Source organism: Streptomyces sp. NPDC002779 (assembly GCF_042888685.1).
In the GTDB taxonomy this organism is placed as follows: domain Bacteria; phylum Actinomycetota; class Actinomycetes; order Streptomycetales; family Streptomycetaceae; genus Streptomyces.
The window spans coordinates 57,484-113,482 of sequence record NZ_JBIAQC010000015.1 but is presented as its reverse complement, the minus strand read 5'-3'; the positions used below and the strand labels follow the sequence as shown (position 1 = coordinate 113,482).

General features: G+C 72.0%; 52 protein-coding genes (2 of these 52 running past the window's edge). 19 read left to right on the top strand and 33 right to left on the bottom strand.

The genetic code is table 11. The features are described 5' to 3' along the window. From ACFYW5_RS31730 to ACFYW5_RS31695, 8 genes are all read right to left on the bottom strand, one after another. Positions 1–1,731, bottom strand: partial view of an SWIM zinc finger family protein gene (locus tag ACFYW5_RS31730; protein WP_389420602.1) — the 5' portion only. The gene continues 108 nt to the left of window position 1, outside the view; 1,731 of the gene's 1,839 nt are visible here — the first part of the coding sequence; the start codon lies at positions 1,729–1,731; the stop codon falls past the left edge of the window. An 836-nt stretch (positions 1,732–2,567) separates the two neighbouring features. After that, positions 2,568–5,402: an SNF2-related protein gene (locus ACFYW5_RS31725; protein WP_389420569.1), complete on the bottom strand. Its 2,835-nt coding sequence runs from the start codon at positions 5,400–5,402 to the stop codon at positions 2,568–2,570. Between the two features lie 103 nt (positions 5,403–5,505). Continuing rightward, complete coding sequence (locus ACFYW5_RS31720) at positions 5,506–6,099, bottom strand: sugar kinase (RefSeq protein WP_389420568.1); 594 nt, start codon at positions 6,097–6,099, stop codon at positions 5,506–5,508. Next, positions 6,096–7,244, bottom strand: a complete 1,149-nt coding sequence (locus ACFYW5_RS31715; RefSeq protein WP_389420567.1) for an ROK family glucokinase — start codon at positions 7,242–7,244, stop codon at positions 6,096–6,098. Before ACFYW5_RS31715 ends, ACFYW5_RS31720 begins: the two co-directional genes overlap by 4 nt. A gap of 75 nt (positions 7,245–7,319) precedes the next feature. Continuing rightward, positions 7,320–8,132, bottom strand: a complete 813-nt coding sequence (locus tag ACFYW5_RS31710; protein WP_389420566.1) for an ATP-binding cassette domain-containing protein — start codon at positions 8,130–8,132, stop codon at positions 7,320–7,322. Continuing rightward, entirely contained in the window at positions 8,129–9,160 is a 1,032-nt protein-coding gene (locus tag ACFYW5_RS31705; RefSeq protein WP_389420565.1) for an ABC transporter permease, read from the bottom strand. The genes ACFYW5_RS31710 and ACFYW5_RS31705 overlap by 4 nt, the downstream gene beginning before the upstream one ends. Then, positions 9,157–10,161, bottom strand: coding sequence for a sugar ABC transporter substrate-binding protein (locus ACFYW5_RS31700; protein WP_389420564.1), 1,005 nt, complete (start codon positions 10,159–10,161; stop codon positions 9,157–9,159). The genes ACFYW5_RS31705 and ACFYW5_RS31700 overlap by 4 nt, the downstream gene beginning before the upstream one ends. Positions 10,162–10,332: 171 nt before the next feature. Then, positions 10,333–11,082: a GntR family transcriptional regulator gene (locus ACFYW5_RS31695; protein ID WP_389420601.1), complete on the bottom strand. Its 750-nt coding sequence runs from the start codon at positions 11,080–11,082 to the stop codon at positions 10,333–10,335. Between the two features lie 117 nt (positions 11,083–11,199). Between ACFYW5_RS31695 and ACFYW5_RS31690 the strand changes: the two genes are divergently transcribed. Continuing rightward, complete coding sequence (locus tag ACFYW5_RS31690; protein WP_389420563.1) at positions 11,200–12,222, top strand: Gfo/Idh/MocA family oxidoreductase; 1,023 nt, start codon at positions 11,200–11,202, stop codon at positions 12,220–12,222. A 58-nt stretch (positions 12,223–12,280) separates the two neighbouring features. On the opposite strand, the gene ACFYW5_RS31685 is transcribed toward ACFYW5_RS31690, so the two are convergent. The 3 genes from ACFYW5_RS31685 to ACFYW5_RS31675 form a co-directional block, all read right to left on the bottom strand. Then, positions 12,281–13,459, bottom strand: a complete 1,179-nt coding sequence (locus ACFYW5_RS31685; RefSeq protein WP_389420562.1) for a cytochrome P450 — start codon at positions 13,457–13,459, stop codon at positions 12,281–12,283. Positions 13,460–13,515: 56 nt separating this feature from the next. Further along, a complete protein-coding gene (locus ACFYW5_RS31680) occupies positions 13,516–14,196 on the bottom strand; it encodes a response regulator (protein ID WP_389420561.1) in 681 nt (226 codons plus the stop codon). A 193-nt stretch (positions 14,197–14,389) separates the two neighbouring features. Beyond that, positions 14,390–15,625 (bottom strand): histidine kinase, encoded by a 1,236-nt coding sequence (locus ACFYW5_RS31675; protein WP_389420560.1) that lies wholly within the window; start codon positions 15,623–15,625, stop codon positions 14,390–14,392. Positions 15,626–15,816: 191 nt separating this feature from the next. On the opposite strand from ACFYW5_RS31675, the gene ACFYW5_RS31670 reads away from it, so the two are divergent. Next, on the top strand, positions 15,817–16,017 hold the full coding sequence (locus tag ACFYW5_RS31670; RefSeq protein WP_389420559.1) for a hypothetical protein: 201 nt from the start codon (positions 15,817–15,819) through the stop codon (positions 16,015–16,017). Here the strand turns inward: ACFYW5_RS31670 and ACFYW5_RS31665 are convergent, their stop codons facing one another. Continuing rightward, positions 16,018–16,404, bottom strand: a complete 387-nt coding sequence (locus ACFYW5_RS31665; protein WP_389420558.1) for a ribonuclease domain-containing protein — start codon at positions 16,402–16,404, stop codon at positions 16,018–16,020. Positions 16,405–16,522: 118 nt separating this feature from the next. Beyond that, positions 16,523–17,149: a dihydrofolate reductase family protein gene (locus ACFYW5_RS31660; RefSeq protein WP_389420557.1), complete on the bottom strand. Its 627-nt coding sequence runs from the start codon at positions 17,147–17,149 to the stop codon at positions 16,523–16,525. A gap of 153 nt (positions 17,150–17,302) precedes the next feature. On the opposite strand from ACFYW5_RS31660, the gene ACFYW5_RS31655 reads away from it, so the two are divergent. Beyond that, entirely contained in the window at positions 17,303–18,061 is a 759-nt protein-coding gene (locus ACFYW5_RS31655; protein WP_389420556.1) for an SDR family oxidoreductase, read from the top strand. A 69-nt stretch (positions 18,062–18,130) separates the two neighbouring features. Here the strand turns inward: ACFYW5_RS31655 and alc are convergent, their stop codons facing one another. Both alc and allB read right to left on the bottom strand, forming a co-directional pair. Further along, a complete protein-coding gene (gene alc / locus ACFYW5_RS31650) occupies positions 18,131–19,246 on the bottom strand; it encodes an allantoicase (protein ID WP_389420555.1) in 1,116 nt (371 codons plus the stop codon). 38 nt (positions 19,247–19,284) lie between these two features. Further along, positions 19,285–20,622, bottom strand: a complete 1,338-nt coding sequence (allB, locus tag ACFYW5_RS31645; protein ID WP_389420554.1) for an allantoinase AllB — start codon at positions 20,620–20,622, stop codon at positions 19,285–19,287. A gap of 272 nt (positions 20,623–20,894) precedes the next feature. Between allB and ACFYW5_RS31640 the strand changes: the two genes are divergently transcribed. Both ACFYW5_RS31640 and ACFYW5_RS31635 read left to right on the top strand, forming a co-directional pair. Beyond that, positions 20,895–21,689, top strand: coding sequence for an IclR family transcriptional regulator (locus ACFYW5_RS31640; protein ID WP_389420553.1), 795 nt, complete (start codon positions 20,895–20,897; stop codon positions 21,687–21,689). Further along, positions 21,686–22,360, top strand: a complete 675-nt coding sequence (locus tag ACFYW5_RS31635; RefSeq protein WP_389420552.1) for a DUF6304 family protein — start codon at positions 21,686–21,688, stop codon at positions 22,358–22,360. Before ACFYW5_RS31640 ends, ACFYW5_RS31635 begins: the two co-directional genes overlap by 4 nt. Here the strand turns inward: ACFYW5_RS31635 and ACFYW5_RS31630 are convergent. Then, the gene (locus ACFYW5_RS31630) at positions 22,357–22,710 is read right to left on the bottom strand and encodes a DUF5955 family protein (protein ID WP_389420551.1); all 354 of its coding nucleotides are present in this window, start codon (positions 22,708–22,710) and stop codon (positions 22,357–22,359) included. The genes ACFYW5_RS31635 and ACFYW5_RS31630 overlap by 4 nt on opposite strands. 189 nt (positions 22,711–22,899) lie before the next feature. Here ACFYW5_RS31630 and ACFYW5_RS31625 point away from each other — a divergent pair, with 189 nt between their 5' ends. Both ACFYW5_RS31625 and aceB read left to right on the top strand, forming a co-directional pair. Further along, positions 22,900–23,511, top strand: a complete 612-nt coding sequence (locus ACFYW5_RS31625; RefSeq protein WP_389420550.1) for an NTP transferase domain-containing protein — start codon at positions 22,900–22,902, stop codon at positions 23,509–23,511. A gap of 184 nt (positions 23,512–23,695) precedes the next feature. Further along, a complete protein-coding gene (gene aceB, locus ACFYW5_RS31620; protein ID WP_389420549.1) occupies positions 23,696–25,318 on the top strand; it encodes a malate synthase A in 1,623 nt (540 codons plus the stop codon). A gap of 1 nt (position 25,319) precedes the next feature. Here the strand turns inward: aceB and ACFYW5_RS31615 are convergent, their stop codons facing one another. Genes ACFYW5_RS31615 through ACFYW5_RS31605 form a run of 3 tightly spaced genes read right to left on the bottom strand, consistent with a single transcriptional unit; the run spans position 25,320 to position 28,004 of the window. Then, entirely contained in the window at positions 25,320–25,601 is a 282-nt protein-coding gene (locus tag ACFYW5_RS31615) for a SelT/SelW/SelH family protein (RefSeq protein WP_389420548.1), read from the bottom strand. Further along, a complete protein-coding gene (locus ACFYW5_RS31610; protein WP_389420547.1) occupies positions 25,598–26,503 on the bottom strand; it encodes a HipA family kinase in 906 nt (301 codons plus the stop codon). The genes ACFYW5_RS31615 and ACFYW5_RS31610 overlap by 4 nt, the downstream gene beginning before the upstream one ends. 10 nt (positions 26,504–26,513) lie before the next feature. Further along, the gene (locus ACFYW5_RS31605) at positions 26,514–28,004 is read right to left on the bottom strand and encodes an IucA/IucC family protein (RefSeq protein WP_389420546.1); all 1,491 of its coding nucleotides are present in this window, start codon (positions 28,002–28,004) and stop codon (positions 26,514–26,516) included. Positions 28,005–28,096: 92 nt separating this feature from the next. Here ACFYW5_RS31605 and ACFYW5_RS31600 point away from each other — a divergent pair, with 92 nt between their 5' ends. From ACFYW5_RS31600 to ACFYW5_RS31590, 3 genes are read left to right on the top strand one after another with little or no spacing between them, the layout of a single operon-like run. Beyond that, a complete protein-coding gene (locus ACFYW5_RS31600; protein ID WP_389420545.1) occupies positions 28,097–29,593 on the top strand; it encodes an IucA/IucC family protein in 1,497 nt (498 codons plus the stop codon). A gap of 45 nt (positions 29,594–29,638) precedes the next feature. Beyond that, a complete protein-coding gene (locus ACFYW5_RS31595; protein WP_389420544.1) occupies positions 29,639–30,898 on the top strand; it encodes a VWA domain-containing protein in 1,260 nt (419 codons plus the stop codon). Further along, complete coding sequence (locus ACFYW5_RS31590; RefSeq protein WP_389420543.1) at positions 30,898–31,647, top strand: hypothetical protein; 750 nt, start codon at positions 30,898–30,900, stop codon at positions 31,645–31,647. The genes ACFYW5_RS31595 and ACFYW5_RS31590 overlap by 1 nt, the downstream gene beginning before the upstream one ends. Positions 31,648–31,694: 47 nt before the next feature. Here the strand turns inward: ACFYW5_RS31590 and ACFYW5_RS31585 are convergent, their stop codons facing one another. Then, positions 31,695–32,321 (bottom strand): winged helix-turn-helix transcriptional regulator, encoded by a 627-nt coding sequence (locus ACFYW5_RS31585; RefSeq protein ID WP_389420542.1) that lies wholly within the window; start codon positions 32,319–32,321, stop codon positions 31,695–31,697. An 85-nt stretch (positions 32,322–32,406) separates the two neighbouring features. Between ACFYW5_RS31585 and ACFYW5_RS31580 the strand changes: the two genes are divergently transcribed. Genes ACFYW5_RS31580 through ACFYW5_RS31565 form a run of 4 tightly spaced genes read left to right on the top strand, consistent with a single transcriptional unit; the run spans position 32,407 to position 35,379 of the window. After that, a complete protein-coding gene (locus tag ACFYW5_RS31580) occupies positions 32,407–33,615 on the top strand; it encodes a pyridoxal phosphate-dependent aminotransferase (protein ID WP_389420541.1) in 1,209 nt (402 codons plus the stop codon). A gap of 10 nt (positions 33,616–33,625) precedes the next feature. Further along, entirely contained in the window at positions 33,626–34,225 is a 600-nt protein-coding gene (locus ACFYW5_RS31575) for a histidine phosphatase family protein (protein ID WP_389420540.1), read from the top strand. 40 nt (positions 34,226–34,265) lie between these two features. Beyond that, a complete protein-coding gene (locus tag ACFYW5_RS31570) occupies positions 34,266–34,904 on the top strand; it encodes a hypothetical protein (RefSeq protein WP_389420539.1) in 639 nt (212 codons plus the stop codon). A gap of 52 nt (positions 34,905–34,956) precedes the next feature. Then, a complete protein-coding gene (locus ACFYW5_RS31565) occupies positions 34,957–35,379 on the top strand; it encodes an acyl-CoA thioesterase (RefSeq protein ID WP_389420538.1) in 423 nt (140 codons plus the stop codon). A 64-nt stretch (positions 35,380–35,443) separates the two neighbouring features. On the opposite strand, the gene ACFYW5_RS31560 is transcribed toward ACFYW5_RS31565, so the two are convergent. From ACFYW5_RS31560 to ACFYW5_RS31530, 7 genes are all read right to left on the bottom strand, one after another. Beyond that, entirely contained in the window at positions 35,444–36,832 is a 1,389-nt protein-coding gene (locus ACFYW5_RS31560; protein ID WP_389420537.1) for a nucleobase:cation symporter-2 family protein, read from the bottom strand. A 230-nt stretch (positions 36,833–37,062) separates the two neighbouring features. Further along, positions 37,063–38,442, bottom strand: coding sequence for an 8-oxoguanine deaminase (locus ACFYW5_RS31555; protein WP_389420536.1), 1,380 nt, complete (start codon positions 38,440–38,442; stop codon positions 37,063–37,065). A gap of 105 nt (positions 38,443–38,547) precedes the next feature. After that, entirely contained in the window at positions 38,548–39,471 is a 924-nt protein-coding gene (gene pucL / locus ACFYW5_RS31550) for a factor-independent urate hydroxylase (protein WP_389420535.1), read from the bottom strand. A 4-nt stretch (positions 39,472–39,475) separates the two neighbouring features. Continuing rightward, positions 39,476–39,889 (bottom strand): hydroxyisourate hydrolase, encoded by a 414-nt coding sequence (uraH, locus tag ACFYW5_RS31545; protein WP_389420534.1) that lies wholly within the window; start codon positions 39,887–39,889, stop codon positions 39,476–39,478. 4 nt (positions 39,890–39,893) lie between these two features. After that, on the bottom strand, positions 39,894–40,403 hold the full coding sequence (gene uraD, locus ACFYW5_RS31540) for a 2-oxo-4-hydroxy-4-carboxy-5-ureidoimidazoline decarboxylase (RefSeq protein ID WP_389420533.1): 510 nt from the start codon (positions 40,401–40,403) through the stop codon (positions 39,894–39,896). A gap of 110 nt (positions 40,404–40,513) precedes the next feature. Continuing rightward, a complete protein-coding gene (locus ACFYW5_RS31535; protein WP_389420600.1) occupies positions 40,514–40,825 on the bottom strand; it encodes a helix-turn-helix domain-containing protein in 312 nt (103 codons plus the stop codon). Positions 40,826–40,869: 44 nt separating this feature from the next. After that, on the bottom strand, positions 40,870–41,121 hold the full coding sequence (locus ACFYW5_RS31530) for a thiamine-binding protein (RefSeq protein WP_389420532.1): 252 nt from the start codon (positions 41,119–41,121) through the stop codon (positions 40,870–40,872). Between the two features lie 137 nt (positions 41,122–41,258). Here ACFYW5_RS31530 and ACFYW5_RS31525 point away from each other — a divergent pair, with 137 nt between their 5' ends. The 4 genes from ACFYW5_RS31525 to ACFYW5_RS31510 all read left to right on the top strand — a co-directional run bounded on the left by ACFYW5_RS31525 (position 41,259) and on the right by ACFYW5_RS31510 (position 45,200). Beyond that, positions 41,259–42,080 carry a TIM barrel protein gene (locus tag ACFYW5_RS31525; RefSeq protein WP_389420531.1) on the top strand — a complete coding sequence of 274 codons (822 nt, stop codon included), beginning with the start codon at positions 41,259–41,261 and terminating at the stop codon, positions 42,078–42,080. 26 nt (positions 42,081–42,106) lie between these two features. Beyond that, entirely contained in the window at positions 42,107–43,000 is an 894-nt protein-coding gene (locus tag ACFYW5_RS31520; protein WP_389420530.1) for a 2-hydroxy-3-oxopropionate reductase, read from the top strand. A 192-nt stretch (positions 43,001–43,192) separates the two neighbouring features. Then, the gene (locus ACFYW5_RS31515) at positions 43,193–44,650 is read left to right on the top strand and encodes a catalase (protein WP_389420529.1); all 1,458 of its coding nucleotides are present in this window, start codon (positions 43,193–43,195) and stop codon (positions 44,648–44,650) included. 295 nt (positions 44,651–44,945) lie between these two features. Further along, the gene (locus ACFYW5_RS31510) at positions 44,946–45,200 is read left to right on the top strand and encodes a hypothetical protein (RefSeq protein WP_389420528.1); all 255 of its coding nucleotides are present in this window, start codon (positions 44,946–44,948) and stop codon (positions 45,198–45,200) included. Positions 45,201–45,517: 317 nt separating this feature from the next. Here the strand turns inward: ACFYW5_RS31510 and gcl are convergent, their stop codons facing one another. Continuing rightward, positions 45,518–47,302, bottom strand: a complete 1,785-nt coding sequence (gcl, locus tag ACFYW5_RS31505; RefSeq protein WP_389420527.1) for a glyoxylate carboligase — start codon at positions 47,300–47,302, stop codon at positions 45,518–45,520. A 158-nt stretch (positions 47,303–47,460) separates the two neighbouring features. Between gcl and ACFYW5_RS31500 the strand changes: the two genes are divergently transcribed. Beyond that, the gene (locus tag ACFYW5_RS31500) at positions 47,461–48,180 is read left to right on the top strand and encodes a hypothetical protein (protein ID WP_389420526.1); all 720 of its coding nucleotides are present in this window, start codon (positions 47,461–47,463) and stop codon (positions 48,178–48,180) included. Positions 48,181–48,244: 64 nt separating this feature from the next. Here ACFYW5_RS31500 and ACFYW5_RS31495 read toward each other — a convergent pair whose 3' ends face one another. The 5 genes from ACFYW5_RS31495 to ACFYW5_RS31475 form a co-directional block, all read right to left on the bottom strand. Next, positions 48,245–49,363: a lytic polysaccharide monooxygenase gene (locus tag ACFYW5_RS31495; protein ID WP_389420525.1), complete on the bottom strand. Its 1,119-nt coding sequence runs from the start codon at positions 49,361–49,363 to the stop codon at positions 48,245–48,247. A gap of 100 nt (positions 49,364–49,463) precedes the next feature. Next, a complete protein-coding gene (locus tag ACFYW5_RS31490; RefSeq protein ID WP_389420524.1) occupies positions 49,464–51,677 on the bottom strand; it encodes a glycoside hydrolase family 6 protein in 2,214 nt (737 codons plus the stop codon). 41 nt (positions 51,678–51,718) lie between these two features. Continuing rightward, positions 51,719–53,965: a glycoside hydrolase family 3 N-terminal domain-containing protein gene (locus ACFYW5_RS31485; RefSeq protein ID WP_389420523.1), complete on the bottom strand. Its 2,247-nt coding sequence runs from the start codon at positions 53,963–53,965 to the stop codon at positions 51,719–51,721. 118 nt (positions 53,966–54,083) lie between these two features. Further along, on the bottom strand, positions 54,084–55,217 hold the full coding sequence (locus tag ACFYW5_RS31480) for a cellulose binding domain-containing protein (protein WP_389420522.1): 1,134 nt from the start codon (positions 55,215–55,217) through the stop codon (positions 54,084–54,086). A 263-nt stretch (positions 55,218–55,480) separates the two neighbouring features. Next, a protein-coding gene (locus ACFYW5_RS31475) for a LacI family DNA-binding transcriptional regulator (protein ID WP_389420521.1) crosses the window boundary here: on the bottom strand, positions 55,481–55,999 show its 3' portion. It continues 513 nt past the right edge of the window; only the last 519 of its 1,032 coding nucleotides appear in the window; its start codon lies off the right edge, out of view; the stop codon is at positions 55,481–55,483.

Here is a 55,999-nt window from a genome sequence, read left to right as displayed (position 1 = left end):
CCACAGGCCGTCGCGGCCGAGGCGCAGCTGGACATGGCCGCGGGGGTGGGTGAGGCGGTTGCGCCAGGGGCGGAACGCCGGGAGGTCGGCGGCAAGGAGCAGGGGGCGGGCCCGGTCGAAGCGGCCGGCCGGCGGGTCCCATGCCTCCTCCAGTACGGCGAGCCCCTGCTCGCCGCCCTGGCGCCACGCGGCGACCGCCCGGGCCAGGTCGGCGGGCGTGCGGTCGGCGGCGGAGGCGAGCGAGGCGTACAGGGCGCGGGTGCCGGCGGTGAGGCCCGCTCCGGGGCGGGCCGCGGCGAGTCGTACGGCGTCCTGCCACAGCGTCAGTTCCGCGAGCGGGTCGTGGCCGGTGCCGAGCAGGGCGTGTGCGCGGGCGGCGGCGTCGGTGGCCAGCTGGTCCAGCGCGAACGGGTCCGGGCCGCCCGGCGCCGCCGGATAGACGGGGGGCTGCTCAGGGTGCGGCGGGACCGGCAGCGGCGGCGGGAGCGGCGGGAGTTCGCGGGGCGCGAGAGCTTCGCTCGCCCGTACGCCCGGCAGCGGCGCCGGTCCCTGGTCCTGCGCGACACGGGCCGACCGTGCGGCGCTCAGGCGGGACAGGGCGTCCAGGAGCTCGCGCTCACCGCGGCCGCGCAGCAGGAGCAGGACGAAGGGGTCGGCGTCGAGCAGCCGTGCCGTCTGGTAGCAGAGGGCGGCCGCGTGTTTGCAGGGGTGGCCGTAGTCCGGGCAGCTGCACTGGGGCTCCAGGTCTCCCGGGCCGGGCAGCAGCGGCACACCGCACTCGGCGAGGGAGTGCGGCATCTCCTTGTCGAGCAGCGCGGCGATATGCCCGGGCCGCTCGGCGGCGACGTCCAGGAACCGCTCCCAGTCGGCGTCGTCGAGCGTCCGCAACCGCACCTGCACGCGGTACGGCCGGGGGCGGCTCCCCTTCACGTACGCGAGGACCAGGCCGGGGGTGACGGTGATGGCGTCCACGTGCCCCTGCTCGGCGTAACCCCGCCCGCGCGCCAGCCGCTTGGGGTCGAGCGCCCCCTCTTCCAACGCCGCCACCCAGGCATTGCCCCACCACGTCTCGGCGAACCCGGTCCCACCGGTGCCTCCGGCGGGAAGGGCGGGGAAGGTACGCCGGTGATCCCCGTCCCGGGAGGGAGCGGCCATGGTGCGGGGCACGGCGGCGCGGACGCCGGGGGGAGCCGCGCGGACACCGGGGGGAGGAGAGGCGGGGTGAGGGTGCGGGGGGTTGGCGGCATGGGTTGCCGGGTGGGGGCGCGGGAGGTTGGCGGCATGGGGGGTGGCGTGGGGGCGCGGAGGGTTGGCGGCGTGGGGGTCGGGGGCCGTCGGGTCGGCGTCACGGGCATGGGCATGCGGCCGGTCGGCGCCATGCGTGTCGGCGTCAGCATGCGGGGCGAAAGCCGTCGGGTCGGCGTCACGGGCATCGGGGTGGGCCCGACCGGCGCCACGCGCGTCGGCATGGCGGTCGGGAGCCGTCGGGCTGGCGCCACGGCCATCGGCATGCGCCCGGCCGACACCACGCGCGTCGGCATAGGGGGCGAGGGCCGTGGGGTCGGCGCCACGGGCATCAGGGTCAGAGGCGGGAGCCGTCCGGTCGGTGCTGTCGGCATCGGCATGGGGATCGGGAGCCGTCCGGTCGGTACCACGGGCGTCGGCGTGCAGCCGGTCGGTGCCGTGGGTACCGGCGCTTCCCTGGCTGCGGGCCTGCGGGTGGGGAGGCATCGGGTCGGCGTCGTGTGCGTCGGTGGTCCGGGTCCGGGAATCGCGCCCGTTAGTGCCCGTCTCGGTCGGCTTCTCCTCCGGGGACTCCGCATCTGCGGGCAGTCGGAAGGCGCCGGAGAGCAGTTCCCGCAGGGCGCGGGCGCGGGCCGCCGGTGCGTCGCTCCGCGCGGGGCGGGGGTGACGCGCGCGTCCCGGGACCGGGGTCGCCGGCTTCGGCTCGGCCCGGCGCGCAGCACGCAGCGCTTCCCGCGCGACATCCGCGGGGCGCACCGTCGGCGGGTCGGCGGAGGCGGTCCCGGGCGTGCCCGCCCCGGTGTCACCCGCCGGGTCCGGGCCGTCCCCGGCACCGGCGCGCCGTAGCGCGGCACGAGCCACGTCGCCGGGGCGGGCCTCACGCGTGTCCGCCCCCGTCGTGGCGGGATCCGAACCGCCGGACCGCTCGCCCTTGCCCTCCCGTTCCCGCGCCATCCGCAACGCCCGCCGAGCCGCCTCGGACAGTTCCCCGGCACTCCCGCCCATGCCCCGCGGCTCGGGGCGCAGCACCCGGCCGCCCTCCTCCGACAGCTCGGTCCCAGGACGTTCCTCGCCCTCAGGGCCCCCGCCCTCCCCCGCACCCGCGCCGAGAACACCCCCGTCCCTCCCCTGCCACTCCCCCTCCCGCGCAGCCCTCCGCACCCGACCGCCCTCCCCCGACAGCCCGGCCACAGAACGTTCCTCAACCTCAGGGCCCCCGCCCTCCCCCGCACCCGCGCCGAGAACACCCCCGTCCCTCCCCTGCCGCTCCCCCTCCCGCGCAGCCCTGAGCGCCCTGCGGGCCTCGTCCGACGGGCGGGGGGTCATGTGGTCCTCCGCAGGGAGACCAGGTCGGAGAGTTCGCGGGCCGTCAGTTCGGTGAGGGCGGCTTCGCCGGAGCCGAGGATCGCGTCGGCCAGAGCCCGCTTGGACTCCAGCATCTCCGCGATGCGGTCCTCGATCGTGCCCTCGGTGATGAGGCGGTGGACCTGGACGGGCTGGGTCTGGCCGATGCGGTAGGCGCGGTCGGTGGCCTGTTCCTCCACGGCCGGGTTCCACCAGCGGTCGAAGTGGATGACATGACCGGCCCGGGTGAGGTTCAGGCCGGTCCCGGCCGCCTTCAGGGAGAGCACCAGGACCGGAGTCTCGCCCGCCTGGAAGCGGTCCACCATGTGTTCGCGCTCGGGGATCGGTGTGCCGCCGTGGAGGAGGCCCACGGGGACCGCGCGGGAGGCGAGGTGGGAGGTGATCAGCCGGGCCATCCCCACGTACTGCGTGAAGACCAGTGCCGAGCCGTCCTCCGACAGCAGGGTGTCCAGCAGTTCGTCGAGCAGCGCCAGCTTGCCGGAGCGGGCCGCCAGGGACTCGCCCGCGGCGGGCTCCTTCAGGTACAGCGCGGGGTGGTCGCAGATCTGCTTCAGCGCCGACAGCAGCTTCAGGACCAGACCCCGGCGCGCCATGCCCTCCGCGGTCTCGATAGCGAGCATCGACTCCCGCACCACCGCCTCGTACAGCGCGGCCTGTTCACGGGTGAGCGGCACCGGGTGGTCGGTCTCGGTCTTGGGCGGCAGCTCCGGGACGATCCCGGGGTCGGACTTCTTGCGGCGCAGGAGGAAGGGCCGCACGAGCCGCGCCAGCCGCTCCACCGCCTCCTGGTCCTCGCCGTTCTCCACCGCACGCGCGTGCCGGGCCCGGAAGGACTTCAAGGGGCCGAGGAGCCCCGGGGTCGTCCAGTCCAGCAGGGCCCACAGCTCGGAGAGGTTGTTCTCCACCGGGGTGCCGGTCAGCGCCACCCGCGCCGGGGTCGGAATGGTGCGCAGGGCCTTGGCCGTCGCCGAGTAGGGGTTCTTCACGTGCTGGGCCTCGTCCGCGACGACCATGCCCCAGTCCTGCTGGGCGAGGACCGGCGCCGCGGACCGCATGGTGCCGTACGTCGTGAGGACGAAGCCGCCGGTCAGGTCGTCCAGGGTGCGGTCGGGGCCGTGGAAGCGGCGCACGGGGACGCCGGGCGCGAAGCGGGTGATCTCGCGCTGCCAGTTGCCGAGCAGGGAGGCCGAGCAGATCACCAGGGTCGGTTCGCTGCGGGCCCGCTTCAGATGCAGCGCGATGAGGGTGACGGTCTTGCCGAGGCCCATGTCGTCGGCGAGGCAGCCGCCGAGGCCCAGGGAGGTCATGAGGTCCAGCCAGGCCAGGCCGCGGAGCTGGTAGTCGCGCAGGGTGGCGGCCAGGCCGGGCGGTGGCGCGGCGGGGCGGACGCCCGCCGTGAGGCGGTCGCGCAGGGCGGCGAGGGCGCCGACCGGCACCGCCTCCACCGACTCGCCGTCCACCTCCGCGGTGCCGGTGAGGGCGACGGACAGCGCGTCGACGGGGTCGAGGAGGCCCAGTTCGCGCTTGCGGGCCTTGCGGACCAGGGCGGGGTCCACCAGCACCCAGTGGTCGCGCAGCCGGACGACCGGGCGGTGCGCCTCGGCGAGCGCGTCCATCTCGGCCTCGCTGAGCGGCTCCCCGCCGAGCGCCAGCTGCCAGCGGAACTGGAGCAGGTCCTCGCTCTCGAAGAAGCCGGTGCCGTCGGTCGCCGAGCCCGGGGCGGGCCGTACCACCGCGGCGGCGGTGAGGTCCTGGGCGAGGTCGCGGGGCCAGTGCACCCCGACGCCCGCCGCCGCGAGCCGGGTCGCCGCCACCCCCAGCAGATCGCCCAACTCCTCGTCCGACAACGCCAGTACGTCGGGTACGTCCTGCTCGGCGAGCCGGTCCAGCGGCGGCCAGACGCGGGCCGCGCGGCGCACCGCGAGGGCGGCGTCGACCCGCGCGCGGGGACCGAAGGCCGTATCCGCCTCGCCCGCCCACAGCGCCGCCGCGTCGGCGACCAGGGTGGGGTCGGCGAGGCTGTGCACCTGGACGATCGCCGCGCCAGCGTGGCGCACGCCCTCCTCGCTGTCGAACAGCTGGTGAGCCGCCAGGTCCAGGCGCAGCGAGATGCGGACGCCTGCGTCCATCCCGGCGGCGACCTCGGCCGCCCAGTCGTGGGCGTCGGGCAGGCGCTGCGGCCGGCGGTCCGCGAAGGGCTTCCCGCAGGCGTGGGGGGCGGCCGGGGTGCGGGGCAGGGTGTCGGCGACCGCGTCGAGGAAGGAGCGCATCAGGGCTTCCGGCTCGGGCAGCCGGAGCGGTCCCGGGCCGGGCAGCGGCACCGCGTGTCCTTCGGGGGGCAGGGCGGCGGCGATGGCCCGCAGGTGCGCGATGTCGACCGGGCCGAGGGGGCCGGCCCGCCAGGCGTCGTGGCCTGTGGGGGTCAGTCCGGGGAGGAGCCGGCCGCGCGCGGTGAGCCGTAGGGCGTGCTGGGCGGCGGCGCCCCAGGCGGCGGTGGCGGGGTGGGCCGCGGGGTCGCGGCGGGCGCGGACGAGGAGGGGCAGCGCGGCGTCCAGGGGGAGGGTCAGGGCGGGGGCGGGCCTGCGGCGGACCCCGGCGCCGTGCCGCCGTACCACCGTCAGCTCGGTGGGCCCGGGGCCCGGGGGCAGGGGGGCGTCCTCGGGGTCCCAGAAGGCGATCCGGCCCTCGCGCGGCAGGGGCGCGGGCAGGAAGACGGCGGCGAGGCGCACGGGCACGAAGTCCGCCGTACGGAGATCGCCGGTGCGGTCGGCCGCTGTCGCCGTGTCGTTCATACGCCCTGTCACCTCCCGTCCCTGAGTCGGATCAGTCGTCTTCGACTCTACGGGCGGGGTCTGACAATCGGCCCCGCCGCCCGGTCCGGGCGGGGCCGGACGGCTAGGGAACCGTGCGGGAGACGACGTAGACCATGGGGAAGGTCGGGTTGCCCGTGTTGACCACGATGTCCTGGGTGGGGGCCGGGTTCTTCTGCTCGCGGACGATCCCGAAGTACGCGCCGGGCCGGGAGCCCTCGCCGGCGAACTTCCAGCCGGTGACCTTCTGGTCCCGGGTGCCGATGGTGATGTCGCCCCGCTGGAGGTCGTTGCGGTGCAGCCCGAGATCGGCCAGGAAGGCGTCCAGGCCGGCGTGCGTGGTCTGGAACTGGACGTAGAGCCGGCTGGTGCGCCAGTTGTTCGTCTCGTAGTGGGCGACCTGGTTCGCGGGGTGCGGGACAGGCACCTGGTAGAGGCGGCGCTGGACCTTGGACGGCCAGCCCTCGGTGAGTCCCCGCGCCGCGTACTTGGCCTCCTTGTCCTTGCCGCTGTCCCGGCTCTGATCGGCGGAGATCACCAGGTAGCCGGCGGGGACGCCGATGAGCAGGACGATGATGAGCAGGGTGAGCGCCCGGCGGCGGATCATGTGGCGCCGGTCCTCGGCGGGCCGCGACGGCTCGTCCGCCGGTTCGGCCTGGTGCGGCAGTTCAGGGGTCACGCGGGCCCCTGCGGCGCGCGGCGGGAGGACACGTACCGCTCGTAGCGCTCATGGCGCTCCACCCGGCGCCGGTTGGCGCGCCGGAAGCGGCGGGCGACCAGGCGGGCGAGGTCCGCGGCGCCGACCATGCCGGCCTCGGGGCCGAGCTGGGCGCGCGCGATACGGGCCTCGGGGCGGTAGCCGCGGCCGGTCAGATGGCGCTTGAAGGCGTCCCGCGCGGGAACGATGAGCAGGTCGTCGGCGGCCGAGACACCGCCGCCGATGACGAAGCAGGACGGGTCGAGGGCCGCCGCGAGGTTGGCGATGCCGACGCCGAGCCACTGGCCGATGTCCTGGAGCAGCTCGATGCACATGGCGTCGCCGTCCCGGGCCAGCTCGGTGATGACCGGCCCGGTGATGTCGGGGACGCTGCCCTTGACGTGCTCGATGAGCCCGTACGCCACCGGGGAGTCGGCCGCGGCCAGCTCACGGGCCTCGCGCACCAGGGCGTTGCCCGAGCTGTACTGCTCCCAGCAGCCGCGGTTGCCGCACGGGCAGCGGTGGCCGCCGGGCACGACCTGCATATGGCCGAACTCGCCGGCCACGCCGAACTTGCCGCGCTTGACCTGCCCGTCCTCCAGGATCGCGCCGCCGATGCCGGTGCCCAGCGTGATCATCACCAGGTGGGTCTCGCCGCGGCCCGCGCCGAAGCGCCACTCGGCCCAGGCGGCGGTGTTGGCGTCGTTGTCGACCAGGACGGGCACGGCGAGCCGTTCGGCGATGCGGTCCCTGAGCGGTTCGTTGCGCCAGGACAGGTGCGGGGCGAACAGGATGCGGTTGCGGTCGGCGTCCACCCAGCCGGCCGCGCCGATGCCGACGGCGTGCACGTCGTGCCGGTCGGACAGGTCCAGCACCAGTTCGACGATGGTGTCCTCGACGACCTTGGGGCTCTTGGACTTGTCCGGGGTCTCCGCGCGGAGCTTCTCCAGGATGTTGCCGTCGGCGTCGACGACGCCGGCCATCACCTTGGTGCCGCCGATGTCGATGCCCACGGTGGGCACTCGGGGGGCGGTCAGGTGTGACCGGCGCTCCCTTGTGCCGACTGTGCGCAGAGCCGTGGCGCGGCGGGAGCCGATGGGGGCGTTGAAGGTGCCGTAGGTGCTCATCGGGCCCGATTCTGCCTCACCGCGGGTAGGGGTGCCGTCGAGGGAAACAATGGGGTGGTTTCTGTCGTACGCCGTCTACCGGCCGGTGTGCGGTCGCTCGCGCAGTTCCCCGCGCCCCTGGGTACGTTTCAGCTCCCGGCGTAGATCATCGAGGTCGTTGCCGCCTGCCATCTGCCTGGTCAGCTCGTCCAGGGTGATCTCATGCCGCTTGCGGTTGCCCACCATCGTGCCCCTCTTCAGCAGCACGAAGCGGTCGCCGACCATATACGCGTGGTGCGGATTGTGTGTGATGAACACAACCCCCAGGCCCTCGTCCCGCGCCGCCGCCACGAGCTTCAGGACCACGCCGGACTGCTTCACGCCGAGCGCCGCCGTCGGTTCGTCCAGCACCAGGACCTTCGCTCCGAAGTGCACGGCCCGCGCGATGGCCACGCACTGGCGTTCGCCGCCGGAGAGGGTGCCGATGGGCTGGTCGACATCGCGGAGGTCAATGCCCATGTTCCGCAGCTCCGTGTAGGTGGCGCGGCGCATGTGGTCGACGTCCAGGCGCTTGAAGGGGCCGACGCCCTTGCGGGGCTCGGAGCCGAGGAAGAAGTTCCGCCACACCGGCATCAGCGGTACGACGGCCAGGTCCTGGTAGACCGTGGCGATGCCGCGGTCCAGGGCCTCGCGCGGGGAGGACAGCTTCGTCTCCTCGCCGTCGAGGCGCAGGACGCCGCCGTCGTGCTGGTGCAGCCCCGCGATGATCTTGATGAGGGTGGACTTGCCCGCGCCGTTGTCGCCCAGGACGCAGGTGATCTCGCCCGCGTGGACCTCCAGGGAGACGCCTTCCAGGGCGCGGATGTTGCCGTAGTGCTTGCTGACGTCGGCCAGCTCGACGAGTGTCACTTGGTGGCCTCCGCGCGCTTGCGGACCCAGGCGTTGAGCAGGGTCGCGAGGAGCAGCATCGCTCCGAGGAAGAACTTGAACCAGTCGGGGTTCCACTCGGCGTAGACGATGCCCTTGCTGGTCATGCCGAAGATGAACGCGCCGACCGCGGAGCCGACCGCGCTGCCGTAGCCGCCGGTGATCAGACAGCCGCCGATGACGGCCGCGATGATGTAGATCAGCTCGTTGCCGACGCCCTCGCCGGACTGGACGACGTCGTAGGAGAAGAGCAGGTGCTGGCCCAGGATCCAGGCGCCGAACGCGACGCCCATGTAGAGGCCGATCTTGGTCCTGGCGACGGGGACGCCGACCGCTCGGGCCGCGTCCTGGTTGCCGCCGACCGCGAAGATCCAGTTGCCGGCGCGGGTGCGCAGCAGGATCCAGGAGGCGACGGCGACCAGGCCGAACCACCACAGGATCGTCACCTTGACGTCGACGCCGCCGATGGTCAGCGTCGAGGCGAAGACGTCGCGCGCGCTCGGGAAGCCCTCCATGTCGGCGATCGACTTGGTGGAGACGGTGCCGTCGATCAGCTTGGTGAAGCCGAGGTTCATGCCGGTCAGCATCAGGAAGGTGCCGAGCGTGATGATGAAGCTCGGCAGTTTCGTGCGGGTGAGCATGATGCCGTTGAAGGCGCCGATGGCCAGGGTGACCAGCAGGGACACTCCGACGCCGACCCAGGTGTTGGCCGTCATCTGGTAGCTGAACATCGACGACACCAGGGCCGAGGACGTCACCAGCACGCCCGCCGACAGGTCGAACTCGCCGCCGATCATCAGCAGGGCGACGGGGACCGCCATGATGCCGATGGTGGAGGACGCGTACAGGACCGTGCTGAGGCTGGCGGCGCGCAGGAAGCCGTCGGCGGCGAGTGCGAAGAAGGCGAAGACGGCGAGGGCGCCGACGACCGAGCCGAGTTCGGGGCGACCGAGGAGCTTGCGCAGCGGTGAGGTCTCGACGAGCCGTTCGTCGACGGTCGCGGCGCTCATCGGGTGCCCCGCTTCGTGTACTCCTCCAGCGCCGCGGCCTGGTCCTGGGTAATGATCTGCGGGCCGGTGAGCACGGGCCTGCCGCCGCCGAGGACGTCGTCGTTGTACTTGTACAGCCACAGCAGGTCGACGGCCTCGTAGCCCTGGAGGTACGGCTGCTGGTCGACGGCGAAGCCGAGGGTGCCGTCCCTGAGCGAGGCCGCCACCTTGGCGTTGAGGTCGAAGGTGTCGATCTCGGCGTCGCTGCCGGCGCCATGCTTGGCCTTGACGGCGGTGTCGGCGTACGGGGCGCCGAGCGTGACGACCGCGTCGATGGAGCCGTCGGCCTGGAGCTTGGCCTCGATGGCGGACTGCACGTCCGGCATGCTCGTGCCGTTGACGTACAGGTCCTGGACGGTGCCGTCGAAGGTCTTCTTCACCCCGTCGCAGCGCTGTTCGTGACCGACGTTGCCCTGCTCGTGCAGCACGCAGAGGGCCTTCTTGCGGCCGCGCTCGTTCAGCTCCTCGCCGACGGCCTCGCCGGCGATGGTCTCGTCCTGTCCGATGTGGGTGAGCGCGCCGAACGCCTTGGACTGCTCCGAGCCGGAGTTCACCGTGATCACCGGGATGCCGGCCTTGCGGGCGCGGGCCACGGCGGCCTTCATGGCGTCGGGCTTGGCGAGGGTGACGATGATCCCGTCGACCTGCTTGTCGACGGCGGCGTCGACGAGCTGCGCCTGCTGCTGGCCCTCGTCGTCGTGCGAGTACAGGAAGTTGATGTTGTCCTTGACGGCCGCCTGCTCGGCGCCGCTCTGGACGATGTCCCAGAAGGTGTCGCCATCGCCCGAGTGGGTGATCATCGCGAAGGTCCAGCGGGGGGTGTTCACCGCCGCCTTCCCCTGGGCCGCCGCGGCCTTGCGGGCGTCCTCGGCGCGCTTGCCGCCGGTGCTGCTGCATCCGGCGAGGGACACGCACAGTGCCCCCGCCAGCGCGAATCCTGCCCAGGTCCTCAACCGTGCCACGAGGCCGTGCCCTTCTTGCTGTGTGCTGACGTACGCAAGGGGCCAGTGACATCACCGGCCCCAAACGTCTCAGTATCAAACACAGGGGTCATGCGCCCGGTGACCGGGGGACCGCGAGTCGGTTGCCTTGTCCGGACATTGAGACGAACGAACGGCCGGGGAGAAGGACCTTTACGGGCGTACGAGGAGCTGGAACTCGAAGGCGTAGCGGCTCGGGCGGTAGATGTGGTCGCCGAACTCGACGGCGCGGCCGGTGTCGTCGAAGGTGGTGCGCTGCATGGTGAGCAGCGGGGCGCCCTCGTGCTCGGTGAGCCGTTCGGCCTCGGCGGCGGTCGCGGAGCGGGCGCCGATGGACTGGCGGGCGCTGTGCAGGGTGATCCCGGCGCTGCGCATCAGCCGGTACAGGCCGGTGGCCTCCAGCTGCGCGGTGTCCAGGTCGAGCAGTCCGCCGGGCAGGTGGTTGCACAGGTACGCCATCGGCTCGCCGTGCGCGAGGCGCAGCCGCTCCACGCGGTGCACGTCGCCGCCCTCGGGGACGCCGAGCGCGGCGGCCACTTCGGCGGAGGCCGGGACGACGGTGTTGACCAGCACCTTCGTGGCCGGGCGCTGGCCGGCGGCCTCCAGGTCGTCGAAGAGGCTGCTGAGTTCCAGGGGGCGCTTGACCTGGCTGTGCACGACCTGGGTGCCGACGCCGCGGCGGCGGACCAGCAGGCCCTTGTCGACGAGCGACTGGATGGCCTGGCGGACGGTGGGCCGGGAGAGACCGAGGCGTGCGGCCAGCTCGATCTCGTTGCCCAGCAGGCTGCCGGGAGTGAGCGCCCCGTGCTCGATCGCCGCCTCCAGCTGCTGGGACAGCTGGAAGTACAGCGGCACCGGGCTGCTGCGGTCCACACGGAGGGCAAGCGGCGAGGTCGGGTCCACTTCTGGTTTCGGCACGGGCCGAGCGTAGCTCCATGGCCGGTTGACGGGAAGTCGTGTAGTTCGATTGTCCGGACATTCAGATTGACAGGGTGGCCGGTGCGACCGCACTTTGGTCCCATGCGCATCGGAGTCATCGGTACCGGCCGGATCGGGACGATCCACGCGAACACTCTGAGCCGGCACCGGGAGGTCGGATCCCTGATCCTCACGGACGCCGATCCGGCGCGGGCGGCGGAGCTGGCCCTGCGGCTGGGCGAGACGGCGGCGCCGGGGGTGGACGAGATCTTCCGTTGGGGTGTGGACGCGGTGGTCATCACGACGGCCACCCCGGCGCACGCCGAGCTGATCGGGCGGGCGGCGCGGTCGGGGCTTCCGGTGTTCTGCGAGAAGCCCATCGCGCTGGACCTGCCCGGCACGCTTCAGGCGATCGCCGAGGTGGAGACCGCCGGAACGATCCTGCAGATGGGGTTCCAGCGCCGCTTCGACGCGGGGTATCTGGGTGCCCGGGAAGCGGTGCGCGCCGGGCGGCTGGGACGGCTGCACACCGTACGGGCGCTCACCAGCGACCAGGCGCCGCCGCCGGCCGCGTATCTGCCGGGGTCCGGTGGACTGTACCGGGACACGCTGATCCATGACTTCGACGCGCTGCGCTGGGTGACCGGGCGCGAGGTGACCGAGGTGTACGCGGCCGGGTCCGACGCCGGGCCCGCGATGTTCCGTGAGGCGGGTGACGTCGACACCGCGGCGGTGGTGCTCAGGCTGGACGACGGCACGCTCGCGACGGCCACGGCGACCCGGATGAACGGCGCGGGCTACGACGTGCGCATGGAGCTGGCCGGGGAGCGGGACACGGTCGTCGTCGGCCTGGACGACCGCACGCCGATCGCGTCCACGGAACCGAGCGGACCCCCGGCCGCCGACAAGCCCTGGCCCGGCTTCCTGGAACGCTTCGGACCCGCCTACGAGGCCGAGCTGGCCGCGTTCGTCGAGGTGGTCCGGGGCGAGCGGGCCAACCCCTGCGACGGCCGCGAGGCCTTGCAGGCCCTGCGGATCGCCGAGGCCTGCGAACTGTCCAGACACGAGCACCGTCCGGTCCGCCCGGCCGAACTGCCGGGCGGCCACGAGACGTCGGCGGTCTGAAGGCGGACAACCGGGGTCCGGCGTCCGGCGGCGCACGCCTCCGGAGCCCGCCCCGTGTCTACCAGCGCACCGGCAGGGTGCGCATGCCTCGGATCAGCATGCCTGGGAGCCATTCGCCGGGTGGGCCGTCGAGGGTGAGGTGGGGGGTGCGGTCCAGGAGTGTGCGGATCGCCGTGCGCGCTTCCAGGCGGGCCAGGGGGGCGCCCAGGCAGAAGTGGAGGCCGTGGCCGAAGGCGACATGGCCGCGGGTGTCGCGGCGGATGTCGAAGCGGTCCGGGTCGGGGTAGCGGCCCGCGTCCCGGTCCGCCGCGGTGAGGCAGATCATCACCGGGTCGCCCGCCTCGATCCGGGCGCCCCCTATCTCCAGCGGCTCGGCGGCGTACCGGAAGGTGGCGTTCTCCACCGGGCCCTCGTAGCGCAGCATCTCCTCGACCGCGCCGTCGAGGAGGGTCATGTCGGCCCGCAGGGCGGCGAGTTGGTCGGGATGGGTGAGCAGGGCGTGGACGCCGCTGCTGATGAGGTTGACCGTGGTCTCGTGGCCGGCGATCAGCAGGATGAAGGCCATGCCGCGCAGTTCGTCCGGGGAGAGCCGGTCGCCGTCCTCCGCGGTGGTGCGGATCAGGTCGCTGAGCAGGTCGCCGCCCGGGCCCGCGGCCCGCTTGTCCTCGATCAGGTCGGTGAAGTAGGCGGCGAGGCCGACGAAGGCGTCGTACTCGCTGCCCGGACTGCTGGGCGCGACCGCCTCCGTGGACATCTTGCGGAACTCCGCGCGGTCCATCTCGGGCACGCCGAGCAGTTCGCAGATGACGGTGAGCGGGAGGGGATGCGCGAAGGACTCCACCAGGTCGGCCCGGCCGTGCGGCAGCATCGCGTCGAGGAGGTCGTCGGTGATCCGCTGGACGCGCGGGCGCAGTTCCTCCACCCGGCGCATGGTGAAGGCGCGGGAGATCAGGCCGCGCAGCCTGGTGTGCTGGGGCGGGTCGCAGACCAGGAGGTTCTTGCCGATCATCTCCTCGTCCAGGGACGACATGCCGATCTTGGAGGCGTCCTTGGACAGGCGCGGGTCGGCCAGCGCCGCGCGGGCCTCCTCGTGGCCGACGACGAGCCAGGTCGCGGACTCCCACTCCGGCGGCCGGACGCGGTGCACGGGCCCCATGGCCCGCAGGCTCGCGTACGCCGGATGCGGATTGCGGCGGAACTCCTCGCCGAACTCCCCCAGATCGATGACACCGCTCATGACCGCTCCCCCTCGGACCCTTCCCCCGACACCCTCACAACGGACGGGGCCCGCGCCTAGTGCCCCGCCTCGTCGGGTTCTTCGAGGAGCCCCGCGTCATGGGCGAGCAGGGCGATCTGGACCCGGTTGTTGAGGTCGAGCTTGGTCAGGATGCGGGAGACATGGGTCTTGACCGTGGCGACGCTCAGGAACAGGGCGCCGGCGATCTCCGCGTTGGACAGGCCGCGGCCCACCGCGACGGCGACCTCGCACTCGCGGTCGTTCAGTGCGGCGATCCGGGCCCGCGCGCGGGTGCGGCGAGTATCGGCGGCGGCGCCCGCCGCGTGCTCCATCAACTGCCGTGTCACCGTGGGCGACAGGACCGGATCACCCGCGGCGACCCGCCGTACCGCCTCGACGATCTCCGCGGGCGGGGTGTCCTTCAGGACGAATCCGGCGGCGCCCGCGCGCAGGGCACGCAGGACGTGCTCGTCGGCGTGGAAGGTGGTGAGCAGGACCACCTGCGGGGCGTCGGGCCGGCCGCGCAGCCGCTCCGTGGCGGTGAGACCGTCCACCGAGGGCATCCGGATGTCCATCAGGACGACGTCCGGGCGGGTGCGCTCGACGAGGTCCCCGACCTCCGCGCCGTCGGCGGCCTCACCGACGATCTCGATGTCGTCCGCGCCGCCCATCATCAGGGACAGACCGGCCCGCACCAGCGGGTCGTCGTCGACGAGGAGGAGTCTGATCGCAGTCATGGCGCTTACGTAATCATGATTGCCGGGGCGGGACGCGCGCGCTGTGACATCGAGCGGGAACTGCTGCGGCCGGCCGAGGTGTTCGGGATGCCCGGTGGCGGCGTGGAGCCCGTTGCGGGGCGGGTTCCTCCGGCTCCGTCGAGGCCGGTGCGGCTCGGGCCCGGTCGTCACCCCCAGGGCGGCCAGGCGGTCGTCATCCCCAGGGCAGCCAGGCCCGTACCTCGAAGCCGCCGTCCGTCGTCGGGCCGTGGGCCAGGCGGCCCCCGGTCAGGGTCGCCCGTTCGGTCAGCCCGATCAGTCCCTGCCCGGAGCCCGGCACCGGCGGTACGTCGCCGTCCGGCGCCGGATTGCGCAGGCACACGTCGAGCCCTTCGCCCGGGCCGCCGGTGACCGTGACGGTGACCTCGGTGCCGGGGGCATGCTTGCGGGCGTTGGTCAGGCCCTCCTGGGCGATGCGGTACGCGGTGCGGCCCACGGAGGCGGGGACGGCGGCGGGGTCGGTGACGCGGAGGTCGAGGGTGACCTTCATCCCGGCCTCGCGGGACTCGGTGACCAGCGCCTCCAGCGCGCCGAGGGTGGGCTGGGGCCGGCTGGTGTCGTCGCGCTCCCCCGCCCGCAGTACGCCGATGATCTCCCGCAGGTCCTGGAGCGCCTCGTGGGCGCTCTCCCGGATGACCCCGGCGGCCCGCACGATCTCCTCCCGGGGCGCGTCCGGCCGGAACTCCAGCGCGCCCGCGTGCACGCTCAGCAGGGTCAGCCGGTGGGCGAGGACGTCGTGCATCTCCCGGGCGATGGCCTCGCGCGCCAGCCGCTGCGCCTGCTCGGCCCGCAGTCGCGCCTCGGTCTCGGCACGGCGGGCGCGGTCCCGCAGACTGAGCATGAGCTGGCGCTTGGAGCGCACGAACATGCCCCAGCCGACGACGGCACCGGTCAGCACGACACCGATGAACAGCGTCCAGCCGTACGGGATCTCGGGGTCGGGCCGGTACCAGTAGAACAGCGGCGTCACCGCCAGCCCGGCCCCGCTCACCCAAGCCACGTACCGGAAGGGGCGGTGCACGGCGAGGGTGAACATCGCCACCAGGCTCGCGCCGCCCGCGGTGGCCGACAGGAAGGCGACCGGGATCATCGCCACGGCGAGCCCGAGGGGCCAGCGGCGGCGCAGCCAGACGGCCGCGCAAGCGAGCGCGCCCAGCACCTGGTCGAGGGCGGCGACGGCCTCCGGGAGCTTCTCCTGCTCCATGGCGTCGGCGCTGAGCAGGCCGAAGGAGATGGCCACCAGGAAGCACGAGAAGTCGACCACCCAGTCCCGCGCGGTGCGCCGGTGGCGCCGCCCCGCCCGCTCGTCATCGGGATCGAGTTCCTTCACCACGGCCGAGGGCAGCAGCCAGGGCTGCTCGACGAAGGGCTGCGACTCGGGCCCTGGCATGTCACCACTCACGGTCGACAAATCTACGCAGCCGCGCGCCCCGGCACCCCTGCCCCGGCGGGATCGTCGACCAAAGTCGCGGCACGTCAGACTTTCGGCGCGCCGGGGCCCGGGAGGCGGGGACTTCGGTCGGGCCGCTCTCGCCCCGCGGCCGATGTCCGTGGGGGGTCCGCGAGGCGAGGGTGCTGTCCATGAAGCAGTTGCTGGAACTTCTCGGATTCCTTGCCCTGGTCCAGGGCGTCGCCGGTCTGGTGCACCAGTTCACCGACTGGGACTGGGGGCTGGTGCAGCGGGTCGGCCTGCTCGACGGCTACGAGATCTACGCGAGCATCACGCTGCTGGTGCTGGCGTTCGCGCTCTTCGCCGTCGCCGAGAACCGGGGGTCCGGCTGATCAGCAGCCGTAGTCGATCAGGTCGAACGAGGCGTAGTGGTCGGCCGTGTAGTAGTCCTCCTGGTGTTCCTCGCCGGTGACGATCCGGCGTGCCCCGCGCGTGGACGCACCGGGCGTGATGACCGTGTACTCGTGGTAGTACCCGGTGGACTGCCCGGGCAGGATGCCTTCGCGGTTCTGGAAGACGGTGCCGTCCTGGGTGTACGGGAAGGGTCCGCCCTGCTCGATCAGGTCGAGCGTGTCGTGCGCCTGGGAGGGCAGGGCGCTGTAGCAGATGTCGCCGACCGCGGCGGCGGCCGGAGTGGCGGTGACGGTGCCGCCGACGAGGAGGGCGGACAGGACGGCGGCCGCGGCGCCGAGGCGAGTGATCCGTGGGGGGAATCTCATGGCCCCATGATGATGCGCGTAGACCATGGCACGTCAATGACCACCCGGCGGATCTTCACGGCAAGTCCGCGAAGGTTGCGGGGAGTTGACCCGCCGGGGCCGGCGTCGATCCGCCGCGTCACGCGTTCTCGGGGAGTTCGAACGCGCCGTACTCGGGCTTCCCGGCCACGTCGTACGTCTGGATGGAGACGCCCGTGGAGGTGACGCGGCCGCCCGTGCCGCGGAAGGCGGTCGGGGCGGTGCGCTCCGGGAAGAGGCGCCGGCCGGCGCCCAGGACCACCGGGAAGGTCAGCAGGTGCAGGGTGTCGAGGACGCCCAGGCCGAGCAGGGAGTGGACGAGGGCGCCGCTGCCGTGGATCTGCAGTTCGCCGTCGGTGCGCTCCTTCAGGGCGGTGACCTCCTTGGCGAGGTCGCCGCTGATCACGGTGGTGCCGTCCCAGTCCGGGTCGGTGAGGGTGGCGGAAGCGACGTACTTGGGCAGGGTGTTCAGCCGCGAGGCGACCGGGTCGTCGGGGTCGGTCACCTTGGGCCAGTACCCGCTGAAGATGTCGTACGTACGGCGGCCGAGGAGGAAGGCGCCGGCGCGGTCGAAGACGTCGCTGATGAACCGTCCGAAGTCCTCGTCGGCGTAGGGGAAACTCCAGCCGCCCTGACCGAAGCCGTCGCGGGTGTCCTCCTGGGGGCCGCCAGGGGCCTGGTAGACGCCGTCGAGGGTGACGAAGACCGTGGAGACGAGCTTGCCCATGGCGGGTACCTGCTTCCTGGTGCGGGATCTGCTGTCATCAGGGCAGACCCCGCCGGCCCCCGCAACTCATCGGTCCGGCGGGCGAGAAGTGCCGGTGATCTCCCTGTCCGTACGCCGCCAGCGCCGGGGCGGGCGGGCCGCTGGGATGGACCCATGACTTCTGACAACGGAACCGACAACGGAACTCTTGACGGCAAGGTCGCCCTGGTGACCGGCGGCAGCCGGGGCATCGGTGCGACGACGGCGGTGCGGCTGGCCCGGGCGGGCGCGGACGTGGCCGTGACCTATGTGAACGGCAAGGAGGCGGCATCGGACGTGGTCCGGGCCGTGGAGGCGCTCGGGCGGCGCGGGGTGGCACTGCGCGCGGACTCCGCGGACGCCGGGGAGGCGGCGGAGGCCGTGGCGCGTACGGCGTCGGCGCTGGGCGGGCTGGATGTGCTGGTGAACAACGCGGGCGTGGGGGTGATCGGGCCGCTGGCGACCCTGTCGACGGAGGACGTGGACCGGGTGCTGGCGGTCAACGTGCGGGGGGTGTTCCTGGCCTCGCAGGCGGCTGCCGCGCTGATGCCGGAGGGCGGGCGGATCATCACGATCGGCTCGTGCATGGCGCAGCGGGTGCCCGGCCCCGGGGGGACCCTCTACACGATGAGCAAGTCGGCGCTGATCGGGCTCACGAAGGCGCTGGCGCGGGAGCTGGGGGCGCGGGGCATCACGGCGAACATCGTGCACCCGGGCCCGATCGACACGGACATGAACCCGGCGGACGGTCCGTACGGGCCCGACCAGGCGGCCCTCACGGCTCTGGGCCGCTTCGGCACCGTGGAGGAGGTCGCGTCCACGGTGGTGCATCTGGCGGGGGCGTCCTATGTGACCGGCGCGGAGTTCTCCGTGGACGGCGGCCACGCGGCGTGACCGCGGCGGCGGGGGTGGCCGCCCCCGCCGCCTGCCGGCCTGCGATTCCCCGTTTCAGGGCCGCACGGTTCAGCCGCCCAGCTCCTGGTGGCGTGCCGTCAGGCCCGCCGCCCCTTCGTCCGTCAGGGAGCCGAACAGGCGCAGGCGGGAGATTCCGCCGTCCGGGTAGATGTCCACGCGCGCGTGGGTGCCCACCGCGGGGGCCGCGAGGAGGAAGCGGTGGTTCGTGTCGGGCTGGAGGCGGGTCCGGGGAAGGACCTCGTGCCAGTCACCGGACTCGCCGTCCCGCACCGACACCGACGCCCACCCGGCGCTGTTGCCCTTGAGGTACGCCGTGTCGATCTCGATCGCCCGGATCCGGGACTGGGCCACCAGCCGGTACCGGATCCAGTCGTTGCCCTGGTCCCGGCGCCGCCGTGTCTCCCAGCCGTCGTCCATCTTCCGGGACCGGCCCGGCTGGATCGTGTTCGTGGCCGGCGAGTAGAAGAGGTTCGACGCGTCCTCGACCTGGCCGCCGTTCTCCAGCGCGACCACGTCGAAGGCGCCCAGCGCCGACAGCCACGCCGGATCCGGGACGACCTCGCCGTACACCCGCAGCCGTGCGATGCCGCCGTCGGGGTGCTGGTTGACCCGCAGGTGGGTGAAGCGCTGTTCGGCGGAGACGGCGAAGCCGTTCGCCGCGTGGCCCCCCACCGGGGTACGCGCCACCAGCGTCGTCCACTTCACGTCGTCGCCGAGCAGTTCCTCCGGCGAGGGGGAGCCCGCGACCGACGTGCCCTCGACCGACACCGCCTGCGGGTAGTTCCCCCGGAAGTGGGCCGTGTCGACCACGATGCCGCGGATGACCCCCGGCGCTCCCAGGCGCACCAGCGCCCAGTCGTGGTCCTGCTCGGCCGGCCACGGGTGCCGCGCCGACACGCCCCGCCGGCGCCGCGTCTCCCAGCCGTCCATGATCTTGCCCTTGTGCCCGAAGTGCTCGGGGTCGAACTCGGCCCGCTCGGGCAGCAGCAGGTTCTCCCGCTGCGCGAAGAACTCGTCGTTGGCGGCGATGACACCGGCCCCGAGCTGCCGGTCGGCGAGGTTGGCGTACTGGGTGAAGGGGAAGTCCGCGGTGCGGTAGTCCGCGTACGGGTCACCGCCTCCGTACGGGTTCGCGTCGCCGGTGAAACTCACAATCGCCGTCACTTCAAGTGCCTTTCGGGTGTCGGGGCTGGGCAGGGCGGTCAGGGGGTGCGGGTCAGCAGGTGTCCCCTCGGCTCCGTGAACTCGCCGTCGAGGACCACGCGTTCGCCGCGCAGCCAGGTCGACTTGACCACTCCGTACAGGGTCTTGCCCGCGTAGGCCGTCACCCGGTTGCGGTGCTGGAGGGCCGCCGGGTCCACGGTGAAGGTCTCGTCCGGTGCGAGGACCGCGAAGTCGGCGTCACGGCCGGCCTCGATGGCGCCCTTGCGCCCGTCCAGGCCGACGAGTTCCGCCGTGCGGGAGGACATCCAGCGCACCACGTCCTCCAGGCCGTGCCCGCGCTTGCGGGCCTCCGTCCACACGGCCGCGAGGCTCAGCTGGAGGCCGGAGATACCGCCCCACGCGGTGGCGAAGTCGTCCGTCTTCAGGTCGGCCGTGGACGGCGAGTGGTCCGTGACCACGCAGTCGATCGTGCCGTCCGCCAGCGCCTGCCAGAGCAGGTCCTGGTTGGCGGACTCGCGGATCGGCGGGCAGCACTTGAACTCGCTCGCGCCGTCCGGGACTTCCTCGGCCGTCAGGGTCAGGTAGTGCGGACAGGTCTCCACCGTCAGCCGTACCCCCGCCGCCTTCGCCTCGGCGATCAGCGGGAGCGCGTCCGAGGACGACAGATGCAGGACGTGCACCCGGGCGTCCAGCCGCCGCGCCTGCGCGATCAGCTGGGCGATCGCCGTGTCCTCCGCGTCGCGCGGGCGCGAGGCCAGGAAGTCGGCGTACTTGGGTCCGCCGTGCTGCGGTGCCGCCTCGAGGTGGTGCGGGTCCTCCGCGTGCACGATCAGCAGGCCGCCGAAGGAGGCGATCTCGGCCAGGGACTGGGCGAGTTGCTCCTGGTCCAGGTGCGGGAACTCGTCCACGCCGGACGGGGAGAGGAACGCCTTGAAGCCGAACACCCCCGCCTCGTGCAGCGGGCGCAGGTCCTTGACGTTGTCGGGCAGCGCGCCGCCCCAGAAGCCGACGTCGATGTGCGCCTTGTCGGCGGCGACCCGCTGCTTCACCCGCAGGTTCTCCACCGTCGTGGTCGGCGGGAGGGAGTTGAGCGGCATGTCGACGAGGGTGGTGATGCCGCCGGCCGCCGCCGCGCGGGTGGCGGTCCAGAAGCCCTCCCACTCGGTGCGGCCGGGGTCATTGACGTGCACGTGGGTGTCGACCAGGCCGGGCAGCAGGACGTCGTCGCCGAGGTCCTCCACCCGGGCGTCCCCGACGGGCGCGTCGTACGGCAGTACGGCCGTGATCTTCCCGGCGGACACGGCGACCGATGCGGCCCGCGTCCCCTCCGGGGTGATGACGCGCGTCGAGCGCAGCACCAGTTCTACGTCGGACACCCGGGACCCCTCTCTCTGCCGTCGTCTGCTTCCGGCAACGGGATGCACTTCCACGCTACGGAATTCAACGTTCTGTTGAAGGAGTCTTCACTCCCGCTCCGGCGCCGTCAAGGGCAGACTGCCTCCTGGGGCATCCCGCACGGCCACTCTGGACGTTTCCACAAAGCGGAATTAGAATTCCACCAAGCAGAACGTAGCTACGCACAAGCGGGGAGTCAACCGCCTGCCGGGTACGCTTCTGCCCTTCCCGCCAGCCTCGAAAGGAACGTGCCGTGCCGACGTCCAGCGCCAGCACCACCGACTCCGCCAAGTCCGCCAGCGGTGGCGTCCAGTCACTCGAGCGCGCCTTCGACCTGCTGGAGCGGATGGCGGACGCCGGCGGCGAGGTGGGCCTGAGCGAGCTCTCCGCGAGCAGCGGACTGCCCCTGCCCACCATCCACCGGCTGATGCGCACCCTGGTGGCCTGCGGTTACGTCCGCCAGCAGCCCAACCGGCGGTACGCCCTCGGCCCGCGCCTGATCCGCCTCGGCGAGTCCGCCGCCCGGCTGCTCGGCACCTGGGCCCGCCCCTATCTCGCCCGGCTGGTCGAGGAGACCGGCGAGACCGCCAACATGGCGCTGCTGGACGGGGACGAGATCGTCTACGTCGCCCAGGTGCCGTCCAAGCACTCGATGCGGATGTTCACCGAGGTCGGCCGGCGAGTGCTGCCGCACTCCACGGGCGTCGGCAAGGCCCTGCTGGCGAGCACCCCGGACGCCGAGGTGCGCGCCCTGCTCTCCCGCACCGGCATGCCGGCCGCCACGGAGAAGACGATCACCACGGCGGACGGCTTCCTCGCGGCGCTGGCGGACGTACGCCGCCTCGGGTACGCGGTCGACGACAACGAGCAGGAGATGGGGGTGCGGTGCCTCGCGGTGTCCGTGCCCGACTCCCCCACCGCCGCCGCGATCTCCATCTCCGGTCCGGCGGGGCGCGTCACCGAGGCCGCCACCGACCGGATCGTGCCCGTGCTCCAGCAGATCGCCCAGGAGCTCTCCGAGGCGCTGGCCACCCAGGCTCCCGCGTGACCGGCTTACTGCGCCTGCCGGGCCGGTACACCGACCGGCACGGCGCGCAGGACATCGTCCTCGAGACGGACGGCCGCGAGCTGATCCGCACGACGATCAGGGGTGTCCGCTTCGAGGGCGGGACCATGGACTCGCTCGGCGCGCTGAGCGGGGAGCCGCCCGAGCCGATGTTCACCTTCCGGGACGGCGACCTGTGGTCCTGTCTGCTGGAGTGGGGGCTGACCGTGCCGGTGGAGGCCGAGGGGCAGGGTGAGCGGATCGCGACGGTGCACTGCGCGTTGCGGCTCGGGTATCCCGTGGAGAGGGAGGACCTGACCGTCACCCTGCGCCTGGACGGGCGCGAATACCGTGCCACGCACCCCGACTTCGAGGACGCGCTGCACGAGATCGGGGCCGCCCTTCCCCGGCAGGCCCGCCTCAAGGCGTGCATCTCCTGCGCCTGGTCCGACTACCACCCGGTGGGCCACGGCATGATGAGCGGGCTGGCCTGTTTCCGCGGCGCCAAGGACGTCTACCGGCGGTGCGACGGCAAGAAGGGCCCCCACGGCATCCTCACGATCTGGCCGCTGCACACCGAGTTCGTCCAGGAGACCTGGCTCTGCGAGCAGTTCGAGCACCGCACGTCGGACCGGGGCTACCGGGGGCCGTTCCCGTTCCGCGGCTGGGACTAGGGTCTGCCGGTGGGATCGTCCCGGCGTGGGCCCTGGTGCCGCTGCCGACCGAAGAGGTCCACCGCGTTCCGTACGTCCGTCAGCCCCCGTGAGAGCGCGCTCACCGACCCGATGGCCCCGGCGATCAGCAGTAACGACCGCTGCAGCCGCGGGATCTCGGGCGCGCCGCCGGCCGTCATCGCGGCCAGCGCGGCGAGTTCGTCCTCCGCGATCCCCCGGTCCGGGAACTCGGCCGGGAGCACGGCGAGTTGGCGGCGCAGCCGGGACACCGCGGTCCGCAGTTCCGCCACTCTCGGATCCTCGTCGCTGCCGGTCACCGGCCTCTGCCTCTGCCCCACGCTCCGCAACACAGTTCTCCCCCCGCGCACGCCGTTGTGCGCGTCCACGTCCTGATCCCGCCGGGCCGGCCCCGGTGTGTCGGCCGGGGCCCGTGGGACGCGGGCCAGTAAACGCCACCGGTGCGCCGTGCGCCACCGCGCGGACCGAAATTCAGCCCCCGGAAACCGTGCCGCCCTCGTGCCGTCAGGTATGCAGGAGGAATGAAGCAGAACGAACAGCAGGTCGCCGGTCTGGTCCTCGCCGCGGGCGGGGGGCGCCGGCTCGGCGGGCGGCCCAAGGCCCTGCTCCTCCGCCGCGGGCGCCCGCTCGTCGAGCACGCGGTCGGGGTGTTGCGCGCGGCCGGCTGCACCCGTGTCCATGTGGTCCTCGGGGCCGGTGCCGACGCCGTACGGGAGCGCGCGGAGCTCGGCGGCTGTGTGCTGGTGGACAACCCCGAGTGGGAGCGGGGCATGGGGTCCTCGCTGCGGGCGGGCCTCGCCTCGCTCACCGGAACGGGTGCACGGGCCGCACTCGTCTCGCTCGTCGACCAGCCCGGCATCGGCAGCCGGGCGGCGGCCCGGGTGCTCGCCGCCTACGACGGGGAGTCGTCGCTGGTCTCGGCCGCCTACGCGGGCGTACGCGGGCATCCGGTGCTGTTCGGCGCCGCGCACTGGGCGGGGATCGTCCGGGCCGCGACCGGGGATCAGGGGGCGCGCGGTTACCTCGGGGAGCACGCGGACGCGGTGAGGCTGGTGGAGTGCGGGGACGTGGCGCAGCCGTACGACATCGACACCGAGGCCGACCTGGTCCACCTTGAGAGAGACCTTGAGTGAGCGAGGTGGCACTGAGCGACACCTTCTGTCGACTCAGAGAATCTCGACATCAACAAACCATTGAAGTTCCACAATGAGGAAACTACTATCCACTGTTCAGAAGCGTCCGACCGCACAGCGGGCGCTCGTCGACCCAGGCGTGCCGCTTGGCACCCGGTGCCACCGCTGAAGGAAGTGACAGCTCATGTCCGCACCAGCGCCGTCCCCGCTGGCCATCGTCGACGCCGAGCCCCTGCCCCGGCAGGAGGAGGTCCTCACCGACGCGGCCCTCGCCTTCGTGGCCGAGCTGCACCGCCGGTTCACGCCCCGGCGTGATGAACTCCTCGCCCGCCGTGCCGAGCGCCGCGCCGAGATCGCCCGCACCTCCACCCTCGACTTCCTCCCGGAGACCGCCGCCGTGCGCGCGGACGACTCCTGGAAGGTGGCCCCGGCCCCCGCCGCCCTGAACGACCGGCGCGTGGAGATCACCGGCCCCACCGACCGCAAGATGACCATCAACGCCCTGAACTCGGGCGCCCGGGTCTGGCTCGCCGACTTCGAGGACGCCTCGGCTCCGACCTGGGAGAACGTGGTCCTCGGCCAGCTCAACCTGATCGACGCCTACACCCGCAGCATCGACTTCACCGACCCGAGGTCGGGCAAGTCGTACGCCCTGAAGCCCGAGGCGGAGCTCGCCACCGTGGTCATGCGGCCGCGTGGCTGGCACCTGAACGAGCGTCACCTGCAGATCGACGGGCAGCCGGTGCCCGGCGCCTTCGTCGACTTCGGCCTGTACTTCTTCCACAACGCCCAGCGCCTGCTCGACCTCGGCAAGGGGCCGTACTTCTACCTCCCGAAGACCGAGTCGCATCTGGAGGCCCGCCTCTGGAACGACGTGTTCGTCTTCGCGCAGGACTACGTCGGCATCCCGCAGGGCACCGTCCGCGCGACCGTCCTGATCGAGACGATCACGGCCGCGTACGAGATGGAGGAGATCCTCTACGAACTGCGCGACCACGCCTCGGGGCTGAACGCCGGCCGCTGGGACTACCTGTTCTCCATCGTCAAGAACTTCCGGGACGGCGGCGCCAGGTTCGTCCTGCCGGACCGCAACGCGGTGACGATGACGGCGCCGTTCATGCGGGCCTACACCGAACTCCTCGTCCGCACCTGCCACAAGCGCGGCGCGCACGCGATCGGCGGCATGGCGGCCTTCATCCCGTCCCGCCGGGACGAGGAGGTCAACAAGGTCGCCTTCGAGAAGGTGAAGGCGGACAAGGACCGCGAGGCGAACGACGGCTTCGACGGCTCCTGGGTGGCCCACCCCGACCTGGTGCCGATCGCCATGGCCTCCTTCGACGCGGTCCTCGGCGACCGGCCGAACCAGAAGGACCGCCTGCGCGAGGACGTCCGCGTCGAGGCGGCCGACCTGATCGCCGTCGACTCCCTGGACGCCAGGCCGACGTACGACGGCCTGGTCAACGCCGTTCAGGTGGGCATCCGTTACATCGAGGCCTGGCTGCGCGGGCTCGGCGCGGTCGCCATCTTCAACCTCATGGAGGACGCGGCCACCGCCGAGATCTCCCGCTCCCAGATCTGGCAGTGGATCAACGCGGGCGTCGAGTTCGAGAACGGCGAGAAGGCCACGCCCGAGCTGGCCCGCAAGGTCGCCGCCGAGGAGCTGTCGAACATCCGCCAGGAGATCGGCGAGGAGGCCTTCGCGACCGGGCACTGGCAGCAGGCCCACGACCTGCTGCTCCAGGTCTCCCTCGACGCCGACTACGCCGACTTCCTGACCCTGCCGGCGTACGAGCAGCTCGACGGCTGAGCTACTGCGGCGCGGCCTTGTCCGAGTGGCCCAGGGACTTTCCCGGGGCCACTCGGTCGCGTACGGCCCGCTTCACGGCCGTGGGCTCCGGGAAGCCCTGCTCGCGGCGGTCCCAGACCACCTCGTCGTCCACGCGTACCACGAACACTCCGCCCTTGCCCGGCTTCAGTGCCAGTTCGGACAGCTCCGCCTCGAAGGTGATGAGCAGTTCCTGCGCCAGCCAGGCCGCGCGCGGCAGCCAGCGGCACTGGGTGCAGTACTCGATCTCCACACGGCCACTCATCCGAGGTGCACCGACCAATCCTGTTCGGCCGCGGGCTTGCCGTGCAGGTCGGGGACCTGCTTGAGCCACGCGGGGCGTCCTTGCCGTGTCCTCGCCGCCCGCTTGGCCTCCTCGGCGGCGAGCTCCTCCCGGGTGGGGAAGTCCGTGGGCAGCCATGCCGTAGAGGCCCGCACGCGCGCGTGCAGGTAGCTGGCGTAGGCGTCGCGGGCCTCGTCCGGCGAGGCGTGGTCGGTGAGCCAGGCGTCCGGTACCTCGGCCGTGATCGACCGCAGCAGCTCCTCGGTGACCCGGGGCGCGAGTTCGGCGTCGGCGGCGCGGACGTCGGGGCCGTAGTGGCCGAGGGCGTGATGGCGGAAGTCGTACGCCTTCGCCGGGTCGGAGGTGTCCCAGCGGTGGTGGAAGACCAGCGCCGCGCCGTGGTCGATCAGCCACAGCCGCGGGGGCACGGTGCCGAGGGTGGGCCACACCATCAGGTTGGAGCTGTGCACGGTGCGGTCGACGTTGACGGTGAGGGCGTCCAGCCAGACGATCCGGCCCGCCTCCAGCGGATCGACCGGGAAGTGCCGGGCCAGCTCCGGCGTGAAGTCCTTCGCGCCGGGCAGGAAGTCCATCCCGAGATTGATCCCCGCGCTGGCGCCGTGCAGCTCCCGCACCTCCTGGTGGGGCTCCCCGTCCGCGATCGCGGGGTCGAAGTGCACGAGGACCAGCTCGGGGAAGCGCAGCCCCAGCGCGCGGGCCAGCTCGCCCACGATCACCTCGGCGACCAGCGCCTTGCGGCCCTGCGCGGAGCCGGTGAACTTCACCACGTAGGTGCCCAGGTCGTCGGCCTCGACGACGCCGGGCACGGAGCCGCCGGACCGCAGCGGTCTCACGTATCGCACACCTGTCACTTCACGCAGCACACCGGCCAGCCTAAGCGAGGCCGGTCGCGGCCAGCGGGTTGGGCAGGGGGCGGTAGCGGGCGTCGGCGCCGTCGGCTCCGGTCCAGCGCAGCAGCAGGTTGGTCTTGCCCGGGAGGGTGGGCGCGCTGAGCAGGGCGGGGATCTCGGGCAGGTCGTGGGCGGCGAGGACCCGGCGCACGGCGGGCCAGGGGTCGAGGCCCCGGTGGCGTTCGGCGAGGGCGGCGGCCACCTCCCACAGGTGGTTGACCACCAGGCAGTACACCAGCCGCTCCCACCCGGCGGCCCGGTCCGCGTCGGCCGGCAGCTTCACGCCCTCGGCGTCCCGGTACAGCGCCTGCACCGGGGTGCCCCCGGCGTCGACGGCGACCAGCGTGTTCTGCAGGTGCGCCTCCAGGACGACGCCGTGGTCGGCGAAGGCCCTCAGGGCGGGCGGTACGACCGCGGCCAGGTAGGCGTCCCACCAGAGCGCCGGGTCCCGCGTGGTGTCGAGCGGGCTGCCCGGGAAACCCTCCACGAGGCCCGCCGCGAGGAGCGGGGTCGCGCCGGGACGCAGGTGCGGGCGGAACCCGTCGCGGACGAGGACGGCCAGCTCCTCGAAGGCGAAGTCGGCCGTACGGTAGCCGCGGTCGCTGAGCCAGGCGCCGGGGCCGGTGGTGAACGCCCGCACCACGGCCGAGTCGGTCCTGCGCAGTTTCCGCAGGTCGTGGCGCCAGAGCCGGCGGATGTCGTTGGTGATGCGGACGTCGAGGCTGAACTTCAGGAAGAGATCGCGCTCGGGGACGTACACCGTGCGGACGGCGGCCGTCGGCCACGCCGGGAAGCCGGTCGTGCCGAGGCGGATCAGCAGGCCGTCGGCGAAGGCTCCGCCGAGGTCGACCAGGTCGAGCTGCCAGGGGTGGGCGGGCAGCAGCCGGTAGCCGGGGGGCGCCGCGCCGAGGGCGTCCAGGGCGGCGGTGTCGCCCTCCTCGACGACCCTGTCCTCGCGCACCCCGAGCAGCACCAGCGGAAAGCGGGCGTACGCCTCGGGCGCGTACGGCAGCCAGCCCGCCACCGGTCCGCCGCCGCGCGCCTTCGGGGCCGGGTGGTGCGGGTGGCCGGTGATCAGGGACTGTTCGGAGCGCAGATACGGGTCGGCGGGCGGGGCCGCCCGGTCCCGCGCGGTGAGCAGCGCGGCGACCACGTCCCGGCTGTCGGCCATCTCGGCGGGCAGCTCGTGGTTGTCCCGGCCGGTGTGACGGCGCAGTTCCTCCGCGACGAGTTTCACCAGCTCAGGGTGGCCGACGCGGAGCCAGCGGCCGTCGGCGCGGACCTCCGGGTCGGCCGGGCGGCGCTCGCCGCGCACCCGCAGCAGGCGGCCGCTGGGCAGCCGGTACACCTGGGGCCCGGCCGGTTGTGCCACCTCCCGCAGCAGGCAGTTGAGCAGGGGGGCCGCCGCGACGGCGTCCGCGCGGGTCGCTGCGTCGGCGTCGGCGGGCGGGGGCATGAGGTCCACGCGGTTCACTCGTTCTCTGCGGTCCGTTCGGGCGGAGAAGATCAGTATCGCTGTCGTCGTCGCCCGACCTGACGTCCCACTCGTACCCGAGGAGCCCGACCGTGCACCGTCCCCCCACCGCCGAGGCCGAGGTAGCGGCCGAGTTGGCCGATGTCCGCCCCGGTCTGGCGTCCCGGTACGCGGCCGGGCTGCCCGGCGCCCGGGCGGCCGTGCTGACCCGGCTGTGGCGGGCGCTCGCCCATGAGCCGCTGCCCTGGGTCACCGCCCGCGAGAACGGCCGGGAGGGCCTCACCCTGCGCCTGGGCGACGGCCGCCGGCTGCACGGACCGCACGCCGACCCGTACGCCACCGCCGGCCAGGTCACCGCCGTACGGCTCGACGGGACCGAGTACCGCGATCCGGCGCGGCTGGTGACCGAGCTGGGGGTGGCACGAGGTACGGCGTTCGTGGCCGAACTCGGGCACAGCGTGGCCTCGTTGGCGCTGTCCCGGGCCGGGCAGCCGACTGCCCCGGAGGAATGGCCGGACAGCGACTGGGAGTGGGAGCAGCGGGTGGTGGACGGGCATCCGTACCACCCCACCTGCCGTTCGCGCCCCGGGTTCTCGGTGGCCGAGCAGCTCGCGTACGGGCCCGAGCACCGGCCGCTGGTGGAACTGGGCCTGTGGCCGGTTCCGGCGGCCGAGGCGCTGCTGACCGGCAGCTGGCCGGACGAACTGCGCGACGGCAGCCGTCTGTTGCTGCCGGTGCATCCGTGGCAGGCGGCACATGTGCTCAAGCGCCCCTGTGCGCGTTCGATCCCCGGCGCGCGTCCGCTGATGTCCCTGCGCACCCTCGCGCTGCCCGGCGGACCGCACGTGAAGACGGCGCTGAGCGCCCGGCTGACCTCGTCGGTGCGGGACATCTCGGTGTACTCCATCGCCCTGGCGGCCACCCTGTCCGCGTTCGCGGAGTCGCTGGCCGCCCGCACCGACGGGCTGCTGCACATCACCCGCACCCTGGGCGCGGCCACCGCGGACTCCCCCGATCTCGCCGCCGTACTGCGGGAATCGCCGCAGCGGTACGCCGGTCCGGGTGAGCGCGTGGTGCCGGTCGCCGCGCTCGCCACCACCGACCTGCCCGCCCGCGCCGGCTGGCTCGCCTCCTTCGCCCGGCTCGCCCTCGGCGTCGGCCTGCGGCTGCTGGAGCTGGGCGTGGCGCTGGAGGCGCACGGCCAGAACCTGCTCGTCGTGCTGGGCGCCGACGGCACCCCGCTGCGCCTCGTCTACCGCGACCTCGCCGACATCCGGGTCAGCCCGGCCCGGCTGACCCGGCACGGCATCCCGGTGCCCGAGCTGACCGGCCGGATCGTGACGGACGATGAAACCACCCTGCGCCGGAAGCTGTTCGGCTCGCTGGTGGCGGGCGCGCTCGCCGGTACGGCGGGTTCGGCGGCGGCCCTGGGGGCGGCGCTGGAGACGGCCGTACGGGATCTGCCGCGCACGCCCGATCTGGCCGTGCTGCGCGAGGAGCCGCTGCCCGCGAAGGCGCTGACGCTGATGCGGCTGTCGCCGCGGACGCCCGGGGACCAGTGGGCGCGGCTGCCCAACCCCCTGGGGTGAGCGGCCGTTTTGGAGCCGGACACCCCTGATCAATAGGATCCGCCGATGATCACAAGAACACGGCTGGCGGCGGGGGCCTGTGCCCTGCTCGCCGCGCTGACGGCCGGGACGGCGTTCCCGGCCGGGGCGGCGGCCGGCGAACCCACGGGCGAGGACGCGCCGAAGGTGAACCTCGTGCTCGACGTCAGCGGTTCCATGCGGGCGCGGGACATCGACGGCCGGTCCCGGATGGCCGCGGCGAAGCAGGCGTTCAACGAGGTGCTCGACGCCACGCCCGAGGAGGTCGAGCTGGGCATCCGGACGCTCGGCGCCAACTACCCGGGCGACAACCAGAAGACGGGCTGCAAGGACACCGCGCAGCTGTACCCGGTCGGCCCGCTGGACCGCACCGAGGCCAAGACGGCGGTGGCGACGCTCACGCCCACCGGCTGGACCCCGATCGGTCCGGCGCTGCTGAAGGCGGCCGACGACCTCGACGGCGGCACCGGCTCCAAGCGCATCGTGCTGATCAGCGACGGCGAGGACACCTGTGCCCCGCTGGACCCGTGCGAGGTGGCGCGGGAGATCGCCGCCCAGGGCATCGGGCTGACGATCGACACGCTCGGCCTGGTCCCCAGCACCAAGATGCGGCAGCAGCTGAGCTGTATCGCGGAGGCGACCGGCGGCACCTACACCTCGGTGGAGCACACCGACGAACTGACCGACCGGGTCAACCAGTTGGTCGACCGGGCGGCCGACCCCGTGGTGACACCGGTGGCGACCGAGGGCGGCGACCGGTGCGCACAGGCGCCCACCCTGGAGTCGGGTCTGTACACCGACCGCGCCGAGTTCGGGCAGCAGCGCTGGTACCGGGTGGACGTCGAGCCGGGGCAGGAACTGCGCGCCTCGCTGAGCGTGGCCGCGGACCGGGCGGTGAACCCCTCCTACGGCGTGCTGCTGCGGGCGGTGACCGTGCACGGCCGGGAGATCGTGCGCGGCGAGGCGGCGGGCAACGGCCGTACGGACGTGATCTCGACCGGCGTGCGCTATCCGAAGGCGGAGAGCGACGAGGCGCCCGCCGAGGGCGTGTGTCTTCAGGTCACGCACTCGTTCTCGGCGGCCACCGGGGTCAAGACCACGCCCGGTATGCCGCTGGAGCTGACGGTCGATGTCGTGGACGGTCCGTCGGAGTCGGCCGATGTGGCCTCCTTCGGGCTCGGGCGGGGCTGGTGGCTGCTCGGCGCGCTGATCCTGACCGGCTTCCTGGCGGGGCTGATCTGGGGCTGGGTGTCGCGCTGGCGGGTCGCGGTCTGGAGGACCAACTGATGAGGTGCACACGTCCCTTGAGCGCGGCCCTGCTGATGCTGGGGCTCGCGGCGGCCCCCGCCACGGCGGCCGAGGCGCCGACCGAGGCGGGCACGTCCTTCCGTACGGCGGCGGAGATCGAGCAGGGCCAGGAGGCCACCGCCGGCGGTTCCGCGGGTGACTACCTGTACTGGTCGTTCCCGGCGGACGCGGGGCAGCGCCCCACCGTCAGCGCGACGGTGAAGCTCCCCGAGACGCACGCCGCCGAGACCTGGCAGATCGACGTCTACGACGGACTGCGGCGCCGTCAGGCCTGCCAGTACGGCGCCCAGACGCGCACCGCCGCCGCGGACGCCGCATCCGTGGAGCTGACCTGCGTCCTGCGCACGGTCCGCGCCTGGTCGGAGCCGTGGGCGAACGACCCGCTGCCGGGCACCTATTACGTCCGGCTGACCGTGGTGAACCTGGCGACGGCCGATCTGGGTCTGCCGGTGGACGCCTCGGTGCGGGTCGACTCCAAGGACATCGGCGGCGCGGCGGCGGTGGACGGCTCGCTGGCGAAGCCGCTGGTGCCGGGGATCGCGATGAAGTCGGCTGCGGACGAGGAGAGTCCGGCGGTGCTGTCCAGCATCGATCCGGAGGACGGCTGGGCGTCCGGCCGGTGGTCCGACCGCTGGCTGTGGACGGCGGCGGGCGGGGTGCTGGCCGCGCTGGCCGGTGTCGGCGGGTACGCGCTGACGCGCGGCTCGGGACGGCCGCCGGGGGTCTGATCCTCAGGCGCGGGGGCCCGTCGCACTCCGGTGCGGCGGGCCCTTCGCTATGCCTCCCGCAGGGCCTTGGCGAGGGTCCCGTCGCCGGTCACGGTGATCCGGCCGTCCCGTACCGCGTCCGGGACGCTCAACTCCCCTCGCGCCACCGCCGTACAGGTGCCGGTGTCCAGCTCCAGACGCGCGTCGGGCTCGGCCGGTGCGGGGCCCTCACCGTAGACGGGCCCCTCCTCGGTGCCGACGTGCAGATGGAACTCACCCTCATCCAGCCGCACTTCAACGAGCCCCTCCCCCGGCAGGAGATTCAGCAGCGGCAGCGCGAACCAGTGGGCGCGTACGGCGTCGGTCGGCCGCCGCTCGCCCAGCTCGGCCCGGCCCCACGCCCCGAGGGCCTGGAGGACCGGCAGCAACTGCCGTCCGCGCGGGGTGAGTTCATAGACGTAGGCCGCGCCGGGCGGGGGCAGCCGGCGCCGGGTGGTCAGCCCGTCCCGTTCCATGTCCTTCAGCCGTGAGGCGAGCACGTCGGTGCTCACGCCCGGGAGATCCGCGTGCAGGTCTGTGTAGCGGCGCGGACCGGCCAGCAGTTCGCGGACGATCAGCAGGGTCCAGCGGTCACCGACGACATCGAGGGCGCGGGCGGCGGAACAGTACTGGTCGTAGCTTCGGCGTGGCGACATGGAACGCAGTCTAGACATGTCATTGGACTTTCCAAGCGCGGACTTGGTAAAACCAAGTAACACCAGATACCGGAGGGGCGCGCGCATGGAGTTCCGGCAGTCCAACAAGCTCAGCGAGGTCTGTTACGAGATCCGCGGCCCGGTGATCGAGCACGCCGACGCACTGGAGAAGGCGGGCCACAGCGTGCTGCGCCTGAACACCGGCAACCCCGCGCTCTTCGGCTTCGAGGCGCCGGAGGAGATCCTCCAGGACATGATCCGGATGCTCCCTCAGGCGCACGGCTACACCGACTCCCGGGGCGTCCTGTCCGCCCGCCGGGCCGTCGCCGGGCGCTACCAGACCCTGGGCCTGGAGGTCGACGTCGACGACGTCTTCCTCGGCAACGGCATCTCCGAGCTGATCTCGATGGCCGTGACCGCGCTGGTCGAGGACGGCGACGAGATCCTGATCCCGGCGCCCGACTTCCCCCTCTGGACGGCCGTCACCACCCTCGCGGGCGGCAAGGCGGTCCACTACCGCTGCGACGAACAGGCCGACTGGTACCCGGACCTGGACGACATGGCGGCGAAGATCACCGACCGCACCAAGGCCGTCGTCATCATCAACCCGAACAACCCGACCGGCGCCGTGTACCCGAAGGAGATCATCGAGGGCATCCTCGACCTCGCCCGTCGGCACGGTCTGATGGTCTTCGCAGACGAGATCTACGACCAGATCCTGTACGACGACGCGGTCCACCACTCGGCCGCCGCCCTCGCCCCCGACCTGGTCGTGCTGACCTTCTGCGGACTGTCGAAGACCTACCGGGTGGCGGGTTTCCGCTCGGGCTGGCTGGTCGTCACCGGCCCCAAGCAGCACGCCAGGAACTACCTGGAGGGCCTGACCATGCTGGCCTCCATGCGGCTGTGCGCCAACGCGCCCGCGCAGTACGCCATCCAGGCCGCGCTGGGCGGCCGCCAGTCCATCCACGAGCTGACCGCGCCGGGCGGCCGGCTGCACGAACAGCGCACCGTGGCCTGGGAGAAGCTCAACGAGATCCCCGGCGTCTCCTGCGTCAAGCCGAAGGGCTCGCTGTACGCCTTCCCGCGCCTGGACCCCAAGGTCCACCGGATCCACGACGACGAGAAGTTCGTCCTGGACCTCCTCCTGCGCGAGAAGATCCAGGTCGTCCAGGGCACCGGCTTCAACTGGCCCACCCCCGACCACTTCCGCATCCTCACCCTCCCGCACGCCGAGGACCTGGAGGCGGCGATCGGCCGCATCGGCCGGTTCCTCAGCGGGTACCGCCAGTAGCCTGGGGGCCATGGGTGATCTTCTTCTGGTGCGGCACGGTGAGACCTCGTGGTCCCGTTCGGGGCGGCACACCGGTCTGACGGACGTGCCGCTGACCGAACAAGGGCGCGAGGAGGCGCGGCGGCTGGTGCCGTTGATCCGCTCGCACCGGATCGGTGCCGCGTTCGTCAGCCCGTTGCAACGGGCCCGCGAGACGGCCGAGCTGATCGGCCTGACCTCGCACCGGATCGATCCCGACCTGCGGGAGTGGGACTACGGCGGCTACGAGGGCATCACGACCGTCGAGATCCAGCGGGAGCGGCCCGGCTGGTTCCTGTTCACCGACGGGGTCGCGCCGGGTCCGCCGGAGCACCCCGGGGAGAGCCCCGCGCAGGTCGGGGAACGCGCCGACCGGATGCTGGCCAAGGTCGACGCCGCGCTCGCCAACACCGAGGGCGTCGTCGTCCTGGTGGCGCACGGTCACTTCCTGCGGGTGCTCACGGCCCGGCGGCTCGGGCTGCCGCCGGCGAACGGCGCGCTGTTCCAGCTGGCCACCGGGACCGTGTGCCGGCTGGGCACCGAGCACGGGCGGCCGGTGATCGCGGGGTGGAATGTCAGACCCGGGTCGTAGCCTTCGAAGCGGTGGGGAAACCGCTTGAGGGGAGCACGCCGTGACACGACCGCCGACCGCCGCGCAGCGGCGTGTGCTCGACTCCGCCGACCCGGTCACCGGGCGGCTGCGCGGTGGCACGGAGACCCAGCTCGCGGCCCTGGTCAAGCGCGGGCTCGCCTTCCGGCATCCCCGGCCGCCGCACGATCACTTCCTGACCCCGGCGGGCCACCGGATACGGGAGACGGCGGACGTCCCGGCGGTCCCGGCCGAACGGGCGCCCGCCGCCGAGTCCGGGGTGTTCGCCGCGCGCATCGGCGGCGAGGAGGAACCGCCCGCCGGCGGTCCCGCCCGGCTGCGCGAGGTGCGCGGTGCCTGGGAAGGGCTGGTGGAGCTGCGCCGGATGACCAACCCGGACGGCGCCACCGACCGGCCGTGCGGCTGGGAGCGTACGCATCTGGTGCAGGCCGCCGCGCTGGCACTGGAGGCGGCCGGGCACCCGCCCGCCGGACCCGACGGCACCGGCGGCTACCGGGTGCGGGCCACCCCGCAGCCGGAGGCGGTGGCCGTGCACCGGCCCGATGCCGAGGGTCTGCGCGCGTGCGCGGCGACTCTGGAGCAGGGGGGCTGGCAGGTGAGCGAGCACACCGATCCCCGTACCCGCGCGCGATATCTGCTGGCGTCACCGCGCCGGACGTGAGGAGGATGCCACGATCACCGCACAGGGCATCGACGACGAGAAGAGGAAGTCCGTGAGCGAGCCGTTCTCCGTCCGGATCACCGTCCGTGGCTACGAGACCGACGTACAGGGTCACCTCAACCAGAGCGTGTACCTCAACTACGCGGAGCACGCCCGCTGGTCGCTGCTCCAGGCGGCCGGCATCAGCCAGACGGGACTGATCTCCCAGGGGATCGGACCGGTCGCCCTGGAGACGACCATCCGCTACCGGCGCGAGCTCCTGGCGGGCGACGAGGTCGACGTGTCCTGCGCCTTCGTGTGGGGCGAGGGCAAGACCTTCCGCATCGAGCAGACCATCACCAAGGCGGACGGCACCGTGGCGGCCGAGGTCACCGGCGTCGGCGGGCTGCTGGACCTGACCGAGCGCCGGCTGGTGGCGAACCCGCAGGACTACTTCAAGGAGCTGGCCACCGACCCGGGAGCGTTCGGGCTCTGAGACTGGCGAATGCGGCGGGGGCGGTGACCGGCCCCCGCCGCCTCCCTGTTGAAGGGCCCTCGGTTCAGGACGTCGCCGGGGCCGTTCGGGGCGGGCCCGTGAGTTCTTCGCCTGATTCCATCGGGTGGGTGACGTCCTCCGCGTCCTGGTTCCTGCCGAGGTGGTTGAAGACCAGGTTCAGCAGCACCGCCACCACACAGCCCGTCGAGATGCCCGAGTCCAGGACGATCCGGGCGGTCTCCGGGAAGGCGTGGTAGAACTCCGGCGCGGAGATCGGGATGATGCCGACCGCCAGCGAAACGGCCACGATCAGGACGTTGTTGTCCTTCTCCAGGCCGGCGCGGACCAGGGTCTGGATACCGCTCGCCGCCACCGAGCCGAACAGCACCACGCCCGCCCCGCCCAGCACCGGCCGCGGTACCACCGCAATCAGCGAGGCGGCCATCGGGCACAGCCCCATCAGGACCAGGAAACCGCCGCCCGCGGCCACGACGTACCGGCTGCGGATCTTCGTCATCGCGACCAGGCCGATGTTCTGGGCGAAGGCGCTGCACATGAAGCCGTTGAAGAACGGGCTGATCGCCGAGCCGAGGGTGTCGGCGCGCAGGCCCGCCGCGATCGTCTTCTCGTCGGCCGGGCGGTCCACGATCTCGCCCAGCGCCAGCATGTCCGCGGTGGACTCGGTCATCGAGACCACCATCACCACGCACATCGAGATGATCGCGGCGACCTGGAACTGCGGCGCCCCGAAGTGGAACGGTGACGGGAACCCGATCACGCTCGCCTCCGCCACCGGGCCGAAGTCCGTGACACCGAACGGGATCGCGATCAGGGTGCCGCCGACCAGGCCCAGCAGCACCGCGATCTGCTTGACGAAGCCTCGCGTGAAGCGGCGCAGCAGCAGCACCAGGAGCAGTGTCACGGCCGCCAGCGTCAGGTTCGTACTGGAACCGAAGTCGTCCGCCGCGGGGTTAGGGCCCTGCGCCCAGCCGAAGGCCACCGGCAGGAGCGAGACGCCGATCAGGGTGATCACCGTGCCGGTGACCACCGGGGGGAAGAAGCGGACCATCTTGCTGAAGAACGGGGCCGCTATGAAGCCCAGCAGTCCCGCGACGATCACCGCCCCGAAGATGATCGGCAGCGCGTCGGACTTGTCGTCGGTGGCGGCGACGATCGCGGTCATGGGGGCGACACCGGCGAAGGTGACGCCGTTGACGAAGGGCAGCCGGGCGCCGATGTTCCAGATGCCGAGCGTCTGGAGGAAGGTCGCGAGGCCGGCCGTGAAGAGGCAGGCACCGGTGAGGAAGGTCAGTTCGATGGCGCTGAGACCGACGGCCGCACCGACGATCAGGGGCGGGGCGACGACGCCCGCGTACATGGCGGCCACATGCTGCAGGCCGGTGGTCGCCATTTTCAGGGCGGGGAGTTTCTCGTCGACGGGGTGGGCGGACACGGGCGGCTCCTCCGGTCGGTTAACAGCACGTCGGCTCTGACGTGGGTTTCAAGGAGGTGGTGCGCGGTCGTGCGGGACCGTTGAAAACCGTGGAACGTTGAAGAGAGGACGGGAGGCCGTTCCGGGGCGCACACGCTTGTGGGCGCCCCGGAGACGGCCGCCATGGACCCCGCTCGGGTCCACGGCCACCGGTCGAGGGCCGTCCCCCTCGACCGGAGATCTTCAACCGGTCAGCCCTGCGCGGCGATCCGCGCCAGGCGCTGCGCCTGCTCCCGGGTGGAGCGGGCGATGGTGTCCTCGTCGACCGTGAGCAGCCGGTTGTCCGCCACGATCTGCTCGCCGCCCACGAAGGAGGCGGTCACCGGGGCCGCGGCGCCGAAGACCAGCGCGGTCACCGGGTCGGCGATCGAGGCGTGGGCCAGCGTGTCGAGCTTCCACAGCACCAGGTCGGCCAGCTTGCCCGGCTCCAGCGAGCCGATCTCGGCCGCGCGGCCGAGCACCTGGGCGCCGCCGTGGGTGCCCAGGCGCAGCGCCTGACGGGCGTTCAGGGCGGCCTCGCGGTGGGCGCCGAGGCGGTTGATGAGCAGCGCGTTGCGCAGCTCGGTGTGCAGCTCGCCCGACTCGTTGGAGGCCGTGCCGTCGACGCCGAGGCCGACCGGGACGCCGGCCGCCAGCATGTCGGGGACGCGGGCGATGCCGGCCGCGAGACGGGCGTTGGACGAGGGACAGTGGGCGACACCGGTCTTGGTCCGGGCGAAGGCGGCGATGTCGGAGTCGTTCATGTGGACGCAGTGCGCCATCCACACGTCCTCGCCGAGCCAGCCGGTGGACTCGAAGTAGTCGGTCGGGCCCATGCCGAACAGCTCGTGGCAGAACTTCTCCTCCTCGACCGTCTCCGAGCCGTGGGTGTGCAGCCGTACGCCGAGGCTGCGGGCCAGCTCGGCGCCCCGGCGCAGCAGGTCGGTGGAGACGGAGAAGGGGGAGCAGGGTGCGACGGCGACCTGGGTCATCGCGTCGAAGGAGGCGTCGTGGTGCTCCTTGACGGTGGCCTCGGTCGCGGCGAGCGCGCCGTCCAGGGTCTCGACGGCGAAGTCCGGGGGCAGGCCGCCGTCCTTCTCGCTGCGGTCCATCGAGCCGCGGGCGAGGGTGAAGCGGACGCCCATCTCGCGGGCGGCGCGGATGATCGAGCCGGACAGGTCGCCGGAGCCCTGCGGGAAGACGTAATGGTGATCCATCGCGGTGGTGACACCGCCGCGGGCCATCATGGCCAGCGAGCCCTGCGCGGCCGAGTACGTCATCTGCTCGTCGATGCGCGCCCAGGTCGGGTAGAGGGCGACGAGCCAGTTGAAGAGGTTGTGGTCGGTGGCCAGGCCCCGGGTGATCCACTGGTAGAAGTGGTGATGGGTGTTGACCAGGCCGGGGGTCACGAGGTGGCCGGTGGCGTCGATGCGCCGGACCACGTTCTCCAGGCCGTCGGGGGCCCTGCCCGCGCCCAGCGCCTCGATGCGATTGCCGTTGAGGACGACGTGACCCGAGGCGTACTCGGTGTCGTTCGCGTCGACGGTCGCGATCGCACAGTTGTCGATGACGATGCGCTGGTTGGCTGCCATGGTTCGTCCTTTGCGCTGTTGTGGAGAGGGCACGGCAGGACCCGGGAGATTTGAGTGCCGCGGCCGGGTGCACAAGTCCCGGCCGCGGGTGCCGAGATGGTGTTGCTAGAGGTTGGTGAGGTCCACCGGAATCCTCGGCTCGCAGCCGTCCCGCAGGATGGTGGCCTCGATCAGGCCGTAGGGGCGGTCCGCGGCGTAGTAGACCTCGTTGTCGTTCTTCAGCCCGAACGGCTCCAGGTCCACCAGGAAGTGGTGCTTGTTCGGGAGCGAGAAGCGCACCTCGTCGATCTCGCTGCGGTTGTTGATGATCCGCGAGCCCATCTGGTACAGCGTCTGCTGCAGCGAGAGCGAGTAGGTCTCGGCGAAGGCCTGGAGCATGTGCTTCTTCACCTGCTCGTAGGACTTCTCCCAGTTGGGCATCTTCTGCTCGTCGTCGGTCCAGTTGAACCGCCAGCGGCCGGAGACCTGGGTCGCGAGGATCCGGTCGTAGGCCTCCTGGAGGGTCGTGTACTTGTCCTTGACGTAGCCCCAGAACTCGGAGTTGGTGGAGTTCATCACGGTCAGGTCCTTCAGACCCGAGACGACCTCCCACGACGAGCCGTCGTAGGTGATCTGCGTGACGCGGGTCTCCTGGCCCTGGCGCACGAAGGAGTGCTTGACCTCGTCGGCGCCGATGAACCGGGAGTTGGCGTCGGAGGTCGCGATCCGCTCCCAGGCGTACTCCTCGATGCGGATCCGCGCGATCTCGATCGGCTCCTGCGAGGTGACGAAGTGCCGGGCGAGGTGGATGCCGAACTGCTCGGCCGACTCGATGCCGTACTCCTTGGCGAACGCGTACACCGTGTTCTTGGTGGTGTCGGTCGGCAGGACATTCGCATTGGAGCCGGAGTAGTGGACCTCGTCCATGTCGCCGCTCAGCGCCACGGATACGTTGAGGTCCTTGATGTGATGGGTGGCGCCGTCCCGCGTGATCTTGACGACTCGGTTCTCGGCCTTGCCGTACTGGTTCTGTCCCAGGATGGTGGGCATTTAGCTAGCTCCCTCGGTAAACGGAGTAGCCGAACGGGTTGAGCAGCAGCGGTACGTGGTAGTGCTCGCCCGGCACGACGGCGAACGTGATCGCCACCTCCGGGAAGAACACGGCGGCACCGCTGTCCCGATTCGCGGGGGCGTCCTGCTGCGCATCGGCTTGCTTCTTCTCGAAGTACGGCTCCACGGCGAAGTCGAGCCGTACGTGGGTGGTCCCCTCCGGCAGGGCGGGGAGGTCCTTGCACCGGCCGTCCGCGTCGGTCGCGGAGCCGCCGAGCGTCCGCCAGTCGCCTCCTTGCCCGTACTGGGCGGACCGGCCGCCGCGGGCCGAGAGCTCGACGGCGACGCCCTCGGCGGGGCGGCCGGCGCTGGTGTCCAGGATGTGCGTGGACACGGAAGCGGTGGTGCTGGTGCTCATGGTGTCAGGCTTCCTCTTCGACGAGTCGGGCCAGTCGGATGCGGTTGATCTTCCCCAGCTCGGTGCGGACGATCTCGCGCTCCTGCTCCGGCGCGTTGCCGATCCGCTCCTTGACCGCGTCGCGCATCTGCTCGCCGGTGCGGCCGGTGGCGCAGATCAGGAAGACATGGCCGAACTTCTCCTGGTAGGACAGGTTCAGTTCGAGCATCTCCGCCTTGAGCTCCTCCGCGGCGCCGGCCATGCCGCGCTGTTCGCGGGCGGACGTCGGATCGCCGGGCTTGGGGCGGCCGATCGGCGGGTGGCCGGCCATCGCCTCTTCCAGGTCCGCGGTGGTCAGCTCGGCCATCGCGGCGTCACTGGCGGAGTACAGGTCCTCCACGGTGGCGTACGGGCGGGCGGCGAGAAGCCGCTCGGCCCACGCCCGGGAGGCGCACGCCTCGTGGAGCGCGGCGAAGGCCGCGTGCTCCTCCAGGGCGTTGAACCGGACCAGGCCCGGCGTGGATGTGGACGTCACGGGAGCCTCCGTGGCCTTGTGCTGAACGGGCTGCCGATAGCTAACGCCCTGCGCGACACCACGTCAACACTTTGTTGAAAATTCCGGGTAACGAAACCCGGAGCCCCCCGTCAGGCCCCTTTCTCGCGGTTCAGGTAGTTGTAGACGGTGAAGCGGCTGACGCCCAGGGCGCCGGCCACGGTTTCCACGCCGTGCCGCACGGAGAAGGCGCCGCGCGCCTCGAGTATCCGGACGACCTCCTGCTTGGACTTGCGGTCCAGGTCGGCGAGCGGCTTGCCCTGCTTGCGCTCCATGGCGGCCAGAATGTGGTCCAGCGAGTCCGCGAGCTGGGGCAGGCGTACGGCGACGACGTCGGCGCCCTCCCAGGCGAGCACCACGTCCTCGGGCCCGGCCTCGTCGGGCGGCAGCATCTCGCCGCCCATGGCGTCGACCAGCGGCTTCACGGCCGTGATGAAGGGCTCGACGTTCACCGCTCCCCCTCCTCGACCACGTTGACCTGGAGCGATACCCGGGTGGCGCCGGACTCCAGGGTCTTGCGCAGCAGCGCGTCCACGGCGCTGAGGACGGCGTCGGCGCTGCCCTCGGCGGTGTTGCCGAACGGGCCGACGTCCACCGCGTCCAGCTCGGCCGCCTCGATGACCTCGCGGGCCACGACCGCGTGCGCGGGGGCTTCGTCGAGGTCGAAGGGCTCGGTCGTGAATTCCACTCTCAGTCGCACGCGCTCAACCTAACGCGCGCCGCCGCTTTCCGCCGACCCCTCTTGACAAGCTCGAACACCCGACGGCAATCTTCCAGTAAGCAGAAAAGAACTTCCGTCATACGGAATCTCGACAACGGAAGGGAGCGCCGGACCCCATGGGATTCGCAGAGCAGCGCTTCAACGTCAACCTGTCGATCCTCTTCACGGAACTCCCGCTCCTGGAGCGCCCCGCGGCCGCCGCCGCGGCCGGCTTCACCGCGGTCGAGCTGTGGTGGCCCTGGATCGACTCCCCCACCCCCGAGCGGTCCGAGCTCGACGCCCTGAAGAAGGCGATCGAGGACGCGGGCGTCCGGCTCACGGGCCTGAACTTCTACGCCGGACAGCTCCCGGGCCCGGACCGCGGCGCCCTGTCGGTGCCCGGCGAGGAGTCGGAGAAGTTCCGCGCCAACATCGACGTGGCCGCCGACTTCGCCGCCTCCCTCGGCTGCACGGCGCTCAACGCGCTCTACGGCAACCGCGTCGAGGGCGTGGACCCGGCCGAGCAGGACGCGCTGGCGCTGGAGAACCTGGTCCTCGCGGCCCGGGCCGCCGACCGGATCGGCGCGATCCTGCTGATCGAGGCGCTGAACCGGCCCGAGTCGCCGCGCTACCCGCTGGTGTCGGCCCCGGCCGCGGTGGGCGTCGTCGACAAGGTCAACGCCGCGACGGGCCTGGGCAACGCCAAGTTCCTCATGGACCTCTACCACCTGTCGATGAACGGCGAGGACCTGCCGGCGGTGATCGAGCAGTATGCCGCGCAGACCGGCCACGTGCAGATCGCCGACAACCCCGGCCGCGGCGCCCCGGGCACGGGTTCGCTCCCCCTCGAAGACCTCCTCGACCAGCTGCAGAAGGCGGGTTACGACGGCTGGGTCGGCCTCGAGTACAAGCCGGGCGACCGCCCGAGCGCCGAGGCCTTCGACTGGCTGCCCCGCTGACCCCCCTGACCGAAAGGCACACCCTCATGAGCAACGCACTCCCCAAGATCGCCTGGATCGGCCTCGGCATCATGGGCTCCCCCATGTCCGAGAACCTGATCAAGGCGGGTTACGACGTCACCGGGTTCACGCTGGAGCAGGACAAGCTGGACCGGCTGGCCAAGGCCGGCGGCACCGCGGCCGGTTCGATCGCCGAGGCCGTCAAGGACGCGGACGTGATCATCACGATGGTCCCCGCCTCCCCCCAGGTCGAGGCCATCTCCTACGGCCCCGACGGCATCCTCGAGAACGCCCGGTCCGGCGCCCTGCTGATCGACATGTCCTCGATCACCCCGCAGACCTCCGTGGACCTGGCTAAGGCCGCCAAGGACAAGGGCGTCCGCGTGCTGGACGCCCCGGTGTCCGGCGGCGAGGCCGGTGCCATCGAGGCCGTACTGTCGATCATGGTCGGTGGCGAGCGGGCCGACTTCGACGAGGCCAAGCCGGTGCTGGAGGCCCTCGGCAAGACCATCGTGCTGTGCGGTCCGCACGGCTCGGGCCAGACCGTGAAGGCCGCCAACCAGCTGATCGTCGCCGTGAACATCCAGGCGTGCGCCGAGGCCGTGGTCTTCCTGGAGAAGTCGGGCGTGGACCTCAAGGCAGCGCTGGACGTCCTCAACGGCGGCCTGGCCGGGTCCACCGTGCTGACGCGCAAGAAGGACAACTTCCTGCAGCGCGACTTCAAGCCGGGCTTCCGGATCGACCTGCACCACAAGGACATGGGCATCGTCACCGACGCCGCCCGCAACGTCGGCGCGGCCCTGCCCGTCGGCGCCGTGGTCGCCCAGCTCGTCGCCTCCCTGCGTGCGCAGGGCGACGGCGGCCTGGACCACTCCGCGCTGCTGCGCGCGGTCGAGCGCCTCTCCGGCGCCCAGGTCTGAGGACCTGCCGAGAACTCCGGGCGGCGTCGCCGCTGACACCTGTCCTGTCGCGCCCAAGCGGCGGCGCCGCCCGGAATCCACTGCAACAGACCGTTGAGTATCTTCAACAAACTGTTGACGCCTTGTTTGCCCCCTCCTAGGCTCCACGAAGCGGAAACAGGTTTCCGCTGACTCCCGCACGGAAGGTCCACGATGTCGAAGCGCGTGCTCACCACCGAGTCCGGCGCCCCGGTCGCCGACAACCAGAACTCCGCCTCCGCCGGCGTCGGCGGTCCGCTGCTCCTCCAGGACCAGCACCTCCTGGAGAAGCTCGCCCGGTTCAACCGTGAGCGCATCCCGGAGCGCGTCGTGCACGCCCGCGGCAGCGGTGCCTATGGCTACTTCGAGGTGACCGACGACGTCAGCGGCTTCACCCACGCCGACTTCCTGAGCGCCGTCGGCAAGCGCACCGAGGTCTTCCTGCGGTTCTCGACCGTGGCCGACAGCCTCGGCGGGGCGGACGCGGTCCGCGACCCGCGGGGTTTCGCGGTCAAGTTCTATACCGAAGAGGGCAATTACGACCTCGTCGGGAACAACACCCCGGTGTTCTTCATCAAGGACCCGATCAAGTTCCCGGACTTCATCCACTCGCAGAAGCGCGACCCGTTCACCGGCCGTCAGGAGCCGGACAACGTCTGGGACTTCTGGGCGCACTCCCCCGAGGCGACGCACCAGGTGACGTGGCTGATGGGCGACCGCGGCATCCCGGCGTCGTACCGCCACATGAACGGCTACGGCTCGCACACCTACCAGTGGACGAACGCCGAGGGCGAGGCCTTCTTCGTCAAGTACCACTTCAAGACCAACCAGGGCATCCGCTGCCTGTCCGCCGAGCAGGCCGCCGAGACCGCGGGCAAGGACCCCAACTCGCACCAGACGGACCTGCTCCAGGCCATCGAGCGGGGCGTGAACCCGTCCTGGACGCTGTACGTGCAGGTGATGCCGGCCGCCGAGGCGGCGGAGTACCGCTTCAACCCGTTCGACCTGACCAAGGTCTGGCCGCACGCCGACTACCCGCTGCAGCGCGTGGGCCGCCTGGTCCTGGACCGCAACCCCGACAACGTCTTCGCCGAGGTCGAGCAGGCCGCGTTCTCCCCGAACAACTTCGTCCCGGGCATCGGCCCGTCGCCGGACAAGATGCTCCAGGGCCGCCTGTTCGCCTACGCCGACGCGCACCGCTACCGCCTGGGCGTCAACCACACCCTGCTCGCCGTGAACGCCCCGCGGGCGACGAGCGCGCGGAACTACGGCCGGGACGGCCTCATGGCCGCCAACTCCCAGGGCCGGTACGCCAAGAACTACGAGCCGAACTCCTACGACGGCCCGGTCGAGACCGGCCGTCCGCTGTCCGCCCCGCTCGCGGTGTCCGGGTACACCGGCACGCACGAGGCCCCGCAGCACACCAAGGACGACGACTTCTTCCAGGCCGGTGAGCTGTACCGGCTGATGTCCGCCGAGGAGAAGTCCCGGCTGGTCGCGAACATCGCCGGTGGCCTCTCCCAGGTCTCCCGCGACGACGTGATCGAGAAGAACCTGGCCCACTTCCACGCCGCCGACCCGGAGTACGGCAAGCGCGTGGAGGAGGCGGTCCGCGCCCTGCGCGAGGACTGAAAGGCTCCCTGACCGCGCCCGAGCGGCCGACAGACCCGGATGAGGGGTGGTCGATCGGCTTCGGACGCGGGTCAGGGTGAGGACCGCGGCGGTGTGCGAGCCAGTGCGGTGGTGAAGGACCGGGACCCCTTCTCGACCTGAGGGAAGGGCGTTTCAGGCTCCGTCGCGACCGCCGCGGTCCCGAAAACCCTCACGCCTCACCGGCCGACAGGCGCCGGATACGGACGGTCCCGTATCCGGCGCTTGTCGGCGTTCCCGGCGTGCGGAACCGCCCCTGGCGCAGCAGGCTGAAGACATGGCACAACCGACGCAGCAACCGCACATCGTGGTCCACTCCCCCGCCCTGGACGGCTCCCGGCGGGTCACCGCGGGGGACGAGACCCTCGGCATCGCCTCGCACATCGACGACGTCGCCGAGTTCCTGCGGCTGGCCGACCTGTACGTCACCGATGTCTCGGAGAGCGACCTCGTCGAATGGCAGGGCGGCGGCCCCGAGGAGTGGCCGGGGCTCTCGGAGCCCCACGGGACGCACGGGACACCGGGGACGTGAACCGTCTACGCCGCCGTCCGTAGCCCGGCTACGCAACCCTCAAATCAACCTCTGAACCCGCGCCCGGGGGCTTCAACCGCCCCCGGGCGCGGGCACATTCTCGGAACACGGGGCCCGCCGGCACGGGGGCGGCGGGCTCCGGCGGGCCACACACCGGTCAGGGGTGTCCGGGCGGCCCGCGGAACACGGGGGCGTCCTGAGGCCCGCCGGTACGGGGGTGTGCGGCGGGCCTCAGGACGGGAACGGCGAAACGGGGGAACGACGAAGGGGCAGCCCACCTCACGGGTGGGCTGCCCCTGGTCGAGCCGGTCGGTGTATCAGACCTTCAGCGTCTTGACCGCGGTCGGCGCATGGCCGGGCTCGGTCGCGATCTCCTCGAACTCCACGACGTTGCTGATGTCGTTGGTGGTCGACATCGAGATGTTGGTGACGCGCTCCAGGATCGCCTCGACGACGACCGGCACCTGGAACTCGGCGGCGAGCTTCTTGGCCTGCTCGAAGGCCGCGCCGAGCTCCGCCGGGTCGGTCACCCGGATCGCCTTGCAGCCGAGCCCCTCGGCGACCTTGACGTGGTCGACGCCGTAGACGCCCAGCTCGGGCGAGTTGATGTTCTCGAACTCCAGCTTGACCTGGAAGTCGATGTCGAAGGCCCGCTGCGCCTGGCGGATCAGGCCGAGGTAGGAGTTGTTCACCAGGACATGGACGTACGGGATCCGGTGCTGCGCCCCGACCGCCAGCTCCTCGATCATGAACTGGAAGTCGTAGTCGCCGGAGAGCGCCACCACGGACGCCTCCGGGTCGGCCTTGGCGACACCCAGCGCGGCCGGGATCGTCCAGCCGAGGGGGCCGGCCTGGCCGCAGTTGATCCAGTGGCGCGGCCGGAAGACGTGCAGCATCTGGGCGCCGGCGATCTGGGAGAGGCCGATGGTGGAGACGTACCGGGTCTCCGGGCCGAAGGCCTTGTTCATCTCCTCGTAGACGCGCTGCGGCTTGATCGGGATGTCGTCGAAGTGGGTACGGCGCTGCAGCGTCGCCTTCCGCTCCTGTGCGGAGGCCGCCCACGCCGAGCGGTCGGGCAGCTTGCCGGCCGCCTTCAACTCCCGTGCCACCTCGACGAACAGCTCGAGCGCCGCCTTCGCGTCGGAGGCGATGCCGTAGTCCGGGGCGAAGATCTTGCCGATCTGGGTGGGCTCGACGTCGACGTGGACGAACTTCCGGCCGGCGGTGTAGACGTCCAGCTTGCCGGTGTGCCGGTTGGCCCAGCGGTTGCCGATGCCGAGGACGAAGTCGGACTCCAGGAAGGTCGCGTTGCCGTAGCGGTGCGAGGTCTGCAGGCCCACCATGCCGGCGTTCAGCTCGTGGTCGTCGGGCAGCAGGCCCCAGCCCATCAGGGTGGGGACGACCGGGGTGCCGGTCAGCTCGGCGAACTCCACCAGCAGATCGGCGGCGTCGGCGTTGATGACACCGCCGCCCGCGACGATCAGCGGCCGCTCGGAGGCGTTCAGCATCCCGAGCGCCTTCTCGACCTGGGCGCGGCTCGCGGCCGGCTTGTAGACCGCCAGCGGCTCGTACGTCTCCGGGTCGAACTCGATCTCGGTGAGCTGGACGTCGATCGGCAGGTCGATCAGGACCGGGCCGGGACGGCCGGAGCGCATCAGGTGGAAGGCCTGCTGGAAGACGCCGGGGACCTGCGCGGCCTCCAGGACGGTCACCGCCATCTTCGTGACCGGCTTGGCGATCGAGGCGATGTCGACGGCCTGGAAGTCCTCCTTGTGGATCACGGCGGTCGGCGCCTGGCCCGTGATGCACAGGATCGGGATGGAGTCACCGATCGCGGAGTACAGACCGGTGATCATGTCGGTGCCGGCCGGTCCGGAGGTGCCGATGCACACCCCGATGTTGCCCGCGTGGGTGCGGGTGTAGCCCTCGGCCATGTGCGAGGCACCCTCGACATGCCGGGCGAGGGTGTGCTGGATGCCGCCGGACGCCTTGAGCGCCGCGTAGAACGGGTTGATCGCCGCGCCCGGCACACCGAACGCGTTGCTGACGCCCTCGCGCTTGAGGATCTCAACTGCCGCTCGGGCAGCGGTCATTCGAGCCATTGAGTACTCCTGCTTCGGCTGTCGGATTCGCATCCCCGTCGCGCCCCGCGGTTGAGCTCTTCCGTATTGCGGAAAGTCTTTTCTACTATCTGGAAGCAATGTAAGTGGGAGGACGAAGCCCGTCAAGAGACGGACAAGCGGGGGCGCGCTGGAGCACCATGGGTGCCATGCCCCAGAGCGTGGCGGTGCGCTGCCCGGCCTGCAGTCATGAGCACCAGTACGCGGCCGTGGCCTATCCGTGCGCCTGCGGTGCCCCGGTCGCCCCGCCGCTGGATCCGCGCGGGGTCCCGGTCGCCGTCCGCCACCGGGCCTGGGCCGAGGAGTGGGTGACCGTCCGGTGCGCCGCCTGCGGCCGGAGCGGCCAGTGGCCCCGCCCCGAGCTGGGCTGCCCGTGCGGCACGGTCCTGCGGATCCCGGTGACGGGGACGCTCTCCTCGGCCGGTCCCGCCGCCGCTCCCCCGACCCCCGGCGCGCGTACGCCCGTGCCGCCCCGGTGCCGGGCCCCCTTCGTGCCGGTGCCGATCCGCACCGCCCGGGACGCCGTCACGGCCGCCGCCCTCTACCTGCGCTGGCTCGGCTACCGGGACATCCGCCGCGCCGACCAGCGGCCCCCCGCCGGCATCGGACTCGCCGCCCCTGGCCTGCTCGCCCAGGTCGACCCCACCGTCCGCCCGGCCTCGGTTCGGGACGTGGAGTGCCTGTGGCTGACCGCCATGGCCGAGTCGGCGCGCTGCGTCTACTTCTCCCTGGCCGGATACGCCACCGAGGGCCGCGTCCGCGCCGACGCCCTCGGCGTCCCGCTGTTCGTCCTGGACCTCGCGGGCACCCCGCAGCCGGTCAACGACCACGCCGACGCGCTGGTCTCCCCCGCCCGCTGACCGCCGCGCACACGAGAGCGCCGGCTCCCCGCGGTGCGGGGAGCCGGCGCCTCGGCGGTACGGGTTACGGGGTGACGCAGCCGATCGAGCCGACCGGATGGTTGTTGCCGGTGGAGGTGGCGGTGAAGCCGAAGTTCACGCTGCCGTCCGGTGCGACGGTCCGGTTGTGGTCGACGTTTCTGACCGTGACCGTGCCGTCGGATCCGGTACTGAGCGTGCCGTTCCAGACCTGGTTGAGCTTGGTGCCGGTGCCGAGCTGCCAGCGCACGGCCCAGCCGTTCATCGGTGCCGTGTTGTGGTTCATCACCTGGACGGAGCCCTGGAAGCCGCCGTTCCAGGCGTTCGTCACCGAGTAGACGGCCATGCAGCCGCTGTGCGGGTTGGTCGGGGTGGGCGTCGGCGTCGGGGTCGGCGTCGGCGTGGGAGTCGGCGTGGGCGTGGGCGTGGGCGTCGGGGTGCTGCCCGAGCCGCGGATGCCGGTCACTTCGCCGTTGCCGCCGTCGAAGACGACGTCGGAGCAGGAGAAGAAGTTCTCCTGGCTGTCCGAGCGCACCCACTGGATGAACAGCACCGCGTTGCCCGAGCGGCCCGCGGGCAGGTTCAGGTTCCAGAAGTAGTGACCGGAATCGCTGCCCACCGAACCCGACTGGGCGGGGTTGGTGACGGTCTGGATGAGCTCCAGGTCGTTCCAGCCCAGCGGGCTGCTGGGCGAGTAGCCGGGCTTGGACAGGTACACCCGGAAGTCGCCCGGGTGGGCCGCCCAGTTGCTGTACCGGACCTGCATGCTCTTCCCGGAGGTCAGATGCGTGCGGGGCCAGTCGGCGCGGGCGGCGTTGTAGCCGGTGAAGTTGTACGGGGAGCGGTCACCGGCACTGCACAGCTTGCCGTCCGGCACGTACCCGGGGCCGCGCCCGCCCGCGTTGGAGTCGAGCACGGCGAACCAGTTGTACAGCGCCGTAGAGCCGCTCTCGGCCAGCGCGGCCTTGCACGCCGGGTTCGTCGGGTCCAGGGCGCCGGTGCCCGTCTTGGCGTCCTGATAGCAGAGATACGTCCGCGAGCCGGGCATCATCGCCACCCCGTGGGCCTGCGCGCTGCCCTGGCCGAGCAAGGCCAGACCGAGTCCGCTCAGCAGGGTGGCGAGCACCGCCGCCCAGGAGAGGAGCCGGTTTCTGCGTCGAACCATGGTGCCTCCTGTCGTTCCTTGGCTGTCCGCTGTGGAGCCCCCGCCCGCCCGGGGAAGAGATCGCTCCGGGCGGGCGGGGGAGTGTGGGGAGGTACGCGGATCAGGCGGGCGGGGTGCCCCAGGCCAGGGTGGTGCCGAGGTAGCCGGGGATCGCCGGGGCGTCGGTGTACGAGGTGGCGGTGGTGCGGCTGTGGTCGCCGACCTCGTTGAACGCGGACCAGTCGGACTTGGCCATCCGGAGCTGGAGGTCACCGGTGTCCCGGCCCGCGGCCAGCGAGCCGGCCGAGAAGGCGACCTCCAGATAGGCGTCGGCGCCCGCGACCGGGGTGCTCAGCGGGACGACCCTGAGCTTGACGTTGGAGCAGCCGACCGCGGCGTAGTCGCACCAGGCGTTGACGGTGGGCGAGCCGCCGTCCCGGGTGAAGTAGTAGCGGGCGGTGACCTTGGTCAGGTCCAGGGCGGCGCTGCCGGTGTTGGTGATCCGCAGGCCGGGGCGGATGGCGTTGTCGGTGGCCGAGGAGTCGTTGTTCTTGTAGGCGATCTTGAGGCCGCCCGCCGGGTCGGGGCCGCCGCCGCCCGTCTCGGTGGTGACGCTCAGCGCGGTGGAGGCGGCGGAGACGTTCCCGGCCGCGTCGAGGGCCCGCACGGTGTAGCTGTAGGCCGTGGCGGCGCTCAGCCCGGTGTCGGTGTACGTGGTGCCGCCGGCCGGCGCCGAGCCGACCCGGGTGCCGTTGCGGTACACGTCGTAGCCGGTCACGCCCACGTTGTCGGTGGCCGCGGTCCAGGCCAGGGAGACACTGCTCGCGGTCTTGGCGGTGGCCCGCAGTGCGGTCGGGGCGGTCGGGGCGGTGGTGTCACCCGGGTCGGTGCCGCCCGTCGGGACGGCCGGGTACGCGTTGCGCACCAGCATCGCGAACTGGTTGTGGAACCAGTGCCCGGCCAGCGGCGCGTCGGGCAGTGCCCCCGTCTTGTTGTTGCCCGCGTTGGGCGCGGTGTAGTCGGGGTTGCACATCGGGTCCTGGCGCTTGCCCTCGTCGTTCGGGATGTCCTTGCTGGCGCCGTCCGACTCACCCGGCGGCTTGACCCACAGGAAGGCGTCGAGGTGCGAGTCGGGGTATCCCGCGGGCGAGGCCTGCGGCGGCTGCCCGATGCCGGCTCCGCTCACGTTGCACCACAGTCCGCGGTGGGTACGGCGGTCGGCCTTGGACTCGGTGACGTAGGTGTCGAGCGTGGTGCTGGTGCTCTCCGCGGTGGGCCGCGCGGCGCCGCCCCAGCCGTTGCGGGAGGTGTCGATCACCATGCCGGTGGAGGCGGGCCAGCCCGCCGCGACCAGCGCCCGGTGTACGTTCTTGGTGAAGTCGGCCTCGTCGAAGTTCGGGTTCCACTCGTAGAACTTGCTCGACTTGACCATGTTGCCGCCGACCGTCTTGTCGGGGTTGGTCAGGAAGGGCTCCTCCAGCGGCGTGTAGTTGGCGACGTTGGTGATCAGGCCGTCGACGCTGCTCAGACCGGCCGCGGTGCCCCTGGCCACCTCGGTGTACTGCTGCACGGTCTGGGTGAGGTTGGTGTCCCAGCCGAGCCAGCCGGAGTGCGCGTAGTCCAGGTACGTGTATACGTTCGGGATCGCGTGCAGCTTGTCCAGGGCGTACTGGATGCCCTTGACGTACAGACCGCTGCTCTTGACCTGGGCGCACTCGGGGTCGGCGGTGTTGGTGACCAGGTTGGGCAGGCTGTCGGGCTCGATGACCGTGGTGATGCGGATGTCCTGGTACTTGGGGTTCTTGAAGACGTTCGCGATGACGTCGATGTACTCGGTCTTGTAGCGGTCCAGACCCGCCTGGGTGGCCGGGAGTTCGCCGTTGGAGGCGAGGGCGGCGCAGTCCCGTCCGGGCAGGTCGTACACCACGATGGTGGCGGTGATCGGCTGTCCGGGCTTCTTCTGGGCAAGTGCCAGGTCGAGATGGTCGGCGAGGCTCTTGCGTCCGGCGTTGGCGGCACCGCCGTGGATGGCCGCGATCCGGTCCAGCCAGACGGCGGTCGGATAGTTCTTGACCTTCTCCATCTTCGCCTTGAGCGTGGCGTCGGAGGTCTGCGCGATGGACGTGTCCACGTGCTCGGCGTAGTCGGGGTTGATGTAGAAGGTGGCCCCGGCGAAGGGGTTGTCGACATGTGCTTCCGCCGCTGCCGCGGGCTGTCCCGCGATCTGGCCCGCCACCCCGAGCATCAGGGTGGCCAGGGCGGTGGCCAGGGCTGCCGACCGTCGTCGGCGCCTGCGCGGCCGCATGGCGCCGTCGGCTCTGGTCGGTTCGGTCATCGTGCCCTCCTCGGTGGTACGTGCGGATGTGCGGTCGTACGTCAGGAGCCGGTGCACTGCGGAGCGGGCGTGCCCGCGCCGCCGTTCGCGGTGAAGCCGAACGAGGTGGTGGCGCCGGGTGACAGGGCGCCGTTGTGGGCGGCGTTGCGGACGGTCGCGCGGCCCTGGGCCACGGTCAGCGAGCCGTTCCACAGGCTGTTGACGGTGGAGCCGCCCAGGTCCCAGGCGACGGACCAGCCGGTGAGCGGGCCGCTGCCGGTGTTCTTGACGGTCATCTCCGCCTGGTAGCCGCCGGACCAGGCCGAGACGACCTTGAACTGGGCGGTGCAGGACTTGGGTTGCGGCTCCGGGTCCGGGTCCGGGTCCGGGTCCGGATCGGGGTCGGGAGCGCTGCCGTAGGTCAGGCCGTGCCCGTACGCGAAGAGCGGGCTCTTGCCGTCGCCGTCGTTGATGGGCTGCTGGGAGGCGCTGCGCATCCACGTCACGGGGAGCTTGCCGGTCGGGGCGTGGTCGCCGAAGAGCACGTCCGACACTCCGGCGCCCTCGGTGCCGGGCAGCCAGGCCGCCAGCAGGGCGCGCCAGTCCGGGAGTTGCGCGGCGATGTCGAGCGGGCGTCCGGAGACCAGGACGACCACGACGGGCACACCGCTGGCCTTGAGCCGGCTGAGGGTCTGCAGATCCTCCTGGTCCAGCCCCATGCCGCCGGGCCGGTCGCCGTGCATCTCGGCGTACGGGGTCTCCCCGATCACCGCGACGGCGGCGGTGTAGCTGCCGTCGATGCCGTTGCCGTAGCGGTCGTAGGTGATCCGGGACGGGTCGGTCGCGGCGGCGCGGATGCCCTGAAGGACGGTCGTGCCCTCGGTGACGGGCCCGCTGCGGCCCTGCCAGCCCATGGTCCAGCCGCCGCTCTGGTTGCCAATGTCGTCGGCGGACTTGCCGGCCACGAACAGCTTGGCGTTCTTCGCCAGCGGCAGGATCGCGCCGTCGTTCTTCAGCAGCACCTGCGACTGCCGCACCGCCTGCCGGGCCAGCGCCCGGTGCTCCGCGGAGCCGACGGTCGGGGTCAACGACCGGTCGGTGAGCGGCTTTTCGAACAGGCCGAGCTGGAACTTCTTGGTGAGGATGCGCCGGTTGGCGTCGTCGACGCGGGCCAGGGGGATCCGTCCGGCGTTCACCTCGCCGCGCAGCAGGGTGAGGAACCTCTTGTAGTCGTGCGGGACCATCACCATGTCGACGCCGGCGTTGACGGCCGTGGCGATCTCGGCGCCGGTGAAGCCGGTCTGCCCGTCGAGCTTGTCGACCGCGGCCCAGTCGGAGACGACGAAGCCGGTGAAGCCCAGCTCGCCCTTGAGCACGTCGGTGACCAGGTACTTGTGCCCGTGCGAGCGGACGCCGTTCCAGCTGCTGTAGGACAGCATGACCGAGCCCACGCCGCGGCGTACCGCCTCCTGGAAGGGCGGCAGGTGGATCGCGCGCAGCTCGGCCTCGGACAGCTCGGTGTTGCCCTGGTCGACGCCTCCGGTGGTGCCGCCGTCGCCGAGGTAGTGCTTGGCGGTGGCCAGCACCGACGCCGGGTCGCCGCCCAGGCTCGTGCCCTGCATGCCGGTGACGAACGTGGCCATGGAGGTGGCCAGTTCGGGCTTCTCCCCGAACGACTCGTAGGTGCGGCCCCACCGGTCGTTGCGGGCCACGCACAGACAGGGCGCGAAGGACCAGTCGATGCCGGTGCCGGCCACCTCCTCGGCCACCGCCCGTCCGATCCGCTGCACCAGCGCCGGGTCACGGGTGGCGCCGAGGCCGATGTTGTGCGGGAAGAGGGTGGCGCCGCGCACCGCGTTGTGGCCGTGCACCGCGTCGATGCCGTAGATCATCGGGATGCCGAGCGGGGTGCCGAGGGCGGTGCGCTGCAGGGAGTCGTAGGTGTCGGCCCAGGTCTGGGCGTTGTTGGGACTGACCGCCGAGTCGCCGCCGGAGAGCACCGAGCCGATGCGGTAGGTGGCGAGGTCGGACTGCGGGACGAGCGCGTCCTTCTCGATCTGGGTCATCTGCCCGAGCTTGTCGTCGAGCGTCATCCGGGAGAGCAGATCGGCGACCCGCTGGGGCACCGGCACGGAGGGGTCCTGGTACGGCAGCGCGGCGGCGGCCGCCGGGACCTGGGCGGGCGGGGCGGCCGCGAGGCCGGTCAGGGCGAGGGTCGCGGCGCACAGCGCGGCGACGAGGGCGGGGCGGCGGGTCCGGGAACGCAGGGGCACGGGAGGGCTGGCGGACACGGTGCGGCTCGGGCTCATGGAGTGCGGCCTTTCCGGGTGCGGGCCGGAGGGGCGGATGTGGTGCCGGGGCCCGCCCCCGTCGGTGCGGGAAGGCGGGGCGGGCCCCGGAGGAGGCCGGTGCGGCGCACCGGCGGGGTCAGGCGCTGGTGCAGGCGGTGCCGTTCAGGGTGAAGGCGCCGGGCTTGGCGAAGGTGCCGCTGTAGGTGCCCTGGAAGCCGAAGGTCTGGCTGCCGCCGGCGGCGATCTGCGCGTTGTGCGCCACGGGAGTCGCCGTCACCGCGCCGGAGGAGCCGGACAGGGTGGCGTTCCAGGAGTTGGTGACGCGCTGCCCGGAGGGCAGGGTGAAGCCGAGCTGCCAGGTGTTGAGGGCAGTGCTACCGGTGTTCTTGACCGTGACGTTGGCGGTGTAGCCGCCCTGCCAGACGCTGGTCGCGTAGGTCACCTGGCAGGCCGTGGCCGGCCCACCGGGGCCGCCCGGGTCGCCGCCGCCCCCGAGGTTGACGGCGGAGGAGAAGGAGTTCACCGCGAGTCCGGCGCCGTTCTGCCACGGCTCGAACCCGGCCTGGACGCTCGTCAGGTACCAGTTGTTCTGCGCCATCCCCCGGGCGACGGTCTGGTCGACGAAGTCCATGACGTCGAAGCTCCAGCTGCTGATCGCCGAGGGAGCGACGAAGGAGATCACGTCGTTGTGGCCGTTGCTGCCGGTCCACACCTCGAAGGTGCGGCCGCCGACGGTGGCGTTGCCCACCGGCGAGCCGATCGGCTGGATCGGGCCCACCCGGTTGAACCAGATCATGATCTCGGTCCGGTTGACGCCGTCGGTGCGGGGCGTCGGGTCCAGCCAGATGTCGTACGAGGCGTTGTACACGGCATTGGAGACATAGCCGTAGGAGATGCTGCTGGGGGCGCTGGAGATGGTGCTGATCTGCGCCGGAAGGTTGGTGCCCGGCGAACAGTTCGTGTAGTGGCAGCCGTTGAACACCGACGGGTACGACTTCGGGGCGCCGTTGGTGGGCACCGAGCCGTCGGCCTGGGTGAGGCGGAAGCCGGTGTCGGTGGCGGTGACGCACTGGGTGGCGCTGGTGCCCCAGCGGTTGTTCTGGACGACGTAGCGGCCCTGGATGACGGTCGAGCCGTACTGCTCGCAGATCGTGGTGTCGGCCTGGGCCGGCGGTGCGGCGACGAGAAGAGCCGCGACGGCGGCGAGAGCGGACAGCAGCGCGGCGAACAGGCCGCGCGCGGGGCGGGGACGGTGCGGTAACAGTCGCATGCGGGTGGCCTCTCTCGGAGATGGCGCCGGTCATTCGGGGCCGGTACGGGAGCGCTCCCAACTCCCCACTGATGGGAGCGCTCCCACCCCACCGGTTCGGTCCGGACTGTAGGAGTCCGTCCATGTTCCTGACAACCCTGCGCGCGCGAATGCATCGAATGGATTTCGAAGTCGCAGGTCACAGGGACGCATTCGCAACGCCCAAACGGGCTCCGGGACTTGGGAGCGCTCCCGAAACTTTCGCTCGCGGCCTTCGACGGCCCTCAGGCCGAGTCGCGGACCACCAGCCGGGTGCGCAGGATGACGTGGCGCCAGGCCACCTCGGGTTGCTCGCCCTCTTGCAGTTCCTCTCTCAGCAGCCGCACCATGGTCCGGCCGATCTCCTTCAGCGGCTGCCGGACCGTCGTCAGCGACGGATCGGTGTGCCGGGCGAGCGGGAAGTCGTCGAAGCCGATCACCGCGACGTCCTCGGGCACCCTGCGGCCGGCCGCCCGCAGCACGCCCAGCGCACCGGCCGCCATGGTGTCCGAGGCGGCGAAGACGGCGTCCAGGTCCGGGTGCCGGGCGAGGAGTTCGGCCGTCGCCCGGCGCCCGCTGTCCTCGGTGAAGTCACCCTCGACGACCAGCGAGGCAGCGGCTTCCAGGCCGGCGGCGGCCAGCGCCTGCCGGTACCCGCGCAGCCGGCACTGGGTGACGTACATGTCGAGCGGCCCGGTGACGGCGGCGATCCTGCGGCGCCCCCCGCGCAGCAGATGCTCGACCGCGCCCCGGGCGCCGCCGAC

What these genes read in the sequence shown, in the direction of transcription:
- ACFYW5_RS31725 (WP_389420569.1), bottom strand. Translation starts at nt 5,402, where the DNA reads ATGAACGACACGGCGACAGCGGCCGACCGCACCGGCGATCTCCGTACG.
- ACFYW5_RS31585 (WP_389420542.1), bottom strand. Translation starts at nt 32,321, where the DNA reads ATGTCGCCACGCCGAAGCTACGACCAGTACTGTTCCGCCGCCCGCGCC.
- ACFYW5_RS31580 (WP_389420541.1), top strand. Translation starts at nt 32,407, where the DNA reads ATGGAGTTCCGGCAGTCCAACAAGCTCAGCGAGGTCTGTTACGAGATC.
- ACFYW5_RS31665 (WP_389420558.1), bottom strand. Translation starts at nt 16,404, where the DNA reads ATGAGATTCCCCCCACGGATCACTCGCCTCGGCGCCGCGGCCGCCGTC.
- ACFYW5_RS31615 (WP_389420548.1), bottom strand. Translation starts at nt 25,601, where the DNA reads ATGAGTGGCCGTGTGGAGATCGAGTACTGCACCCAGTGCCGCTGGCTG.
- ACFYW5_RS31485 (WP_389420523.1), bottom strand. Translation starts at nt 53,965, where the DNA reads ATGAGCCCGAGCCGCACCGTGTCCGCCAGCCCTCCCGTGCCCCTGCGT.
- ACFYW5_RS31595 (WP_389420544.1), top strand. Translation starts at nt 29,639, where the DNA reads ATGATCACAAGAACACGGCTGGCGGCGGGGGCCTGTGCCCTGCTCGCC.
- ACFYW5_RS31660 (WP_389420557.1), bottom strand. Translation starts at nt 17,149, where the DNA reads ATGGGCAAGCTCGTCTCCACGGTCTTCGTCACCCTCGACGGCGTCTAC.
- ACFYW5_RS31705 (WP_389420565.1), bottom strand. Translation starts at nt 9,160, where the DNA reads ATGAGCGCCGCGACCGTCGACGAACGGCTCGTCGAGACCTCACCGCTG.
- ACFYW5_RS31535 (WP_389420600.1), bottom strand. Translation starts at nt 40,825, where the DNA reads ATGGGCGGCGAGATGCTGCCGCCCGACGAGGCCGGGCCCGAGGACGTG.
- ACFYW5_RS31575 (WP_389420540.1), top strand. Translation starts at nt 33,626, where the DNA reads ATGGGTGATCTTCTTCTGGTGCGGCACGGTGAGACCTCGTGGTCCCGT.
- ACFYW5_RS31685 (WP_389420562.1), bottom strand. Translation starts at nt 13,459, where the DNA reads ATGAGCGGTGTCATCGATCTGGGGGAGTTCGGCGAGGAGTTCCGCCGC.
- aceB (WP_389420549.1), top strand. Translation starts at nt 23,696, where the DNA reads ATGTCCGCACCAGCGCCGTCCCCGCTGGCCATCGTCGACGCCGAGCCC.
- ACFYW5_RS31625 (WP_389420550.1), top strand. Translation starts at nt 22,900, where the DNA reads ATGAAGCAGAACGAACAGCAGGTCGCCGGTCTGGTCCTCGCCGCGGGC.
- ACFYW5_RS31715 (WP_389420567.1), bottom strand. Translation starts at nt 7,244, where the DNA reads ATGAGCACCTACGGCACCTTCAACGCCCCCATCGGCTCCCGCCGCGCC.
- ACFYW5_RS31590 (WP_389420543.1), top strand. Translation starts at nt 30,898, where the DNA reads ATGAGGTGCACACGTCCCTTGAGCGCGGCCCTGCTGATGCTGGGGCTC.
- uraH (WP_389420534.1), bottom strand. Translation starts at nt 39,889, where the DNA reads ATGAGCACCAGCACCACCGCTTCCGTGTCCACGCACATCCTGGACACC.
- ACFYW5_RS31690 (WP_389420563.1), top strand. Translation starts at nt 11,200, where the DNA reads ATGCGCATCGGAGTCATCGGTACCGGCCGGATCGGGACGATCCACGCG.
- ACFYW5_RS31500 (WP_389420526.1), top strand. Translation starts at nt 47,461, where the DNA reads ATGGGTGCCATGCCCCAGAGCGTGGCGGTGCGCTGCCCGGCCTGCAGT.
- gcl (WP_389420527.1), bottom strand. Translation starts at nt 47,302, where the DNA reads ATGGCTCGAATGACCGCTGCCCGAGCGGCAGTTGAGATCCTCAAGCGC.
- ACFYW5_RS31480 (WP_389420522.1), bottom strand. Translation starts at nt 55,217, where the DNA reads ATGCGACTGTTACCGCACCGTCCCCGCCCCGCGCGCGGCCTGTTCGCC.
- ACFYW5_RS31490 (WP_389420524.1), bottom strand. Translation starts at nt 51,677, where the DNA reads ATGACCGAACCGACCAGAGCCGACGGCGCCATGCGGCCGCGCAGGCGC.
- ACFYW5_RS31680 (WP_389420561.1), bottom strand. Translation starts at nt 14,196, where the DNA reads ATGACTGCGATCAGACTCCTCCTCGTCGACGACGACCCGCTGGTGCGG.
- ACFYW5_RS31495 (WP_389420525.1), bottom strand. Translation starts at nt 49,363, where the DNA reads ATGGTTCGACGCAGAAACCGGCTCCTCTCCTGGGCGGCGGTGCTCGCC.
- pucL (WP_389420535.1), bottom strand. Translation starts at nt 39,471, where the DNA reads ATGCCCACCATCCTGGGACAGAACCAGTACGGCAAGGCCGAGAACCGA.
- ACFYW5_RS31655 (WP_389420556.1), top strand. Translation starts at nt 17,303, where the DNA reads ATGACTTCTGACAACGGAACCGACAACGGAACTCTTGACGGCAAGGTC.
- ACFYW5_RS31520 (WP_389420530.1), top strand. Translation starts at nt 42,107, where the DNA reads ATGAGCAACGCACTCCCCAAGATCGCCTGGATCGGCCTCGGCATCATG.
- ACFYW5_RS31525 (WP_389420531.1), top strand. Translation starts at nt 41,259, where the DNA reads ATGGGATTCGCAGAGCAGCGCTTCAACGTCAACCTGTCGATCCTCTTC.
- ACFYW5_RS31670 (WP_389420559.1), top strand. Translation starts at nt 15,817, where the DNA reads ATGAAGCAGTTGCTGGAACTTCTCGGATTCCTTGCCCTGGTCCAGGGC.
- ACFYW5_RS31675 (WP_389420560.1), bottom strand. Translation starts at nt 15,625, where the DNA reads ATGCCAGGGCCCGAGTCGCAGCCCTTCGTCGAGCAGCCCTGGCTGCTG.
- ACFYW5_RS31510 (WP_389420528.1), top strand. Translation starts at nt 44,946, where the DNA reads ATGGCACAACCGACGCAGCAACCGCACATCGTGGTCCACTCCCCCGCC.
- ACFYW5_RS31555 (WP_389420536.1), bottom strand. Translation starts at nt 38,442, where the DNA reads ATGGCAGCCAACCAGCGCATCGTCATCGACAACTGTGCGATCGCGACC.
- ACFYW5_RS31515 (WP_389420529.1), top strand. Translation starts at nt 43,193, where the DNA reads ATGTCGAAGCGCGTGCTCACCACCGAGTCCGGCGCCCCGGTCGCCGAC.